Annotated in this window: 49 protein-coding genes (2 of these 49 running past the window's edge); 22 read left to right on the top strand and 27 right to left on the bottom strand. The window is 75.2% G+C overall.

Going from position 1 to position 56,486, the window contains the following annotated elements; genetic code table 11:
• A protein-coding gene (locus ACZ7LK_RS15715; RefSeq protein WP_471141112.1) for a class I SAM-dependent methyltransferase crosses the window boundary here: on the top strand, positions 1–87 show its final stretch. Its footprint begins 738 nt before the window's first position; the window shows 87 of its 825 coding nt (coding positions 739–825); its start codon lies beyond the left edge, outside the window; its stop codon occupies positions 85–87.
• Between the two features lie 51 nt (positions 88–138).
• Here ACZ7LK_RS15715 and ACZ7LK_RS15710 read toward each other — a convergent pair whose 3' ends face one another.
• Positions 139–1,239, bottom strand: coding sequence for a glycosyltransferase (locus tag ACZ7LK_RS15710; RefSeq protein WP_392273574.1), 1,101 nt, complete (start codon positions 1,237–1,239; stop codon positions 139–141).
• A gap of 955 nt (positions 1,240–2,194) precedes the next feature.
• Here ACZ7LK_RS15710 and ACZ7LK_RS15705 point away from each other — a divergent pair.
• Positions 2,195–4,102, top strand: coding sequence for a glycoside hydrolase family 15 protein (locus tag ACZ7LK_RS15705; RefSeq protein WP_392273575.1), 1,908 nt, complete (start codon positions 2,195–2,197; stop codon positions 4,100–4,102).
• A gap of 12 nt (positions 4,103–4,114) precedes the next feature.
• Here ACZ7LK_RS15705 and ACZ7LK_RS15700 read toward each other — a convergent pair whose 3' ends face one another.
• A complete protein-coding gene (locus tag ACZ7LK_RS15700; RefSeq protein ID WP_471141108.1) occupies positions 4,115–5,701 on the bottom strand; it encodes a hypothetical protein in 1,587 nt (528 codons plus the stop codon).
• A gap of 288 nt (positions 5,702–5,989) precedes the next feature.
• On the opposite strand from ACZ7LK_RS15700, the gene ACZ7LK_RS15695 reads away from it, so the two are divergent.
• The 8 genes from ACZ7LK_RS15695 (at position 5,990) to ACZ7LK_RS15660 (ending at position 12,100) form a co-directional block, all read left to right on the top strand.
• Positions 5,990–6,178 carry a hypothetical protein gene (locus tag ACZ7LK_RS15695; RefSeq protein ID WP_392273577.1) on the top strand — a complete coding sequence of 63 codons (189 nt, stop codon included), beginning with the start codon at positions 5,990–5,992 and terminating at the stop codon, positions 6,176–6,178.
• 184 nt (positions 6,179–6,362) lie between these two features.
• A complete protein-coding gene (locus ACZ7LK_RS15690; protein ID WP_469463357.1) occupies positions 6,363–6,551 on the top strand; it encodes a hypothetical protein in 189 nt (62 codons plus the stop codon).
• A gap of 12 nt (positions 6,552–6,563) precedes the next feature.
• Positions 6,564–7,289: a hypothetical protein gene (locus ACZ7LK_RS15685; RefSeq protein ID WP_471141104.1), complete on the top strand. Its 726-nt coding sequence runs from the start codon at positions 6,564–6,566 to the stop codon at positions 7,287–7,289.
• Positions 7,286–8,248: a DUF6895 family protein gene (locus ACZ7LK_RS15680; RefSeq protein WP_471141101.1), complete on the top strand. Its 963-nt coding sequence runs from the start codon at positions 7,286–7,288 to the stop codon at positions 8,246–8,248. The genes ACZ7LK_RS15685 and ACZ7LK_RS15680 overlap by 4 nt, the downstream gene beginning before the upstream one ends.
• Positions 8,245–9,174 carry a DUF6895 family protein gene (locus ACZ7LK_RS15675; RefSeq protein ID WP_469463360.1) on the top strand — a complete coding sequence of 310 codons (930 nt, stop codon included), beginning with the start codon at positions 8,245–8,247 and terminating at the stop codon, positions 9,172–9,174. Before ACZ7LK_RS15680 ends, ACZ7LK_RS15675 begins: the two co-directional genes overlap by 4 nt.
• Positions 9,171–10,199, top strand: coding sequence for a serine hydrolase domain-containing protein (locus ACZ7LK_RS15670; RefSeq protein WP_471141097.1), 1,029 nt, complete (start codon positions 9,171–9,173; stop codon positions 10,197–10,199). The genes ACZ7LK_RS15675 and ACZ7LK_RS15670 overlap by 4 nt, the downstream gene beginning before the upstream one ends.
• A complete protein-coding gene (locus tag ACZ7LK_RS15665; protein WP_471141094.1) occupies positions 10,193–10,993 on the top strand; it encodes a VOC family protein in 801 nt (266 codons plus the stop codon). The genes ACZ7LK_RS15670 and ACZ7LK_RS15665 overlap by 7 nt, the downstream gene beginning before the upstream one ends.
• A 255-nt stretch (positions 10,994–11,248) precedes the next feature.
• The gene (locus ACZ7LK_RS15660; protein WP_392273584.1) at positions 11,249–12,100 is read left to right on the top strand and encodes an arylamine N-acetyltransferase family protein; all 852 of its coding nucleotides are present in this window, start codon (positions 11,249–11,251) and stop codon (positions 12,098–12,100) included.
• A gap of 6 nt (positions 12,101–12,106) precedes the next feature.
• Here the strand turns inward: ACZ7LK_RS15660 and ACZ7LK_RS15655 are convergent, their stop codons facing one another.
• A complete protein-coding gene (locus tag ACZ7LK_RS15655; protein WP_471141091.1) occupies positions 12,107–13,333 on the bottom strand; it encodes an MGDG synthase family glycosyltransferase in 1,227 nt (408 codons plus the stop codon).
• A gap of 181 nt (positions 13,334–13,514) precedes the next feature.
• Between ACZ7LK_RS15655 and ACZ7LK_RS15650 the strand changes: the two genes are divergently transcribed.
• From ACZ7LK_RS15650 to ACZ7LK_RS15635, 4 genes are read left to right on the top strand one after another with little or no spacing between them, the layout of a single operon-like run.
• Complete coding sequence (locus tag ACZ7LK_RS15650; RefSeq protein ID WP_469463365.1) at positions 13,515–14,342, top strand: SDR family NAD(P)-dependent oxidoreductase; 828 nt, start codon at positions 13,515–13,517, stop codon at positions 14,340–14,342.
• Between the two features lie 5 nt (positions 14,343–14,347).
• On the top strand, positions 14,348–15,226 hold the full coding sequence (locus tag ACZ7LK_RS15645) for a DMT family transporter (protein WP_392273587.1): 879 nt from the start codon (positions 14,348–14,350) through the stop codon (positions 15,224–15,226).
• On the top strand, positions 15,220–15,981 hold the full coding sequence (locus ACZ7LK_RS15640; RefSeq protein WP_471141086.1) for a polysaccharide deacetylase family protein: 762 nt from the start codon (positions 15,220–15,222) through the stop codon (positions 15,979–15,981). Before ACZ7LK_RS15645 ends, ACZ7LK_RS15640 begins: the two co-directional genes overlap by 7 nt.
• A gap of 33 nt (positions 15,982–16,014) precedes the next feature.
• Entirely contained in the window at positions 16,015–16,641 is a 627-nt protein-coding gene (locus ACZ7LK_RS15635; protein ID WP_392273589.1) for an alpha-ketoglutarate-dependent dioxygenase AlkB family protein, read from the top strand.
• Between the two features lie 68 nt (positions 16,642–16,709).
• On the opposite strand, the gene ACZ7LK_RS15630 is transcribed toward ACZ7LK_RS15635, so the two are convergent.
• The gene (locus tag ACZ7LK_RS15630) at positions 16,710–17,501 is read right to left on the bottom strand and encodes a carbonic anhydrase (protein ID WP_471141082.1); all 792 of its coding nucleotides are present in this window, start codon (positions 17,499–17,501) and stop codon (positions 16,710–16,712) included.
• Between the two features lie 323 nt (positions 17,502–17,824).
• On the opposite strand from ACZ7LK_RS15630, the gene ACZ7LK_RS15625 reads away from it, so the two are divergent.
• The 3 genes from ACZ7LK_RS15625 (at position 17,825) to ACZ7LK_RS15615 (ending at position 22,901) form a co-directional block, all read left to right on the top strand.
• Entirely contained in the window at positions 17,825–20,470 is a 2,646-nt protein-coding gene (locus ACZ7LK_RS15625; protein ID WP_471141079.1) for a SpoIIE family protein phosphatase, read from the top strand.
• 24 nt (positions 20,471–20,494) lie between these two features.
• Positions 20,495–21,223, top strand: a complete 729-nt coding sequence (locus ACZ7LK_RS15620) for a class I SAM-dependent methyltransferase (protein WP_392273592.1) — start codon at positions 20,495–20,497, stop codon at positions 21,221–21,223.
• Positions 21,224–21,386: 163 nt separating this feature from the next.
• Positions 21,387–22,901, top strand: a complete 1,515-nt coding sequence (locus tag ACZ7LK_RS15615) for a DUF6056 family protein (protein ID WP_392273593.1) — start codon at positions 21,387–21,389, stop codon at positions 22,899–22,901.
• Here ACZ7LK_RS15615 and ACZ7LK_RS15610 read toward each other — a convergent pair.
• The 3 genes from ACZ7LK_RS15610 to ACZ7LK_RS15600 form a co-directional block, all read right to left on the bottom strand.
• The gene (locus tag ACZ7LK_RS15610) at positions 22,876–23,343 is read right to left on the bottom strand and encodes a GtrA family protein (protein ID WP_392273594.1); all 468 of its coding nucleotides are present in this window, start codon (positions 23,341–23,343) and stop codon (positions 22,876–22,878) included. The two genes, ACZ7LK_RS15615 and ACZ7LK_RS15610, sit on opposite strands and share 26 nt — an antisense overlap.
• 10 nt (positions 23,344–23,353) lie before the next feature.
• Positions 23,354–24,340, bottom strand: a complete 987-nt coding sequence (locus ACZ7LK_RS15605; protein ID WP_392273595.1) for a glycosyltransferase family 2 protein — start codon at positions 24,338–24,340, stop codon at positions 23,354–23,356.
• A gap of 253 nt (positions 24,341–24,593) precedes the next feature.
• Positions 24,594–24,782 carry a DUF2795 domain-containing protein gene (locus ACZ7LK_RS15600; protein WP_392273596.1) on the bottom strand — a complete coding sequence of 63 codons (189 nt, stop codon included), beginning with the start codon at positions 24,780–24,782 and terminating at the stop codon, positions 24,594–24,596.
• Between the two features lie 284 nt (positions 24,783–25,066).
• Here ACZ7LK_RS15600 and ACZ7LK_RS15595 point away from each other — a divergent pair, with 284 nt between their 5' ends.
• On the top strand, positions 25,067–25,372 hold the full coding sequence (locus tag ACZ7LK_RS15595; protein ID WP_471141073.1) for a DUF5133 domain-containing protein: 306 nt from the start codon (positions 25,067–25,069) through the stop codon (positions 25,370–25,372).
• Between the two features lie 292 nt (positions 25,373–25,664).
• Here ACZ7LK_RS15595 and ACZ7LK_RS15590 read toward each other — a convergent pair whose 3' ends face one another.
• Complete coding sequence (locus ACZ7LK_RS15590; protein WP_392273598.1) at positions 25,665–26,597, bottom strand: MurR/RpiR family transcriptional regulator; 933 nt, start codon at positions 26,595–26,597, stop codon at positions 25,665–25,667.
• Between the two features lie 173 nt (positions 26,598–26,770).
• Here ACZ7LK_RS15590 and ACZ7LK_RS15585 point away from each other — a divergent pair, with 173 nt between their 5' ends.
• The 3 genes from ACZ7LK_RS15585 to ACZ7LK_RS15575 all read left to right on the top strand — a co-directional run bounded on the left by ACZ7LK_RS15585 (position 26,771) and on the right by ACZ7LK_RS15575 (position 32,865).
• Entirely contained in the window at positions 26,771–29,296 is a 2,526-nt protein-coding gene (locus tag ACZ7LK_RS15585) for a PP2C family protein-serine/threonine phosphatase (RefSeq protein ID WP_471141069.1), read from the top strand.
• Between the two features lie 60 nt (positions 29,297–29,356).
• A complete protein-coding gene (locus ACZ7LK_RS15580; protein ID WP_471141066.1) occupies positions 29,357–31,753 on the top strand; it encodes a SpoIIE family protein phosphatase in 2,397 nt (798 codons plus the stop codon).
• Positions 31,754–31,830: 77 nt separating this feature from the next.
• On the top strand, positions 31,831–32,865 hold the full coding sequence (locus ACZ7LK_RS15575) for a DNA topoisomerase IB (protein WP_471141063.1): 1,035 nt from the start codon (positions 31,831–31,833) through the stop codon (positions 32,863–32,865).
• Here ACZ7LK_RS15575 and ACZ7LK_RS15570 read toward each other — a convergent pair whose 3' ends face one another.
• The gene (locus ACZ7LK_RS15570; protein ID WP_392273602.1) at positions 32,866–33,594 is read right to left on the bottom strand and encodes an SDR family oxidoreductase; all 729 of its coding nucleotides are present in this window, start codon (positions 33,592–33,594) and stop codon (positions 32,866–32,868) included.
• Between the two features lie 404 nt (positions 33,595–33,998).
• Between ACZ7LK_RS15570 and ACZ7LK_RS15565 the strand changes: the two genes are divergently transcribed.
• The gene (locus ACZ7LK_RS15565) at positions 33,999–35,231 is read left to right on the top strand and encodes an MFS transporter (RefSeq protein ID WP_469463382.1); all 1,233 of its coding nucleotides are present in this window, start codon (positions 33,999–34,001) and stop codon (positions 35,229–35,231) included.
• 198 nt (positions 35,232–35,429) lie between these two features.
• Here the strand turns inward: ACZ7LK_RS15565 and rfaE2 are convergent, their stop codons facing one another.
• From rfaE2 to ACZ7LK_RS15475, 18 genes are all read right to left on the bottom strand, one after another.
• Positions 35,430–36,830 (bottom strand): D-glycero-beta-D-manno-heptose 1-phosphate adenylyltransferase, encoded by a 1,401-nt coding sequence (rfaE2, locus tag ACZ7LK_RS15560; RefSeq protein WP_392273603.1) that lies wholly within the window; start codon positions 36,828–36,830, stop codon positions 35,430–35,432.
• Complete coding sequence (locus ACZ7LK_RS15555) at positions 36,827–37,486, bottom strand: D-sedoheptulose-7-phosphate isomerase (protein WP_471141058.1); 660 nt, start codon at positions 37,484–37,486, stop codon at positions 36,827–36,829. The genes rfaE2 and ACZ7LK_RS15555 overlap by 4 nt, the downstream gene beginning before the upstream one ends.
• A gap of 79 nt (positions 37,487–37,565) precedes the next feature.
• Positions 37,566–39,050, bottom strand: coding sequence for a glycosyltransferase (locus ACZ7LK_RS15550; protein ID WP_471141055.1), 1,485 nt, complete (start codon positions 39,048–39,050; stop codon positions 37,566–37,568).
• On the bottom strand, positions 39,047–40,012 hold the full coding sequence (locus ACZ7LK_RS15545) for a glycosyltransferase (RefSeq protein WP_392273606.1): 966 nt from the start codon (positions 40,010–40,012) through the stop codon (positions 39,047–39,049). Before ACZ7LK_RS15545 ends, ACZ7LK_RS15550 begins: the two co-directional genes overlap by 4 nt.
• A gap of 22 nt (positions 40,013–40,034) precedes the next feature.
• Complete coding sequence (locus tag ACZ7LK_RS15540; RefSeq protein ID WP_471141051.1) at positions 40,035–41,702, bottom strand: carbamoyltransferase family protein; 1,668 nt, start codon at positions 41,700–41,702, stop codon at positions 40,035–40,037.
• 40 nt (positions 41,703–41,742) lie between these two features.
• A complete protein-coding gene (locus ACZ7LK_RS15535) occupies positions 41,743–42,711 on the bottom strand; it encodes a UDP-glucuronic acid decarboxylase family protein (RefSeq protein WP_392273608.1) in 969 nt (322 codons plus the stop codon).
• Between the two features lie 233 nt (positions 42,712–42,944).
• A complete protein-coding gene (locus ACZ7LK_RS15530) occupies positions 42,945–44,039 on the bottom strand; it encodes a carboxylate-amine ligase (protein WP_392273609.1) in 1,095 nt (364 codons plus the stop codon).
• Positions 44,040–44,077: 38 nt separating this feature from the next.
• A complete protein-coding gene (locus ACZ7LK_RS15525; RefSeq protein WP_392273610.1) occupies positions 44,078–44,989 on the bottom strand; it encodes a glycosyltransferase family 2 protein in 912 nt (303 codons plus the stop codon).
• Positions 44,986–45,933, bottom strand: a complete 948-nt coding sequence (locus ACZ7LK_RS15520; protein WP_471141046.1) for a glycosyltransferase family 9 protein — start codon at positions 45,931–45,933, stop codon at positions 44,986–44,988. Before ACZ7LK_RS15520 ends, ACZ7LK_RS15525 begins: the two co-directional genes overlap by 4 nt.
• Before the next feature lie 302 nt (positions 45,934–46,235).
• On the bottom strand, positions 46,236–47,243 hold the full coding sequence (locus ACZ7LK_RS15515) for a glycosyltransferase family 9 protein (RefSeq protein ID WP_471141043.1): 1,008 nt from the start codon (positions 47,241–47,243) through the stop codon (positions 46,236–46,238).
• Complete coding sequence (locus ACZ7LK_RS15510) at positions 47,240–47,803, bottom strand: D-glycero-alpha-D-manno-heptose-1,7-bisphosphate 7-phosphatase (RefSeq protein WP_392273613.1); 564 nt, start codon at positions 47,801–47,803, stop codon at positions 47,240–47,242. Before ACZ7LK_RS15510 ends, ACZ7LK_RS15515 begins: the two co-directional genes overlap by 4 nt.
• Positions 47,800–48,801 (bottom strand): glycosyltransferase family 2 protein, encoded by a 1,002-nt coding sequence (locus tag ACZ7LK_RS15505; protein ID WP_392273614.1) that lies wholly within the window; start codon positions 48,799–48,801, stop codon positions 47,800–47,802. Before ACZ7LK_RS15505 ends, ACZ7LK_RS15510 begins: the two co-directional genes overlap by 4 nt.
• A gap of 155 nt (positions 48,802–48,956) precedes the next feature.
• Positions 48,957–51,308, bottom strand: coding sequence for a prolyl oligopeptidase family serine peptidase (locus ACZ7LK_RS15500; RefSeq protein ID WP_471141038.1), 2,352 nt, complete (start codon positions 51,306–51,308; stop codon positions 48,957–48,959).
• Positions 51,281–53,065 carry an N-acetylglutaminylglutamine amidotransferase gene (locus ACZ7LK_RS15495; protein ID WP_471141035.1) on the bottom strand — a complete coding sequence of 595 codons (1,785 nt, stop codon included), beginning with the start codon at positions 53,063–53,065 and terminating at the stop codon, positions 51,281–51,283. The genes ACZ7LK_RS15500 and ACZ7LK_RS15495 overlap by 28 nt, the downstream gene beginning before the upstream one ends.
• A gap of 157 nt (positions 53,066–53,222) precedes the next feature.
• Positions 53,223–53,450, bottom strand: a complete 228-nt coding sequence (locus ACZ7LK_RS15490; protein WP_471141032.1) for a hypothetical protein — start codon at positions 53,448–53,450, stop codon at positions 53,223–53,225.
• Positions 53,451–53,785: 335 nt separating this feature from the next.
• Positions 53,786–53,968, bottom strand: a complete 183-nt coding sequence (locus ACZ7LK_RS15485; protein WP_392273618.1) for a hypothetical protein — start codon at positions 53,966–53,968, stop codon at positions 53,786–53,788.
• A 2-nt stretch (positions 53,969–53,970) separates the two neighbouring features.
• Positions 53,971–55,314: an MFS transporter gene (locus tag ACZ7LK_RS15480; protein WP_471141029.1), complete on the bottom strand. Its 1,344-nt coding sequence runs from the start codon at positions 55,312–55,314 to the stop codon at positions 53,971–53,973.
• Between the two features lie 392 nt (positions 55,315–55,706).
• Positions 55,707–56,486, bottom strand: the 3' portion of a protein-coding gene (locus tag ACZ7LK_RS15475; RefSeq protein ID WP_392273620.1) for a DeoR/GlpR family DNA-binding transcription regulator. Its footprint extends 3 nt past the window's final position; only the last 780 of its 783 coding nucleotides appear in the window; the start codon falls outside the window, past its right edge; it ends in the stop codon at positions 55,707–55,709.

Here is a 56,486-nt window from a genome sequence, read left to right as displayed (position 1 = left end):
CGCGTGGAGAAGGACCCCACCCTGCCGGACTACGGGGACACCGGAATGGTGCTGCTCCGGGCGGTCCGCACCCCGGTGGACGGGTGACCCCGGCCGGCGACTCCCGGTCCGGACTTGGGAGCCTCGGCCCGGGGACCCTCAGCCGGCCGGCCACCGGCCCAGCAACTCCCGGTACAGCAGCGTGTACTGCGCGGCACAGCGCTCCGGCCCGAAGCGTTCCTCCACCGTCGTCCGCCCCTGCTCGGAGAGCACCTGCCACCAGTGCGGCCGGTCCAGCAACTGGCGCAGCAGATGGCCGGTGCGGCGGGCGTCGCCGGCCGGCGCCCGCAGCACCGTGTCACCGAGCACCGCGAACTGCGGATGGTCGGCGAGGATCACCGGACGGCCGGTGCTCAGCGCCTCCAGGACCGTCAGCGGCAGCTCCGACCGGGCGCCCAGCACCCGCGGGACGAACAGCAACACGTCGGCCGACGCCATCAGTCCGGGCATGTCGGGGACCTGTCCGAGCACCTCGATCTCCCGCAGCCCCTCCCGCTCGGCCAGGGCCGACAGGGACGGCTCCGCCGACCGGGCACGGTGACCGGGGCGGGGGCGCAGCGCGAGCGTCAGGCGGAACCGCGACCCGGCCCGGGCGGCCACCCCGGCCGCCATGACGGCCTCCTCGGCCCCGCCGTGCGGGTGGCAGCCGACGACCAGCACCCGGGGGGTGGGCCCGGACGGGCGGGGCGTGAACGGCCAGCGGTCCAGCCGTATCGCCGGCGGAACGACCCGCACGGGGCCGAACCCGGCGGCGCCGAGCTCCCTCGCGGTCGCCGCGGACAGCGCCACCGTGCGGCCGATCGGACGCGACCGGCGCAGCAGCCGCGCGTCCTGGACGCCCGGAACGGTGTGCAGCACCGGCCTGCCCCGCAGCAGCGGCGGCCACAGCCGGGAGAGCAGCGGAAAGCCGTCGTCGACCGCCAGCACCGCGTGGACGAGGTCGGCACGGCGGGCCAGTACGGCTCCGGCGGCGATCGTCAGGGGCTGTTGGAGGCCGTCCAGCGCCGGGAACGGCACCGCCCGGCCGCGGTCGACGGCCCGCGGGCCGCCCCGGTGCGGCCACCGGGTGAACCAGGTGAAGTCCACGTCCGTCACGGCGTGGGCGACGGCCGCCGCGAGCTGGATGTCCGGCCCCTCGCCGCCCTCGAGGGGCCCGCGGGCGAGCAGCAGGACGCGCGGGCGGCGCGCTCCGGGCGTCATGGCCGGCGCGCACTCGAACGGCCCGCCCGCGAGCGGGGAACGGCGTGAACGGCATATACCGGGGCGTACGCGACGGCGTTCCCGGGCCGGCGGGGCGAGCACCGGCCCGGGAACGACCGCGGCGCGATGCCGGGGACCACCGCCGCGCGGGCGTCGCGCGGCACCGGCGCGCACCCGGACGGCGGCCCGGTGGCCTCCGGCATCGCTTCCCCGGGAGTGGTGGCCACGGGGCGGGGCGTCCGCATACGCCCGCTGTCCCGCGACCACCCGACATGGATCGTGGTCACGTGGTCCTGTGCCGCGCCGAGGGCGAGCGGGACCACGCACACGCGAAGGAGGGCGCGCACGCCCGGGGCGTACGCGCCGATGACGCACCCGACGGTGCGCAGCGCCCCCGTGACGAACGCGCCGTCACGGGGCGGGAAGTGGGACCGTGCGGCGGGGAGGGCAACCGCCCGGTGCGTCCCGGGGACCGGGTGCGGGGGATCCGCCGGGGCTGGATCGCCCTCGGAATCGTCGTGACGTCGGCATGCCGTCGTCCGCGAGGCGACGGCACGGCCACGACGGCGGCGCGGGGCGGAACAGGGCCGGCGTACCCGCACGTGCCGCGCGGTCGCGGCGAGGGCCAGGCGGTCGGAGGTCCGGCGTGCCGGGTGAGGGCGGGGCCGGGCGCCGGAGGCCGGTCCGGCGGCGGGCCAGTCCGTCACCCGCCGCAGCGGATGCGGGGCCGAGAGCGCCGGAGCACGGCTTGCCTGGATCGAGGACACGGGGGACCTCTTCCTGCGACCGCATGCCCTGGAACGGGCATGCTTGTTCTCTATCCGTAGCACATGCCCCAGGGGCGGTCAATGGGACGTGCACGATTATGGAAGGCTCCGGAAAGGCATTCCGCCCGGGCGACGGCGGAAACGGCGCCGAATGCTTCACCTCGGGCGGCGGGACTAGAATTTGAGTCATGGTCGGGCGAATAGAGGACTACGCTCTCATCGGAGACCTGGAAACAGCGGCCCTCGTCGGGAAGGATGGGGCGATCGACTGGCTGTGCGTGCCCCGTTTCGATTCACCCGCCTGTTTCGCCGCACTCCTCGGCGGTGAGGACCACGGCCGCTGGCGCATCGCGCCCGCCGGCGCGGACACCTGCGCCCGGCGTTCCTACGTGGCCGACACGCTGGTGCTCGAATCGGTCTGGGAGACCGTCGGCGGAACCGTGCGGGTCACCGACTTCATGCCGCCCCGGAGCGGGCTTCCCCAGGTCGTGCGGCTGGTCGAGGGGGTGTCGGGGCGGGTCGACATGACGTCGGACGTACGGCTCCGCTTCGACAACGGGCGGATCGTGCCCTGGACCCGGACGGTCGACGGACGGACGGTCGCCGCGGTCGCCGGACCGGACTCCACGCTCCTCCAGGCCGATGCCGACGTCCACATGGAGGTCGCCAAGTCCGGTACGTCGTGCGCGTTCTCCGTATCGGCGGGGGAGCGGATCGCCTTCGTACTCCGCTGGAGCCCCTCGCATATTCCCCCGGCCCTCGGAGTGGCCGCGGTCCCGGCACTCGCCGACACCCTGGAATTCTGGCGCAATTGGGCGTCGAAATGCTTGTACCAGGGACCGTACCGCGATGTCGTCGTCCGTTCCCTGGTCACCCTCAAAGCGCTCACCTACGCACCCACCGGCGGGATCGTCGCGGCCGTCACCTCCTCCCTGCCGGAATGCCTGGGAGGGGAGCGCAATTGGGACTACCGGTTCTGCTGGCTCCGGGATTCCACCTTCACGCTGTCGTGCCTGCTGCGCTCCGGGTACCGCGAGGAGGCCGTCGCCTGGAAGGACTGGCTGGTGCGGGCCGTGGCCGGCGAGCCGTCCGACCTCCAGCCCCTCTACGGGGTGGGGGGACAGCGCCGGCTCGTCGAGACCGTCGCCCCCTGGCTGCCCGGGTACGAGGGATCCCAGCCCGTGCGGTTCGGCAACGCCGCGGTCGGGCAGCTCCAGCTCGACGTGTACGGCGAGGTCCTCAACACCGTCTACTCGGCGCTGCGGGCCGGTGTCACGATCGACGTCCAGGTGTGGCGCCTGATCGCCTCGTTCATGGAGTACCTCGAGGAGCACTGGCGGGAGCCGGACGCCGGACTGTGGGAAGTGCGCGGTCCCCGGCGGCACTTCGTCCACTCCAAGGTCATGTCGTGGGTCGCCGCCGACCGTGCCCTGCGCATGGCCAGGGTCGCGGGTCTGCGCGGCTCGGCGGAACGCTGGCGCGCGATGCGGCAGGAGATCCGCAAGGACGTCCTCCAGCACGGCTGGGACGACGAACTCGGCTGCTTCGTGCAGTACTACGGCTCCCGGCGGATCGACGCCGCCGCCCTGCTGATGCCCCGGCTGGGCTTCCTGCCCCCGGGCGACCGGCGGCTGCGCGGCACGCTGGACGCGGCCCGGCGGCTCGACCACCACGGCTTCCTGCGCCGGTACGCCGACGCGGGGGGCGACCGGGTGCACGAGGTCGACGGACTGTACGGCAGCGAGGGCACGTTCCTGGCCTGCTCGCTGTGGTTCGCCGACTCGCTCGCCCTGACCGGGCGGCGGGACGAGGGCCGGGAGGTGTTCGAGCGCGTGCTGGACGTACGCAACGACGTCGGTCTGCTCTCCGAGGAGTGGGATCCCGTGACCGGCCGCCAACTGGGCAACCTGCCCCAGGCGTTCAGCCACGTGGCCCTGGTCAACACGGCGTTCGCCCTGCACGGCACGCGCGCGGGGAGCCGCGACGGCAACGGCCGGCACGGCCACCACGGCGGGCGGCCCGACGGCGACCTCGCGGGCCGGCACGGCGACGGGAGCCGCGTGGAGAGCGGCTCCCGTGTGCGGGCGGCCCGCTGAGGGCATCGCCCGTCATACGCCGTCGGCCGCGTCGGGCTGTCTCTGCCGGCGCAGCAGCGCCGAACCGGCCAGGAGGGCGGTGAGCATCGCGCACGTCACCGCGGCGGCGCCCGACAAGGCCCATGTGCGTCCCAGACTGCTCTCCAGCAGGGCGAACCCGCTGCTTCCCGCGATCCCGTGCAGGGCCACCACACCGACGGACGTCGCGGCGGCGAAGCCCCACACCCGCGGGGAGTCCCGCACGATCAGCCACTCGCCGAGCACCAGGCAGACCACGGTGACGACGAGCGCCAGGGCGTCGGCGTACCCGCCGGACCGCAGCCCGCCGAAGTCCGTGGGCAGGTGGATCACCCCGCAGGCGAACAGGGCCGCGGCCGCCGGCCAGCGCAGCCCCGACCGGGGCGAGGGCTCGGCCGGACCGCCGGCCGGTTCGGGCACGAGGACCTTCGTCTCCTGCGCCGCCGCCGGCGCGCCCGTGACGGACCGGGGTGGCCGCACATGGGGGTTCTCGGGCACCACCGGGCCGGAGACGGCCGGTGCTGTTCCCGTGATCACCGGCGGGTCCTGGCCGTCACCGGTGCCGAGGATGCTCACGAGCTGGACGACGTCCTCGATGGGCCTGCCGACCGCCGCCGCACGCAACGTCGTGTCGTTGTCGTCGAGCGTGTGGCCGGCCTCGTTGAGCATCGCGACCAACTGCCGGACCTCTTCCAGCGGGCGGGCCACCGCGGCCGCGCGCAGCGCCTCGTCCGCCGGGCTGTCGACGGCCTTGGTGTTCTTGAGCTGGGTCACCAGCGCGGCGACCTCCTCCAGCGGGCGGTAGGTGGCCGCCGTCCAGATGAGAGTCCGTATGCGCTCGTCGCCGTCCTCGTCGTCCGTCCCCGCCCCCGACGTCTCGCCGAGGACGGCGTCGACGAGAGCGGTGTCGACCGCCGAGGGGTCCGCGTCGGCGCGCGGGACGTCGGGGGCGGCGTCCACCGCGTCCCCGGTCACCGGGTCGGTGGACGGGCCCTCCGGGGACGCCGTCACGTCGCCGGCCGCCGCGTCCGGGCGCGCCGCGTCGGCCGGTGCTCCGTCCAGCGTCGGTACGGCCGCGACGGCCGGTGCGGGCGTCCCGCCGGCGGGCGCGGTGCCGGTGGCGGCGGCGTCCCCGGCCGTCTCGGCGTGCGGGCGCCGGTCGGGCGCCTCGCGGTAGGGGGGCTCCCGGTGGACGGCCGCGCCCGGCGTGATGCCGGTGGCCTCGTGGTCGTCGGGGGCCCGGTCCGCCGTGGCCGGCACGCCGTACGCGGGGGTGGCCTCGGGCGTCGCGCGCGAGTACGTGCCGTTCGCGTACGCGCCGTTGGTGTACGTGCCGTTGGCGTACGTCGTCGCCGCCGGGGGCGCGGCCGGGGCCGGGGGCGGCGCGGCGGCGGCCAGGCGCAGGGCCTCGGCGTGCGCGGCGTCGACGTGCACGGTGCCGAACGGCGGCGCCTCGGTGTGCGTCGCGTCGACGGGCACGCCGGCCGGGTCGGGCCGGTCGGGCGGGTCGGGCGGGTGGGGCGGCCCCGCCCTGTCAGGGGCCGCCCCGGTGGGGCGAGTTGTGGGGTCGTCGGTGGTCATGGCGTGGCTCCGTTCGCCGGACTCCGGTGAGGCACACACCGTGTCGGTCGTCGTGCGCCGACTGGGGCGCGCGGTTTGCACCATCTAATGGGCAATCCAGCGAATTGCGCCATCCGGGAAGCGCAGACGGGGTACGCCGGGCGCCCCGCCGTGCGTCCGGACCGCCGCTCCGTTCCCGACGCGCGCCCTATACCTCAAAGTTGAATTTTTGCCATTTGCGCCGCTTGCCCAACTGCGGTCCACTAGAAGTGGAAGCAAACATTCCTTTCCGCATGAAGGGATGGCGACATGTCGTCGACCGAGCGCGAGCTCCAGGGCCGTACCAAGGTCCTGGACAGCGATATCGAGAAGGCCCTCAACCCGGGTGAGGCCGAAGGCTTCTACCGGGACACCCGTGAATGCGGGATCCTCGCCCTTCAGGCCGGGGCGGGACAGGTGCTGCTGGCGCCACCGACGCCGCGGCCGAAGAAGGGCTGACCGACAACCGGCCACGACCCCCGTCCCCACCAGGGCGGGGGTCGTACCCGTACGGGTACGCCGTCCCCCCGGCGCTTTTGAATCTTCTACGAAACAGGGCGCTTTCGCCGTTTGCGTCCTCCGTGCGGCTGGGGTCCACTGGAAGTGGAAGCAAAGATTCCTTTCCGCATGAAGGGATGGTGGCATGACGTCGACCGAGTACGAACTCCAGGACCGGACCAAGGTTGCGGACACCGACATCGAAGCGGCCCTCAACCCGGGTGAAGTCCAGGGCTTCTACCGCGACACTCGCGAATGTGCCGCGCTCGCCCTGCAAGCCGGCGCCGGACAGGTGCTGTTGGCGCCGCCGGCACCGCGCCCGAAGAAGGGGTGAAGGTACGACTGAATGGATGAGTCCGGCACCCCCAACCCCCTGACGGGCACGGTGCGGGAACTCGCCCACCACGTGGTCTCCGCTCTCACGAGCGGGGGCCACGCCCCGGTGTCGGCCGCCACGGCGGTCACGCTCGGGGACGACGACCTCGGCCTCGCGGCCGTACGCGTCGTCGGGGCGGACGTCCTGCTGCCGAGCGTCCTGCACCGCACCGCCCCCGCCCCCGTCGACCTGGCGGTGTGCGAGAAGGCGGTGCTCGCCTACCCTCCCGGCGCCGACGCCTCACCGACGTCGCTCTGGAGCCACTGGGCGATGACCCGCACCCTCCGCGACCTGGGCGCCCCGGCCGCCCTGGCCTCCGGCGGCGCCCCCGACGCCGACGGCACCGAACCCGGCGCCGCCTGGCTGGAGGACCTCCCCTGGCAGGCACTCGGCCACCAGCTCGCCCTGCTCGCACCGCTCGCCGTCCCGGCCGCCGACAGCGCCGTCGCCCGGGTCGCCCGGCGCCGCACCGTCGACGTCGCGCGCGGCTTCGTACGGGCCGTCCGGCGCCGCGGCTGGCTCCAGGCCGCCGGCACCGGCCGCTGGCTGTCCGTCCTCGACGACGTCCCCCCGAGCCTCGGCCTGGACGCCGGGCTGGAGTTCGTCGGCCTCATGGGCGGCGACGACCCGCGCGTGGCCCTGCACCTGCACGCGGCGCGGCTGCTGCGCCCGGCCGACGGGCGGGCGGCGCCATGACGGCACCGGCGGCGACCACCGACGTACGGCGGCTGGCCGAGGCCGCCCTCGGCTGGCTGTCCGACAACCGCGCCGGTTTTCGGCTGGGGGACGACGCCCTGGAGCCGGACGCCGACGTCAACGGCTCCTGGAAACCCCTGGGCGAGCTGGCCCAGATGTGCGCCTGCGTCCGCCGCCACACCCGCCCCGGCACCGTCCTGCACGAGACCGCCTCCGACCTCCTCCGCCACGCCTGGCGCGAGACCCGCGACGGCGCCCTCTTCCTCGACGTGCAACGGCTCGAACCGTGGGCCACCTACCCCCTGGAGGTGTACGCCGCGTTCACCTCCGGCGGCCTGCGCCACCCCGCGTACGAGGAGTTCCTGACCGGCATCGTCCGCACCCGTAGCTGGCGGACGACGGAACTGCTGCCCAACCGCCGCCTGAGCATCCTCAACTCCGAGCGCCGCACGGGCATCACCCCCCACGAGGCCGCCGGCACCGCCCTCCGCCGCACCTGGCTGGGCGCGCTGCCCGAGCCCTGGGCCTTCGAGCGCACCGCCGGGTACACCCTCACCCACGTCGTGTACCACCTCACCGACTGGGGCCACGACGTGCGCGGCGTACCGGCCGACGTCGCCGCCTACCTGGACACCTGGCTCCCCGCCTGGCTCGACAGCTGCGTGGAGACCCAGCACTGGGACCTGTGCGGCGAGTTGCTCGCCGTCGCCGCCAGCCTGCCCGGACCACCGGCACCGGAGTCGACCGAGGACGCCTGGCGGGCCCTCGCCCGCGCCCAGCGGCCCACGGGGGAGATCACCGAGGTGGGCCGCGGACCGCACGGCGAGGAGGTGCCGGCGGTCTTCGTCAACTGCTACCACTCCACGCTGGTCGCGGCGTTCGCCGCGACCCTCACCGCCGCCCGCCGCCCCGACGGCGGCCGGGCCGCCGGAGCGACCCACCGAGGAGCGCAGGGATGACCGCCGCCAGCACCCGCCTCGTCCACACGGTCGGCGTGGGCGCCCTCGAATGGCTCCACGCCCACCGCGACGGATTCCGGCTGGAACCGGACGCCGACCCGGAGACCGGGTACCTCGAACGCTTCAAACCCGTCGGCGAACTCGCCGTCATCTGCAAGGTTCTCTTCCGCGAAGGAGTGGCCGGCTCCCGCCAGGCCGACCTGGCCCGCCGGCTGCTCGACCACGCCTGGCGCGAGGTCCTGGACGGCGGACAGGCACTGGTGCGCGGCCAGCGCACCGAACCGATCTCGCCGATCCCCTTCGAGACGTACGTGCCCTTCCGTGAACTCGGCCACAGCCAGCCGGAGCTGGAGCGGGCGATCCGGCTCAACCACCGGCTCGGAAGCTGGGCGCGGCTGGAGGTGCTGCCCGTCCGCAGACTCGGCCTCAGCGCCTTCGAACGCCGCTTCGGGCTCACCCCGAGCCTCCCCGAGGACGAGGCGTTCGGCCGCACATGGCTGGCCCGCCGCCCCGAACCGTGGACCGTCGACACCCGCATCGGATACGACATCACCCACACCGTCTTCCACCTCACCGACTGGGGCGAGGACCCGGACCGCCTGCCCCCCGAGACCGCCGGCCACCTCCAGCAGTGGCTGCCGGTCTGGCTGGACGACTGGCTCGACCTCGAACGCTGGGACCTGCTCGGCGAACTGCTCGTCGTCGACGCCTGCCTGCCCCGCCCCACCCTCGACGCGTCCGCCTGGGAGGGCTTCGCCGCCGCCCAGCAGCCCGACGGGGCCGTACCCCCGCTGGGCGGGATGCCGGCCGGCGACCCCCAGGACGTCTTCGACCTCGTGTACCACTCCACGCTGGTCGCCGCCTTCGCGTCCGTACTGGCCACCTCACGCGCCCTGGAGCGGCTGACCGCCGAGGCCCCGGCGTGACCGGCACGCCGACGACCGACGCGGAACGGCTCGACGAGGCCGTACGGGCCGTCGACGCCCCCGACGTCGTCTTCGCGCTCTCCCGGCACGGCCACCGCACCGTCCGCAGCGGCGGCACCGCGCCACCGCCGCCCGTATCGCGCGAACACCTCCGGTACGAGATCGGATCGGCGACCAAGACCTTCACCGGCCTGCTGCTGGCCGACCTCGTCCACGCGGGCGCCCTGTCCGGCAACGACCCGGCGGCCGCCCTCCTGGACCCGGCCCGGCCACCCGGCCGGCGCCCCGCCACCCTCCTGCACCTGATCACCCACACCTCCGGACTGCCCCCGCTCCCCGCCGACTTCTACCCCCAGGCGCTGCCCCGCTGGGCCACCAACCCCTACGCCCACTACCCGCCCGAACGGGTCGTCCGCGCCTTCCTCCGCGCCCGCCCCCGCCACCGGCCGGGCACCCGCTGGCGCTACTCCAACTTCGGGGTCGCCGTCCTCGGCCAGACCCTCGTGGCGGCCACCGGCACCCCCTGGGAACAGCTCCTCACCGACCGCGTGCTGCGCCCCCTCGGACTGCACGACACCGCCCTGCGCCCCACCGGCCCCGGCACCGACGCCACCGGCCACCGGGCGGACGGCACCACCCCCGTACCGCCCCTGCTCATCGGCGGCTTCCAGGCGGCGGGCGCCGTCCGCGCCACCCCGGACGACCTGCTCACCTTCCTGGAGGCACACCTCCACCCCGGCGGCTCCCCCGCGGCCGCCGCGCTGCGGGAGGTGCGGCGCCCGCTGCTGCGCCGCGGCCGGGGCCACGCGCACACCCACACGCTCGCCTGGTTCCACCACCCCGCCGACGACGGCACCATGTACTTCCACATCGGGGCCACCAGCGGCCAGACGGCGTTCCTCGGCTTCCGCCCCGACCGCGACACGGCGCTGGTCGCCCTCTCCACCCGCCGGTTCCGCGCCCGGGACACCCTCGTCCCCACCGCCTACACGCTGCTCGGCTCCACGGAGGACTCCCCATGCTGACGACCGACTTCGTCCCCGGCACGCCCAACTGGATCGACCTCGGCACCCGGGACACGGACGCCGCCGCGGCGTTCTACGCGGCCGTCTTCGGCTGGACGTTCCAGTCGGCCGGCCCGGACGCCGGCGGGTACGGGTTCTTCCAGCGCGACGGCGGCACCGTCGCCGCCCTCGGCCCGCTGACCGAGGAGGGCGCGAGCCCCGCGTGGACGCCCTACTTCCACACCCGTGACGCCGACGCCACCACCGATGCCGTCCGCCGGGCGGGCGGTTCGGTCCGCGTCCCGCCCATGGACGTCTTCACCGCCGGGCGGATGGCCGCCTTCACCGACCCCACGGGCGCCGGCTTCGCCGTCTGGCAGCCGGGCGACACCAAGGGCCTGGACACGGTCATGGAGCCCGCCACCCTCTGCTGGACGGAGCTCCACACCACGGACGCGGCCGCCGCCAAGGACTTCTACCGCGCGGTGTTCTCCTGGGAGTACGAGGACCGGGACATGGGCGGCGGGCTCGTCTACTCCGTCGTCTCCGCACCCGGCGGAGGCGGGGGCGACCACCCGGGCCAGGGCGGCATCATGCCGCTCGCCGACGAGGACCCGGCCGCCGGCTCCGGCTCGGCATGGCACCCCTACTTCGGGGTGACCGACTGCGACGCCACCGTCGCCACCGCCACCGGGAACGGCGCCACGGTCCTGGTCCCGCCGGTGGACGTCCCCGGGGTGGGACGCCTCGCCATGGTCAGGGACCCGGGCGGCGCGCCCTTCGCCCTCATCAAGGGCGATCCGGCGACGACCTGACCGCGCGCAACCCGGCACGGCGCACCCGGCACGGCGCTCCCGGCACGGCGCACCCGACACGGCGTACGTGACCGCGCGTACGTGACCGCGCGCACCCGACGCCGCAACCCCCCTCACGTGTGGGGTCGTTCACTCTCCGGAGCGGCGAACGCCCTGGGGCGAGCCCCTCACCTTCACCCCCCTCCCGGGTACCGGGAGCGACGCCCGCACCCCCCGGAACGGACACGAGGAGCCCGCTCGTTAGGGTGAACGGTCATGAGCGTGAAGGGTTTTGAGGGTTACCTGGCCCGGCTGGGCATCGACGATCCGGGCGCGCCGTCCGCCGAGGGCCTGAAGGCCTTGCAGCGGGCGCACCTGGAGCGCGTCCCGTACGAGAACGTCGGCATCCAGCTCGGACGGCCGCCCGGCATCGAACCGGAACTGTCCGTACGGCGGTTCGCCGCCGGGCAGGGCGGTTACTGCTTCCATCTGAACGGCGGCTTCGCCGCGCTGCTGGAGGCCCTCGGGTACGACGTCACCCGCCATGTCGGCGGCGTGCACGAGCGGCCCGACGGGCGCGGCGCGAACGGCAACCACCTGGCGCTGACGGTCCGGGCCGGCGGCGAGGACTGGTTCGTCGACGCCGGGCTCGGCGACGGCCCGCACGAACCGCTGCCGCTGCGCCCCGGCACGTACCGGCAGGGGCCGTTCACCTACCGGCTGGAGCCGTCGGTCACCGAGCCGGGCGGCTGGACGTTCCACCACGACCCGCGCAGCTCCTTCCCCGTGATGGAGTTCGCCGCCCGGCCCGCCACCATGGCGGACTTCGCCGACGAGCACGTGCGGCTGTCCACCGCGCCGGACTCGCCGTTCCAGGCCACCTTCGCCGCCCTGCGCCGTGACGCCCACGGCGTGGACCTGCTGCGCGGGCGGGTCCTGACCCGCATCGACGCGGTCGGCCGAGCCGAGCGCACGCTGGACACGGCGGGGGACTGGTTCGCGGCCCTCACCGACGTCTTCGGGCGCGACCTGAGCGGTCTCGACGCCGACGACCGCACCGCGCTGTGGGAGCGGGTGACGCGCGCCCACGAGGAGTGGCTGGCCGCACGGGCGACGCCCGCGGCGTAACCGCACTCATGCCACGGGACCGGCGCGGTCCGGGGGGTCCGCCGGGCCCATGACGTCCGCCGGGTCCGGCGGGTCCATGACGTCCGCCGGACCCGTCAGGTCCATGAGGTCCGCCGGGTCCGCCGGATCCGTCAGGCCCGCGACCAGGCGGGCGGCGTCCGCCCGGAACACCGCCGAGGCGGCCGCCGTCCGCCGGTCCCGCGCGTTACCCGGCCGGGCCAGCGCACCGGCCGCCGCCAGCAGTTCGGGAAGACCCCGGGCGTACGTGGTCAGGCCCTCGGCCGCCATCTCCCGGACCCCCGCCGCCCCGTGCCCCGCGATGGGCCGGTAGCCGATCACCGGGACCCCGGCGGCGAGCGCCTGCACCGCGGTCTGGCCCGCCGCGTTGTCCACCAGGACCCTCGCCGACGCCATCAGCCCCGGCATGTCGTCCGTCCAGCCCAGCGCCCGCACGCCGGGCAGCCGCGCGGCCCGCCGCCGCAGCCGGCCGTCCCGGCCGCAGAGCAGCACCGGCCGGAAACCGTTCCGGGCGAGCGCCCTCGCCGTCCCCAGCAGCCCCGGACCCACGCCCCATGCCCCGCCCGAGAGCAGCACCACGGGCCGGCCCTCCCCGCCCTCCCGGCCCTCCGCGCCGTCCGTGTCCGCCCCGTCCGCGGCGGCCGCGGGGAACTCCGGCGGCACGACCGGCCCGGTGGCGACCGCGGTCCGGCCCGTGCCGTCCCGGGCCGCCCGCGCCGCGGACCCGGTCACGCACAGGTACAGGTCGTTCCCCGGGTCCAGCCAGGCACGGTGCACCGCGAAGTCGGTGACGAACACCGCGCACGGCACCCGCAGCGCACCCCGGCCGCGCATCCGCCCGGTGATCCGGCCCGCGAGGTGGAAGGTGGAGACGATCACGTCGGGCCGCCACCGCTCCACGAGCGCGCCCAGCCGCCGTTCCGCGAGCGCCGCCAAGGGGGCCACGTCCAGCCCCCGGCGGGCGGGCCCCGGTCCGGAACGCGGCCGGGGTGCCAGGAACAGCGCGTGGATCGCCGCGTACACCGGGGGGACCCGCCGCACCACGAACCGGTAGAAGCCGCGCATCGCCGCCCCCGTGCCGGGCGGCAGCAGCGTCAGCACGTCCCTCACGAGGACCTCGTGGCCGTCCGCGCGCAGCCTGCGGGCCAGCTCGCCGGCCACCGCGTCGTGGCCCGCGCCCATGCTCGCGCTCAGGACCAGGCATCGCCGCTCCATGTGACGCCCTCCGTTCGGTGCTCCCATCCTGCTCCGTCCCCGCCCCACGGAAGGGCCCGGAGCGGGTGAATCGGACTGTTCGGGTGGATCAGCGGGCGCACCGGGCGGGTGCGGGGAGGTGAACCGGCGCGTAAGCGGGAGGCTGGAGGGGCACGGTCGACGACAGTCCGGAGGATCCGCCATGCCCCTTACGCCCCGTCACGAGGCCCCGCCCCGTCACGCGGCCGGACCGGGAAGGGCACGGCACGGCACCCGCCCGGCCGCTCGCCCGGTCGTGCTCGTCACGGGCGCGTCCTCCGGCATCGGCGAGGCGGTCGCCGACCGGTTCGCCGCCGACGGCCGCTGTCGGCTGCTCCTCGCCGGGCGGGACGAGGAACGGCTGGCCGCGGTGGCACGGCGGACCGGCGGCGGGGCGCTGGCGGCGGACCTGGCGGAGCGGGCGGGGGTGGAGCGGCTGGCCGCCGAGGCGCTGGAGCGGGAGGGCCGCGTCGACGCGCTGGTGGCGGCCGCCGGCATCGGCTGGGCGGGGCCGTTCACCCGGATGCCCGCCGAGGCCGTCGACCGGCTGATCGCGCTCAACCTCACCTCCGTCGTGCACCTGGTGCGCCAGGTGCTGCCCGGGATGGCGGAGCGGGGGGTGGGCCGGGTGGTCCTGATCGGTTCGATGGCGGGCCGGGTCGGGGTGGGCAACGAGGCGGTGTACGCCGCGACCAAGGGCGGACTGCTGGCCTTCGCCGACAGCCTGCGCTACGAGCTGGCCGGCACCCGGGTGGGCGTGACGGTCGTCCTGCCGGGGGCGGTGGACACCCCGTTCTTCAGCCGCCGGGGCGTTCCGTACCACCGTGAGCACCCGCGCCCGGTGCCACCGGAGCGGGTGGCCGAGGTGGTGTGGCGGGCGGTCGTACGGGGCCGGGAGGACGTGTTCGTGCCCGGCTGGCTGGCCGTGCCCGCCCGTCTGCACGGGGCCGTGCCCGGCTTCTTCCGCGCCATGGCCAAGCGGTTCGGCTGAGTACGGTGCTGGCCCTGTCGATCTGCCTGGCGCTGCTGGCCGCCCTCGGCAACGCGGGTGCGTCCGTGCTCCAGCGGCAGGGCGCGGCCGCCACCGGGCCGGAGCCGGAGTCGGGGCGCCGGGGCTCGTGGATGGCCGGGCTGGTGCACCGGCGGGTGTGGGTGTGGGGCGCGGCCCTGCTGGCCGTGTCCGGCATCCTCCAGGCGCTGGCGCTGGCCACCGGGCCGCTGTCGGTGGTGCAGCCGGTGATGAGCACCGAGCTGATGTTCACGCTGGTGGTGGGCGGGGTGGTGTTCCGGCGCCGCCCGGACACCCGGACGCGGTGGGCGTTCGGCGCCATGGCGCTGGGCCTCGCGGTGTTCCTGGCGATGGCCGACCCGACCGGCGGCCGGTCCACGGTGCCCCTGTCCGACTGGGCCTGGACGGTTCTGGGCGCGGGGCTGTTCGTGGCCGTCCTGGCCGTGGTGGCGTTCCGGCTGTCACCGGCGCCGCGCGCGGCGGTGCTGGGCACGGCGACGGCCACCGGCTTCGCGTGCACGGCCGCGCTGCTCAAGGACGCGCTGGGGCGGCTGCCGGACGGGATCGACGCGGTGTTGACCACCTGGCAGCCGTACGCCGCGGGAGGCGTGGGGCTGGCGAGCTTCCTGCTGCTCCAGGTGACCCTTCGGGCGGGCAGCCTGGTGGCGTCGCAGCCCGCGCTGACGCTGGGGGACGCCCTGCTGAGCGTGGTGCTCGGCGTGACGCTGTTCGCGGAGCGGGTGCACCTGGGCTGGCGGGTGGTGTTCGAGGTGCTGGCGCTGGTGGTCCTGGTGGCCGGCTGCGTCCAGCTCGCCCGGTCCCCGCTCGTGACGGACGACCCGGAGCACCCGGGGGAGCGGTGGTGAGCGCCCGGCCGGTGGCGGCCCTCGCGGGAGCGGCGGGAGCGGCGGGCGCGGTGGGCGCGGTGGCGGCGGGCGCGGTGGCCGCCTGGCACGTCGGGCCCGCCGCGACCTGGCTGCCCGGCGCCCGCGCCGTGCTGTGGCCGGGCCTGGACGGGCGCGGGGACCCCTCCCACGTGGCGCTGACGTTCGACGACGGCCCGGACCCCGACACCACCCCCCGGTTCCTCCGCGCCCTGGACGACCTGGACGTGCGGGCCACCTTCTTCGTGCTCGGGAGCCGGCTCGCCGACCACCCCGGACTCGGGCGGCTGATCGCGGCGGAGGGACACGAGCTGGCCGTGCACGGCTGGCGGCACGACCGGCCCTGGCGCCCCCGCCCCCGGCTCGACGCCCGTGAGGTGGCGCGGGCGGCGGAGCTGGTCGCCGGCGCCGCCGGGCGGTGGCCGCTGTGGTACCGGCCTCCCTACGGCATCCTCACCGGCGGCCGGTGGGCCGCCGCCCGGTCGGCCGGGTTGCGCACGGTGCTCTGGTCGGCGTGGGGGCGGGACTGGACCGCTTCGGCGACGGCGTACAGCGTGCACGCCGAGGTCACCAGGACGCTGCGCGGCGGCGGGACGGTGCTGCTGCACGACTCGGACATGGTGAGCGCGCCGGGGGCGTGGCGGGCGGCGCTGGGCGCGCTGCCCGGGCTGGTGGCCGAGTGCCGGGGGCGGGGCCTCCGGGTGGGACGGCTCGACGACCACGGGCTGATCGAATAGCTCATACATTCGATTTACTCGTACGCTGGGGTCATGGCAGCACACCTCCAGGGATCGCTCTTCGACCAGACCGACGAGATCCGCCTCGGGCCGCTGGACCCGGTCCGGCGCACCGTGCTCGGCGACGGGGCCTGGATCGACCTGCTGCCCGCGTGGCTGCACGGGGCGGACGCCCTCTTCGAGGAGCTCGCCGAGGGCGTTCCGTGGCGGGCCGAGCGCCGCACGATGTACGACCACGAGGTCGCCGTACCGCGCCTGCTGGCCTTCTACGGCGAGCGGGACGCCCTGCCGCACCCCGTGCTCGACGAGGCCCGCGCCGCGCTGTCCGCCCATTACGGCGCCGAGCTGGGGGAGCCGTTCACCACGGCGGGCCTCTGCTACTACCGCGACGGCCGGGACAGCGTCGCCTGGCACGGCGACCGGATCGGGCGCGGCGGACGGCAGGACACCATGGTCGCCATCCTGTCGGTCGGCGAGCCCCGGGACCTGGCCCTGCGGCCCGTGCGCGGCGGCCCGTCCAGGCGGGTGCCGCTCGGGCACGGCGACCTGATCGTGATGGGCGGATCGTGCCAGCGCACCTGGGAGCACGCGATCCCCAAGACGGCCAAGGGCGTCGGACCCCGGATCAGCGTCCAGTTCCGGCCCCGGGGCGTCCGCTGACGGGCCGCCCGGGCCCGGTGGGGCCCGGGCGAGACACCGCGGGCCAGGCGAGACTTTGCGGACACCCCCTAGAGCCGGTGCACCCGCTGGCTGCTCAGCTCGTACCGGGCGCCGACGATCGCGAGCCGGCCCGTCGCCACCCGGCCGGCGAGGTCCGGTTCGGCGGCCAGCAGACCGCGCACACGGCGGACGTTCGCCGTGATCGTCGCGTCGATCCGGGCCGCGCCCGTGTGCGTGTGGTCGATCGCGGGCCGTATCCGCTCGGCGATGTAGTCGATGTGGGCGGGCGGCCGCTCGCCGGTCTCCTCCGCGCGCACCGCGGCGGCCACGGCCCCGCACGACTGGTGGCCCAGCACCACGACCAGCGGTATCGCCAGCTCCAGGACGCCGTACGCGATGCTCCCCAGCACCGCCTCGTCCAGCACCTCGCCCGCCGAGCGGACCGTCATCAGGTCCCCCAGGCCCTGGTCGAACACCAGCTCCGGCGGCACCCGGGAGTCGATGCAGCCCAGGACCAGCGCGAACGGGTGCTGGCCGGAGACGGCCGCCACCCGGGCCGCCGCGCTCTCGTCCGGGTGGGTCTGGTGCCGCGACCGCCAGCGCCGGTTGCCGCGGGCCAGCTCGCGCAGCGCCTCCGCCGGGGTCGTGGGGCGCGGGCCGCCGCGGGCCGTCATGACCGCCGGCCCGGGTGCCGGGGGTGCCGGTGCTGCCGCGGCCGCCGCCGGGGCCGGGACGAGCCCGGCGCCCAGGACGGCGGTACCGCCGAGCGCCGCCCGCAGCAGGGCCCGCCGGCCGCGCGGGGAGGGGAGGGAGAGCGGGACCGAGGGGGCTGCCGGACCGGCGCCGGAACGAGTCGTCACGCCGCGCACCGTACGCCTGGCCGCTTCCGCACCTGATCGGGTTTGATCTCTGTTGGTGCGTTCATGGTCCCCCTATGGCCCACCCATGGATCGGCTTTGCACGCACGCCGCAGTGGCCGTTCCACCGCCCCGCGAACGCCCCGGCGAGCCGGGTGCGCCCCGTGTTCGGCCGGCGACCGGCGGTCACTCATGGTCGTCATGGGGCATGCGGTGTTAGAAAGGGGAGCGTGGTCCACTTCTTCGACCGATTCCGTGGTGCCTCGGTTCGGTCACTGGCCGAGAGGCTCCCACGGAGCGTCGCGGGACAGGTCTTCGTCCTGCAGGTGGCGCTCGTCGTGCTGCTGGTGCTCGGCGCGGTCCTGGCACTCCTCCTCCAATCGCGCAGCGACAGCGACCGGGAAGCCCGCAACCGCTCCATCGCCGTGGCCGAGTCCTTCGCGCACTCCCCGGGCCTCGAGGACGTCCTGAAGAACGACCCCGATCCGTCCGGCGTCCTCCAGCCGCTCACCGAAAGCGCCCGCAAGCGCGCCGGGGTCGACTTCATCGTCGTGATGGACACCCGCGGCATCCGCTACACCCACCCCCAGCCGGAACGGATCGGCGGACGGTTCGTCGGCACCATCGCGCCGTCCCTGGGCGGCAAGGTCCTCACCGAGAGCGTCGACGGACCCCTCGGCGAGGAGGTCCAGGCCATCGTCCCCGTCCGGGGCTCGAAGGGGCAGGTCATCGGGCTGGTCTCCGCCGGCCTGGAGGTCCGGAACGTGACCGGCGTCGTCAACCGCCAGCTCCCCGTCATCCTCGGCATCGCCGCCGCCGGCCTGGCCGTCACCACCGCCGGCACCGCCCTCGTGGCACGCCGGCTGCGGCGCCAGACGCACGGCCTCGGCCCCACCGAGATGACCCGGGTGTACGAACACCACGATGCCGTCCTGCACTCCGTACGCGAGGGCGTCGTCATCGTCGGCGGCGACGGCCGGCTGCTCCTCGCCAACGACGAGGCGGAACGCCTGCTCCGGCTGCCCCCGGACGCCGAGGGCCGCAGCGTCCGGGACCTGCCCGGCCTCGACCCCGGCATGGCCGAACTGCTCTGCTCCGGGCGCGTCGCCACCGACGAGGTCGTCCCCGCCGCCGACCGGCTGCTCGCCGTCAACCAGCGCCACACCGACCGCCACGGCGGCCCCGCCGGCACCGTCGCCACCATCCGCGACACCACCGAGCTGCGCTCCCTCACCGGCCGAGCCGAAGGCGCCCGCCGGCGGCTCAACCTGCTGTACGACGCCGGTGTCGGCATCGGCACCACCCTCGACGTCGTCCGCACCGCCGAGGAACTCGCCGAGGTCACCGTCCAGCGCTTCGCCGACTTCGTCACCGTCGACCTCGCCGACCCCGTCCTGCGTGGCGAGGAGCCCAGCGGCACGGCCGCCGACATGCGCCGCACCGCCGTCTCCGGCATCCGCGACGACCACCCCCTCTACCCGCGCGGCAAGATGATCGGCTTCGTGCCGTCCACCCCCCAGGCGCGCGGCTTCGGCACCGGCCGGGCCGAGCTCGTCCCCGACCTGTCCCGCGCCCCCGGCTGGCAGGCCCAGGACCCCGAGCGGGCCGCCCGCATCGTCGACTACGGCATCCACTCGCTCATCGCCGTCCCCCTCAAGGCCCGGGGCGTCGTCCTCGGCGTCGCCAACTTCTGGCGCTCCGAGAAGCCCGACCCCTTCGAGGAGGAGGACCTGGAGCTCGCCGAGGAACTCGTCGCCCGCGCCGCCGTGAGCATCGACAACGCCCGCCGCTACACCCGCGAGCACGCCATGGCCGTCACCCTCCAGCGCAGCCTGCTGCCCCGCGCCCTGCCCGAACAGAGCGCCCTGGAGGTGGCCCACCGCTACCTGCCCGCCCAGTCGGGCGTCGGCGGCGACTGGTTCGACGTCATCCCCCTCCCCGGCAGCCGCGTCGCCCTCGTCGTCGGCGACGTCGTCGGACACGGCCTGCACGCCGCCGCCACCATGGGCCGGCTCCGTACCGCCGTGCACAACTTCTCCACCCTCGACCTGCCCCCCGACGAACTCCTCGGCCGCCTCGACGACCTCGTCGGCCGCATCGACCAGGACGAGGACGCCATGGGCTCGGGCGCCGGAATGACCGGCGCGACCTGCCTCTACGCGGTGTACGACCCGGTCTCCCGGCGCTGCTCCATGGCCCGCGCCGGCCACCCGCTGCCCGCCCTGGTCCACCCCGGCGGCCAGGTCGAGTTCCCCGACCTCCCGGCCGGGCCGCCGCTCGGCCTGGGCGGCATACCCTTCGAGACCCGCGAACTCGAACTGGCCGAGGGCAGCCAGATCGTCTTCTACACCGACGGGCTCATCGAGGACCGCACCCGCGACATCGACGTCGGCATCGAACTGCTCCGCGAGGCACTGGGCCGGCCCGCCTCCGGACCCGAGGAACTCTGCCGGCTCGTGCTCGACGACCTGCTGCCCGCCCACCCCAAGGACGACGTGGCCCTGCTCGTCGCCCGCACCCGCGCCCTCGGCTGCGACCGCGTGGCCGACTGGGACGTGCCCTTCCACCCCGGCGCCGTCGGAGGGATCCGCTCCGCCGCCGTCCGCCGGCTCACCGAGTGGGGGCTGGACGACCTGTCGTTCGCCGCCGAGCTCATCCTCAGCGAGCTCATCACCAACGCCATCCGCTACGGCGCCGCCCCCGTCCGGGTCCGCCTGCTGTACGACCGGGGCCTGACCTGCGAGGTCGCCGACCACAACAGCACCTCACCCCACCTCCGGTACGCCGCCACCACCGACGAGGGCGGCCGCGGGCTCTTCCTCGTCGCCCAGCTCGCCGAACGCTGGGGCACCCGGTACACCGCCCACGGCAAGGTCATCTGGGCCGAACTCCCGCTTCCCGGCACCGGCGGACCGGCGGGCGACGGCACTGGGACCCTGCCGTTCGACATCTTCAACGCCGGCGTCATCTGACCGGTCCGCCCGCAAGGAGTGCGCATGTCCACCCCGCACGGCCCGACGCTCCGCGAACTCGCCACCCAGGCCCTCTCCTCCACCCGGACCGGCTACGACCTCCTGGCGCCGAAGTTCGACCACACCCCGTACCGCACCGCCGACCGCGTGCTGCGCGCCGTCGCCGACGCGGTACGGCCCCACGGGCCCTTCCGCGCCGGCCTCGACGTGTGCTGCGGCACCGGCGCCGGGGTGGGCGTCCTGCGCGAACTGTGCGACGAACGCGTCACCGGGGTCGACTTCAGCGCCGGCATGCTGGCCCACGCCCGCGCCACCCACGCGGCGGCACCCGGCGGGCCCGCACCCCAGTGGGTACGCGCCGACGCCCGCGCCCTGCCCTTCCGCGCCTCCTTCGACCTCGCCGTGAGCTTCGGCGCCTTCGGGCACTTCCTGCCCGCCGAGCGGCCCGGGCTCTTCGCCGGGGTGCACCGGGCGCTGCGCCCCGGCGGCCGGTTCGTGTTCCCGCTCCCGGCCCCGCCCGAGGTCGGCTCCCGCCCCTACTGGGAACTGTGGGCGTTCGACGCGGCCATGCGGCTGCGCAACCTGCTGTGGCGGCCCCGTTTCGTCATGTACTACCGCACCTTCCGGCTCACCGACGTCGTGGAGCAGCTCACCCGCACCGGCTTCACGGTGGAACTGGCCCCGCTGGAGGAGTTCGGCCGCAGGTCCGACGGGGCGCCCTCCTGCCGGCTGGTGACCGCGCTGCGGGCGTGAGCCGCCCGGGTGCCGCCCGGTTGCGGCCGCCCGCGACAGCCGGTCGAGTGGGAGACCCGCCCGCGATCCGCCGGATCCGGCACGGCACGCGGACAACGGCACCGGCCCGAATCACCTCTTCGGTGTCGTACCAGTGGTTTCCCCGAGAGGCAGTGAAGAAGACATGGCCGTCGGCGCATCGAGTGTCACCGTCCCCCCGGACCCGGGCGACGACCCCGGGTCCGGGCCCGCCGGGGGTGACGGCGACCCGCGCGGGTCGCGCACCTCCGGGTGGCCGGCGGCCCTCGCCCTGCTGCCCCTGGGCCTGCTGGCCGCGGCCGCCTGGCTCGGCCGGTACGTCCGGCCCAGCGCCGACGAGTGGTGCTTCCTGCCCGCCGTGCGCGACGACGGCATCTCCGGCCTGATCGGGAAGTTCTACTTCACCGACAACGGGCGGATCGGCAACGGACTGCTCGTCGGGCTGTACGCGAAATTCCCCGTCGCCGGGCACCAGTGGTACGGCCTCGTCAGCGGCGTGCTCGTGCTGGGGCTGCTGTGGGGGCTGACCGTGCTCCTGCCGCGCCGGGCCGGCCTGCGCCTCCCGCGCGGGGTGCCGCTGCTCGTCGCCGCCATGATCACGGCGGTGTTCCTGTTCGCCACGCCCAACACGTACAAGACCTTCTACTGGCCCGCCGCGTCCGTCTCGCACACCCTCGCCCCGGTGCTCGCCTGCGCGGCCGTGCTCCCACTGCTGCGCGCCCGCGGCCGGCGCGGGCGGGCCGCCGCGCTCGGGGTGGTCCTCCTGGCGGGCGTCTTCATGGGGACCCTGTCCGAAGAGGCGTCCGTGGTGGCCCTGGTGGTGCTGTCGGGCGCCGTCCTGTTCGCCGGCCGGCTCTTCACCGCGCGGTTCGTGCCGTACGTCCGCGCCTGGTCCCTGACCGGGATGGCCGGCGTCGCCGTCGGCACCGTGGTCCTGGTGACGTCCCCCGGGTCGCGCAACCGGCGCGAGCGGTTCGGCGCGGAGACCACCTCCATGCTCGCCCCCGAATCGCTGGCCGCCTCGCTGCGGGCCTTCGTCCGCATCCTGGAGACCGTCCTGACGACCTGGCAGTACACGGGCGCCGTCGCCGCCGGGGTCCTGCTGGGCCTGCTGGCGTCCCGGGGCCCCGTGCCCGGCGGGCGGCGGGTGCTGCTGCCGTGCCGGCCGCTGCTGCTGACGGGCCTCGGCACGGCGGCGTTCCTGATCTCCGGCTACCTGTGCACCGTCATCACCTACCCGGTCTTCGGGGCCAGGGTGGTGACCTCGGAGCGCACCTGGAACGACTACCTGCTGCTGTTCGTGCTGCTGCTGACCGGCGCGGGCGCCCTGCTGGGACGGGCGCTGCGGCTGCGCGGGGTGCGCACCGGCGCGGTCGCCGGGCTGGCCGCCGCCGTGTGCGCGGTGACGGTACTCGGCCTGGCCGTGCCGCTGTACGAGCTCGGCGGGGACATGCGCGTACGGGCGCAGAAGTGGGACCGCCAGGACCGGTGGCTGCGGGAGCGGGCGGCCGCGGGCGCCCGGGTGCTGCCGTACAAGCCGGTCTCCGTGAGCGGGATGCTGGAGCCGTTCAGTGCCAACGGCACCCGGGCGTGGCCCGCGCGGTGCGTGGCCGACTACTACCACCTGGACAAGGTCACTCGCGGGACGCGCCTTCCCTGACCGGCTCCGCGGGCGGCCGCCGCGACCCGGACCGGCGGGTGGCGGCCGCCCCGGAGGTGATGGCCCAGCGGGCGAGGACGAAGGACAGCGGGGTGACGAGGAGCCCGGCGGCCACGGCGGCGAGGTTCTCGTCCATCCCGAGCCGGCTCACCGCGAGGTGCAGCAGGATCCCGCTGCCCACGACGTTGGCCGCGCCCGACAGGGGGTAGCGGGCGAACGCCCGCCAGGTCGGCCGGGTGCGGACGGTGACGTACGAGTTGAGCAGGAAGGAGCCGACGACGCTCACCGCGTACCCGATGACGTGCGCGGTCAGGTAGGGCAGCCAGACGTTGAGGGTGGCGTACACCCCGTAGTAGACGGCCGTGTTGGCGAGGCCGATCACGGCGAAGGTGGCGAACTGGCGGACGGCGGGGGCGCGCAGGGCGGCGGCGACGGATCTCATGGAGCGGTCCTCACGGCCTGGGCCGGGCCCGTCCCGCCGGCTCCAGCGTGGCGTCCGTGCCGCGGCCGAGGGTCGCCGAGCGCTCGGTCTCCCGCACCACGTAGTGCGGGCGGCGCTTGGCCTCGTGGTAGATCCGGCCCACGTACTCCCCGATGACCCCGAGCGTGGCGAGCTGGATGCCGCTGAGTGCCACGACGGCGGTGATGAGGGTGGCGTAGCCGGGCGTCTCCACACCGTCGAGGAGCACGTTGGCGATGATCCACAGGGCGTAGACCAGGGCGGACAGGAACAGCCACAGACCGGTGTGGATGGCCAGGCGCAGTGGCCGGGTGTTGAACGACAGCAGCCCGTCGATGCCGTAGTCCAGCAGCCGTCTGCCGCCCCACTTGGAGCGGCCGGCGGCCCGTTCGACGTTCTCGTAGCGGAAGCTGACCGTGTCGAACCCGATCCAGGAGAACAGTCCCTTGGAGAAACGATTGCTCTCGGGGAGCGACAGGAGCGAGTCCACCGCGCGGCGCGACAGCAGCCGGAAGTCGCCCGCCCCGTCGGCGATCTCGACGTCCATGAAGCGGCGCACCAGGCGGTAGTAGGCGTGGCTGAGCGCGGTCCGCACGGCGCCCTCGCCCGTGCGGTCGCGCTGGGCGATCACCTGGTCGTAGCCGTGCCGGTGCAGCTCCAGCATGCGGGGGAGGAGCTCGGGCGGGTGCTGGAGGTCGGCGTCCATGAGGACCACCACCTCGCCCCGGGACATGCGCATACCGGCGAGCAGCGCGGACTCCTTGCCGAAGTTCCGGCTGAAGGACGTGTAGCGCACCCGCCGGTCGGCCGCCGCGAGGACCCGCAGCCGCTCCACGGTCCCGTCGCCGCTGCCGTCGTCGACGTAACAGACCTCGTAGGTCACGCCGGTCGGCTCCAGGGCGGCCGTCAGGGCGGTGTGGAAGGCGTCGATCACCTCGCTCTCGTCGAAGCACGGGACGACGACCGACATGTGGACCATGGGCTGCTCACTCCATGCACTGGTGTGCGGGCGGCGTCCGGGAGTTCGGGCCGCCGTCCAAGGAGGATGGCCGGGGGACCGCCGGGGTTGCCTCGGCCGGGCGGCGGACTTCGCCGTGTCCAGCCAGTGGAGCGCGGTGACGGCCGGGCCACAGCCCCACGCGGTCCACTCGGGTGAGGGCGTGCGTCCGCCCCGCCACCCGGAATCGGGGGACGGGGCGGACGGGACTCGGCGGGACGCGGAGCCCGTGGGGTCAGCCCTTGCCGACCTCCTTGTTGACGGCGGCGGGCGATTCGTACTGCTTGTCGGGAAGGGAGTCCAGGGCCTTCATGACCTCTTGGCCCGCCTTGTGCTTCGACGCCTGGTCGACGATCTCCTCCTTCGACGCCGGGTAGTTGACGCCGCCGAGGGCCTTCTGCATTTCGATGGGGTTCACAGCCATGGTCGAGGGGTACCCCGGCCGATCGGCCGGTACCGGGGCCGAAGTCCATGTCACGACAATGGAGCAGAAGCGCTTTTCCTCCCCTTTCTCCCCACGCAGCGCGGATCCGTCACGGTTGCATCACAATGTCGTGTGAGGACCGGAGAGCGCGGGCACATCCATGTGCGGGAGGGCGACCCGGTCCGGGGACCGGCGCATCGCCCGGTCCCGGGGAGGCCGGCCCGGAGAAGGCATCGGCGTCCCCTCTCTCCTTGCTTCGTGGCGTGGGAAAGGCAGGTACGTTCATGCTGTTGGCGCATCCCGCAGTGCTTCGTGAGCTCGTAGCCCGTTACGAATCCCTGTGCACCGCCTCCCAGGAGATGGCCCTCGCGCCCGACCTGAAACGACGGCTCGACGATGTCACGTACACGCTCTGCGTGACCACCGGGACGCGGCACCTGGACCAAGCGCTGGCGGCGGCACGCGCCAGGCTGGCCGCCACGACCACGGCGTCGGCCGCCACCGCCGGCGTCACCACCGCGTCGGTCGCCTCCGCGGTCACGGCGGTCCCGGCGACCGCGGTCGCCGCCGCCGCGGTCACCGCCACCTGACGGGAAGACTTTCGGCGGCCCCGGCCCAGGGGTTGACCGGGGCCGCCACGGGTGTCCGCGGGGAGTGCGGAGCGCCCGGTCAAAACACCAGGGGGCGACGCGAGGAGGGAGCGTCGTCACGCCGGTGTTCTGTCCCGTTCCCCGGGTCGTTGCACCGGGGTGTCCGAGCAGTAAATATATTTACCGTCGAGTAAGCAAGTGCATGAAAAATTTCATGCGCTGCCGACGTATGAAAACGTCTGAAAACGCCCTGGTGGGAGCTGTGAGAAGCGTCTCGCGCGACCGGAAGACGTCAGTCGTCGAGGAAGAAGTTGTGCTGCTCCGCGGCCTGCTCGTACCCCTCCAGCCGCAACTGGGTCCGCTCCGGGTTGGCGTCCGCCATCGCCTGGAGCACCGCGGCCGACAGCACGCCCGGCGCCGCGTACGAGTCGAAGACCAGCCGTGAGCCCGTCCCGGCCGTCAGCGTCACATCGGCCTCCTCCACCAGCGGCCCCAGCGTCAGATCCGTGATCAGAGCGATGCGCAGCCCCGTACGGCGCGCCGCCCGCATCGCCGACAGCGTCTCGTGGGCGTGCCTCGGCATCGCGAACGCCAGCACCCATGTCCCGCCCGCCTCCCGGGACTGCAACAGCGCGTCGTACGCGACGCTCCCGCCCCGGGTCACCAGCCGCACGTCCGGATGGATCCGGCGCGCCGCGTACGCGAAGTACTCCGCCAGCGACACCGAGATGCGCAGACCGAGCACCGTCAAGGGCACGGAAGTCGCCAACTCCCGGCCCACGTCGAGGATCTGCCCGGGATCGGCCACCAGGCGGCGCAGGTGCTCCAGGTTCTCGATCTCCGCGTCGATCGCGGCCTGCAACTCGTTGCGGCGGATCTCCTCCCGCGTGTCCGGCGTACCCGCCACCGCGCTGAGCGCGATGGGCTGCAACGCCTCCCGCAGCGCCGGGAACCCGCTGTACCCCAGCGACGTCGCGAACCGCGTCACCGACGGCTGGCTGACCCCCACCCGCTCGGCGAGGTCCGTGATCGACAGGAACGCCGCCTCGGTGAGGTGGTCGATCATGTACTGGGCGATCCGGCGCTGGGCGGGGGACAGCCGGTGGCCGCCGAACAGCGCCATGACCCGGTCCAGGGGAACCGAGGGGGCCGACTCCTCCGTGGAGCCCGGCTTGCCCGGCGTGATCGCGGCCGCCTGCGCGCGAGCCTGCTGCCCTGATGGCACCGGTGTGCCTCCTTCTTGTCCCGATTGCGCTCAACATAGCTCAACGCGCCCCACCGCTCCCCGGCCACCGATGTGCGCGACGCGGCCGCTCGGGAGCATGCTGGCTGTGTGCCCCGGCACCGCCCGCGACGGGCACGGGCCGCCGGGCACCCCCCGCTGAGTGAGGCCGGGACATGCCAGGGACACCGCACGACAACGGCACCGCGCACGACAACGGCACCGCGAAAGCCGAGGGGCCGCCGGACGCGCTGGTCCGGGAACTCGCCTGCGCCACGGTGGACGCCGTCGAGTCCACCGGCGCCTTCGCGGGCGGCGTCTACCTGCGGCCCGGCACGCCGGGACTCCTGCGCCTGGCCGCCATGGCCGGGCTGCCCGCCCTGCTGTTCCACCCCTGGTGGCGCATGCACATCAACCGCCCCTTCCCGGTGGCCGAGTCCTACCGCTCCGGCCAGGGCGTCCACCTCGCCGACGCGGAGGAGGCCATGCGCCGCTTCCCCCAGCTCATGGCGGGGCTCCCGTACCCGTTCGGATCGCTGTACGAGCCCGTCGGGGACGGCCGGGAGCGGTTCGGCGTCCTCGTCGTGCTCCGCGCGGCCACCCCCGGCCGCCCCGTCGACCCCGGCGACCGGCGCCGCATGCGTGACGCCGCGCACCGCCTCGGCACCCGGCTGGCCCACCTCGCGGACCGGGGCACCCCCGTGGTCTGGGACGACCCGCCCGTCAGCGTCCAGCTCCCCGCCCGGACCACCCCGCCCGTGCGGACCGCCCACCTCGACGGGGACCCCGCCACCGGCGCGCTCACCCCGGACGACACGCTCACCACGATCCTCGCCGCCACCCCCACCACCCCCACGGCCCCCGCGGGCGGCCCCCACGCCGGCCCCGCCGGCCCCGCCCGGCTCGACGGGTTCGCCGGAATGCTGGCGCCCGAGGACAGGTACGGGGTGTGGGCCCTCGCCCGGCAGGTCGCCGGGGCGGACGGGCCGGTGAGCCGGCGCATCTGGCTGCGGGCCGGCGACGGCCGCCCCTGCCTCCTGGAGCTGACCGGCGGGGCGGGGCACCTGCACGGGGCGCTGGTCGACCCCGGGGCCGGGCCGGTCGTCGCCGCCGCGACCGACCGGCTGCCCAGGGGAGTGGTCTCCCTGGACCGGCTCGGGCGGATCGTGTTCGTCAGCCGCAGCGGGGAGACCCTCCTCGGCCGGCCGGGACCCGAGCTCGTCGGCCGCCCCCTGTGGGAAGCCCTGCCCTGGTTCGGCAAGCCCTCCTACGAGGACCACTTCCGGGCCGCCCTGCTGTCCGACGAACCCGTCCACTTCCTGGCCCGCCGCGACCCCGACGGCTGGCTCACCGTCTCCCTCTACCCCGGCCACGAAGGCCTCACCGTCACCTTCGCCACCGCCGACCGCCCGGCCTACGCCCCCGGCTCCGTCGTCTCGCCGGGTGCCGGACTCGGCTCCCCGGCCGACCGGGCGTCCATGCTCTACCGCCCCGTCGCCCTCGCCATCGCCCTCACCGAGGCCGTCACCGCCCGGCAGGTGTCCGCCGTCGTCACGGACGAACTGCTGCCCGCGTTCGGCGGCCGCCAGCTCGCCATCTACCTCCTCGGCGAGCGCCAGCTCCGCCTCGCCTGGGAGACCGGCTTCCCGCAGGGCTTCCTCGACCGCTTCGACGGCGTCGGGCTCGACGCCCGGCTCCCCGGCGTGGAGACCCTCACCACCGGCCGGCCCATCTTCTTCGAGTCCATGGAGCGGCTGGCGGCCGCGTACCCCGGCATCCCCCTGGACGCGCACGTCGGCGCCCGGGCGTTCCTGCCCCTGATCGCCTCCGGCCGCCCGGTCGGCTCCTGCATCCTCGGCTTCGACCGGCCCCGCGGCTTCAGCCCCGAGGAACGCACCGTCCTCACCGCCCTCGCCGGACTGATCGCCCAGGCCCTCGAACGCGCCCGTCGCTACGACTCCGAAGCCGCCCTGGCCCGCGGCCTCCAGGACGCCCTGCTGCCGCACAGCCTGCCCGAACTCCAGGACGTCGAGACCGCCGGCCGCTACCTCCCCGGCACCCGGGACATGGAGGTCGGCGGCGACTGGTACGACGTCATCGACACCGGCGCGGGCGTCGCCCTGATCATCGGTGACGTCCAGGGGCACGGCGTCGCCGCCGCCGCCACCATGGGCCAGTTGCGCAGCGCCGTACGGGCCTTCGCCCTCGCCGGACACGATCCGGAGGAGGTGATGAGCGGCACCAACCGGCTGCTCATCGACCTCGACCCGGGACAGTTCGCCACCTGCTGCTACGTCGTCCTGGACCCCGCGACCGGGCGCACCCGCGCCGTCCGTGCCGGGCACCTCCAGCCGCTGCTGCGTCACCCGGACGGCACAACGGAGGTCCTCGACCTGGCCGGCGGCGTGGTCCTCGGCATCGACCCCCGGGCCGGCTACCCGGTCACCGAGCTGCGGCTCGCGCCCGGAGACCTCCTCGCGCTGTTCACCGACGGGCTCGTCGAACAGCCCGGCACCGACATCGACGAGGGCATCGAGCGGCTGCGCAGCGCCCTCTCCCGCGTCGGCGCCCGCACACTCGCCGAGACCGCCGAGCGGCTCATCCACGAGGCCATGCCCGAGGCCGACCGGTCCGACGACATCGCCCTGCTCCTCGCCGCCCGCACGGCCGGCGGCCGCCCCCGGCCGCACCCCACGGAATGATCGCGGTTGTGCCGGACGGAGCGCCGACCGACCATGAGGAGACGTGAGGAGGCAGGTGCCATGAGCGCGGTGTACGCGGCCGAGGGTGCCGACTTCCGCGGCCCCCTCGACGTCACGAAGGCGGCCACGGCCGTCCTCGACGCCGACGGAACGGTCATCGGCTGGGGACCGGCGGCCCACGCCCTGCTGGGCTACCCGCCGCAGGAAGCGGTGGGCCGCCCCATCGGCTCCCTCATCGTGGACCGCCCGGGCGGGTACCACCTCGCCACCCCGCTCCCCGGCGCGGCCCGGGCCCGGTACCAGATCCTCCACATGCGCCGCCGGGACGGCCACATCATCCGGGTGGCCACCGCCACCCTCCCGCTGTCCCACGAAGGCCCCGGACCCGCCCGGCTGCTCGCGGTGGCCGACGCCGACGAGACCGAACGCTGGGAAGCCCTCCAGTCCATGCTCCGCGGCCTGGCCACCCAGTCACCCGTCGGCCTCGCCATCTACGACACCGACCTCCGGGTCGTGTGGACCAACCACGCCCTCTACCGCGAGATGGGCACCTCCCAGTACGCGGGGCTCGGCCCCGACGACATGGTCGCCCAGGGCGAGATCCTCTCCGACGGCTACCCCGGCACCCTGGAAGAGACCATGCGCCGGGTCCTCGCCACCGGCGAACCCGTCATCGAACTCCACTACAGCGGACGGCCACCCGCCGACCCCGAGCACGACCACGTCTGGTCCTGCTCCTACTACCGGCTCCAGGACGCGGACGGCCGGTCCCTGGGCGTCTGCGAGGAGACGGTCGACATCACCGACCGCTACCTCGCCCAGCAGCGCCTGGACCTCCTCGTCCGGGCCGGCGGCCGCGTCGGCACGTCCCTGGACATGACCCGCACCGCACAGGAGCTCTCGGCCGTCGCCGTACCGCAGTTCGCCGACGGCATCACGGTCGACCTCGTCGACGTCGTCCTGCAAGGCGACCAGCCGCCCCCCGGAACCACCGCCGGGCGGGTCGTCCGCGTCTGGGAAGGGACCAGGGGAAGCCCCGGCGCCACCGCCCGCCCCGCCGGTACGCCCCGGCCGGTCGACCACCCGCCGCACTCCGTCCAGGCCCGCTGCCTGGCCGCCGGGCACCCCGTGATCGACACGCCGGACCCGCGCGAGGACGGGGCGCGCTCCCTCCTCGCCGTCCCGCTGCGCACCGAGGGCGCGCCCCTGGGCGTGGTCACCTTCTGCCGCGACCGGCACCCCGACCCGTTCGCCTCCGGCGACCTCCCCCTCGCCGACGAACTCGTCGCCCGCGCGGCCGTCTGCATCGACAACGCCCGCCGCTACACCCGCGAGCACGCCGCCGCACTCACCCTCCAGCGCAGCCTGCTGCCCCGTCACCTGCCCCGCCTGACCGGCGTCGACGTCGCCCACCGGTACCTGCCGGCCGACAGCCGGGCCGGCGTCGGCGGCGACTGGTACGACGTCATCGCCCTGTCCGGCACCCGCGTCGGCCTCGTCGTCGGCGACGTCGTCGGTCACGGCGTGCCCGCCGCCGCCACCATGGGCCGGCTGCGCACCAGCGTCCGCGCCCTCGCCCGGCTGGACCTCCCGCCCGACGAACTCCTCACCCGCCTGGACGAACTCATCACCCAGGACGCCCACGAACAAGCCGCCGTCCGGACCGGCGGCGACGACGCCGCCCTCGGCGTGACCTGCCTGTACGCCGTGTACGACCCCGTCACCGGACGGTGCAACATGGCCAGCGCCGGCAGCCCCCCGCCGTCCGTCGTCGACCCCCTCACCGGACGGACCAGCCACCCGGACGTCCCGGCCGGCCCGCCCCTCGGCCTCGGCGGACTGCCGTTCGAGAGCATCGAGTTCGACCTCCCCGAGGGCAGCCTCATGGCCCTGTTCACCGACGGGCTCGTCCAGGGCCGGGGCCGGGACCGCGACGCCGAACTCGACGCCCTGCACACCGTGCTCGCCGACCACCGCCGCCCCCTCGACGACCTGTGCGACCGGATCGTCGGCACCCTGCTGCCCGGCCCCGTCGGCGACGATGCCGCCCTCCTCCTCGTCCGCACCCGCACCCTCGACAGCCACGAAGTGGCCGCCTGGGACCTGGCTGGCGAACCCGAAGCGGTCGGCCGGGCCCGCTCGCTGGCCACCGGACAGGTCGACGCCTGGGGACTGGACGGCGAACTGTCCTTCACCACCGAGCTCGTGGTCAGCGAACTCGTCACCAACGCCATCCGCTACGCCTCCGGACCCGTCCAGCTCCGGCTCATCCGCGACCGCACCCTCATCTGCGAGGTCTCCGACACCGGTCACACCTCACCCCACCTGCGCCGCGCCGGCAGCGACGACGAGGGCGGCCGGGGACTGTTCCTCGTCGCCCAGATGACCCAGCAGTGGGGCACCCGCTACACCCCCACCGGCAAGACCATCTGGGCCGAACAGCCGATCCCGCCCTGACCCATCGCCTCCTCGGTTTGCCACCGGGTCCGGCCGGATACCCGCAACGGCCCCGGCGTCGTGACGAGGAGGACCCGTTGCGCCTGTCCCACAGCCGCCCGACCGACCCGGGCCACACCCGCGTCCGCCACGGACGCGGGTTCCGCTACCTCGACCCCGCCGGACAGCCCCTCCGTGACCCGGCCGAACTCGCCCGGATCAAAGGCCTGGTCATCCCGCCCGCCTGGCGGGACGTCTGGATCTGCGCCCGCGCCAACGGCCACCTCCAGGCCGTCGGCACCGACACCGCCGGCCGCCGCCAGTACCTCTACCACCCGCGGTTCCGCGCCGAACAGGAACAGGCCAAGCACGAGCACGTCCTCGACGTCGCCGAACGGCTCCCCGCCCTGCGGGAGTCCGTCGAGGCGCACCTCGGCGACCGCGGACTGACCCGGAGGCGCGTCCTCGCCACCGCCGTACGCCTGCTCGACCTCGGCTTCTTCCGCATCGGCAGCGACCGTTACGCCGAACTCAACAACAGCTACGGCCTCACCACCCTGCTGCGCGACCACTCCTGCTGCCAGGGCGGCGCCGTCCTGTTCACCTACACCGGCAAACACGGCCGGGAGATCGTCCAGACCGTCGCCGACCCCGCCTCCTGCCGCACCCTCACCGCCCTGCTGCGCCGCCGCGGCGGCGGCAACCGGCTCCTCGCCTACTGGGAGCGGCCCGCGCGGCGGGACGTGACCGGCGAGGACGTCAACGCCTACCTCAAGGAAATCGCCGGCCTGGAGATCACCGCCAAGGACTTCCGCACCTGGCACGCCACCGTCATGGCCTCCGTCGCCCTCGCCGTCTCCCAGTCCGTCGCCCGCAGCGAGAGCGCCCGCAAGCGCGCCATCGCCCGCGCCTGCCGGGAGGTCTCCGGCTACCTCGGCAACACCCCCGCCGTCTGCCGCGCGTCCTACATCAACCCGCGCGTGATCGAGCTGTACGAGGAGGGCGTCACCGTCGCCCGCGCCCTGCCGCACCTCGGCGACGAGGGCCCGTACGGCGTCCCCGCCACCCAGGGCCCCGCCGAACGGGCCGTCCTGCGCATGCTCAGGACCGGCCGCGAACCCGACGTCGTCTGATCACGGCCAGGACGGCTCCTTGCGCGGCACCACCACCAGCTCCGACACCGCGCTGCCCACCGGCACCGACAGCGCGTACAGCACCGTGTCCGCGACGACGTCCGGGCTCTGGAGCATCGACACGTCAGCGTCCGGGAACCGCTCCAGGATGAACGGTGTCTCCATGCCGCCCGCGATGATCCCCGTCACCCCGATCCCCGGGCAGTCCCGCTGCGCCTCCTTGAACAACGTGTGCGTGAACGCCCGCAGCCCCGACTTGGCCGCCGAATAGGGACCCGCCTCGGTCCAGGTGCGGTTCGACGCGGTCGACAGGATGTTCACGATGTGGCCGCCACCCCGGGCGATCATCCGCCGGTACGTCTCCAGACACAGGTACACCGGGCCCAGCAGGTTGGTGGTGACCACCCGGGTCACCTCCTCCGCCGTCAGATGCTCGATCGGCTTGGACACGTCCACGGCCGCGTTGTTCACCAGCACGTCCACCGCCTGGCCGTCCCGCTCCAGCTCCCGGTAGACCTCCGCGACCGCCCGCGCGTCCGTCACGTCCAGCTCCACGAACCGCGCGTCCCGCCCCTCCTGGGCCAGCTCGTCGCACAGCTCCCGCGCCTGCTCCTTGCGCACGTCCGCGACCAGCACCGACGCCCCCGCGCCGGCCAGCCTCCGGGTGATCGAGGCGCCCAGTCCGCGCGCCCCACCGGTCACCAGCGCCTGCCTGCCCGAAAGATCCATGCTCTTCGCACCTCCGCCTCGTCGTACCTGACCACCACTGTGGCCTGCGCCACTACGCTCGGCATGCCGGACGGTCACTGTGAGCAAGCACACCAGAAGTGTCGAAAGCCCAGCTCAGCCCCCGCAGCAGGCCCCCGCCACCCCGTGCCCGCGCCGCCCTCCACCACCCCCGCACCGGCCCTTCTGCCACCATGGGCGACGCTGCGGGACCGCCTCTGACGAGGCGCGCGGCAGCAGACAGATCCGGTGGACCGGCCGTGCGGAGCAGCACGTGGCCTCCCTTCCGCCTGATTCCGCCATCCGAGTCCACCGGCTCGTCACCCCCGTAACTCACCGTGCCTCCTTCCTCCATGCCCTCCGCCCGTGCCGACCGCTCGCCGTGGCGCTCCCTGAAGTACCGCAGCATGCGCTGGTGGTCCGTCGCGAACCTGGTGTCCAACGCCGGTACGTGGATGCAGCTCACCGTGCAGAACCTGCTGGTCCTCCAGATCACCGGATCCGCCGCCGCCACCGGCCTGTCGCTGTCCGTCCAGGCCGCGCCCGGACTGCTGATGGGCGTCGCCGGCGGCGCCGCCGTCGACCGCTGGCCCCGCAAGCTCACCGCTGCCGTCAGCCAGGCGCTGCTCGGCGCGGTCGCCTTCACCACCGCCCTGCTCGTCGCCTTCGACCAGCTCGGCCTGGGCGTCCTCCTGGCGCTCGCCGCCGTCACCGGCCTCATCGCCACCATCGACGGACCCGCCTGCGCCCTGCTGGGCAACGACCTGGTCCGCGCCGAGGACGTGCCGTCCGCCATCGGCGTCGGCTCCCTCGTCAGCAACGCGGGACGCCTCGCCGGCACCGGACTGGCGGGCCTCGCCGTCGGCGTCTTCGGCACGGCGGCCGCGTACGCGGCGAACGGACTGTCCTTCCTGTTCGTCGCCGCCGTCATCCCCTTCCTGCGCCCCGTCGCCGGAGCCGTCACCACCGCGGCGCCCACCGCGAAGCGCGACGACCCCGACATGACCGTCCGCGAAGGCCTGCGCTTCTTCGCCCGCCGCCCCCGCCTGGTCGCCCTGGCCGGCATCACCGGCATCAGCGCGATCTTCGGCCGGAACTACGGGCTCACCCTCGCCGTCCTGGTCACCGGCCCGCTCGCCGGCGGCGCCGGCGCCTTCGGCACGGTCTCCACCGTCCTCGCCGTCGGCGGCATCGTCGGCGCGGTCCTCGGCGCGCGGCTGCGCAAGCCCTCCGTGCGCCTGGTCGGCACCCTGGCGGCCGCGGGCGCCCTGCTCCAGGCCGTCGCCGGGCTCGCGCCCTCGCTGGCCGTGCTCCTGGTGCTGGTGCTGCCGATGGCCGTCGCCGAGTCCGTCTCCGACACCGCCGGGACAACCGTCCTCCAGACCGACCCGCCGGCCGAGATGCGCGGCCGGGTGCTCGGTGTGTGGGGCAGCATCAAGACCGTCTGGGGCCTCGCGGGCCCGCCGGCGCTGGGCCTGATGATGGAGCTCGCGGGAGCGCGGGGCGCGCTGGTGACGGGCGGCCTGCTCATCGCGGGCGCGATCGGGGCGGGGCATCTGCTGCGGCGGCGCGGGGTGTCGGAGCCGGTGCTGCTGCGGCCGGAGCCGGCGGGGCTGCCGGCGCTCTCCACCGCGGCCTGAGCCCGCCCGGCCCGCGCCGCCCCACCCGCGCCCGGGCGCACCGGGAGGCGCACCGCCCCGGGGGGAACGGGGAGGGGGCGCCGCCCCGGGTTCCGTTGTGCCCACCCGTTCCGCCCTGCGGAACGCATGCCCACAACGGGGGCGCCGCGGGAGCGGGGGTGGGCAATGCCCCCGCGGAACGCATGCCCACAACGGGGGTCAACGGCCCGGGGGGCGGATCGGGGCGGCGGCCTGGGCGGCGCGGCGCGCCAGGAGCGTCGTCGAGCGGCCGTCCAGGTACGGCAGGACCACCGCCTGGCCGCCCCACCCGCGCAGCACCTCCGCTTCCGGCAGGTCCTCCGCCGAGTAGTCGCCGCCCTTGACCCACACGTCCGGCCGCAGCCGGGTCAGCAGCTCCGACGGAGTGTCCCCGTCGAAGACGGCCACCGCGTCCACGCTGCCCAGGCCCGCCAGCACCCGCACCCGGTCGGCCAGCGGGTTCAGGGGCCGGCCGGGCCCCTTCAGCCGTTCCACGGACTCGTCGGAGTTGACGCACACGATGAGGCAGTCGCCGATCCGGCGCGCGCTCTCCATCAGGCCCACGTGCCCGGCGTGCAGCAGGTCGAAGCAGCCACCGGTCGCCACCACCGTGCCGCCCCGGGCCCGCACCTGCTCGGCGAGCACGAACGGATCGGTCTCCGGCACTTCCCGGGGCGCGGACGGGGGCGGCGCGCTCCACAGCGACCGGTTGCCCGCGCCGCCCGCCGCGACGAACGCGGCCGCCTCGGCCACGGCCCGCTGCACGGCCTCCTCCGGCAGGGCGCCGTCCGCGAGCGCGGCGGCCGCCGCGGCGGCGAAGCAGTCACCGGCACCGCACGCGTCGCCGTGCGCGCGGTACGGCGCCGGCACCAGCATGGGGGTCGCGGCGCCCGGCTTGGTGAGCAGCACCCCGCGCTCGCCGAGGGTGACGGCCACGGTGGCGACCTTCCAGCGTTCGGCCAGCTCGGCGCCCCGTTCCGCGAAGGCGCGCAGCGAGTCGCCGTCACCGCGGCACAGCGCCATGGTCTCGGCGGCGTTCGGGGTGACGATCCGCGCGCCCGGTACGGGCACGTCGCCCTTGAGGTGCGGGTCCCACACGACGGGGACCTTGGGCGCGACGGCCGCCAGGTGCTCCCGTACCGCGCTGGCGGTGTGCCGCCCGTAATCGGCGACGAGTACGGCGTGGGCCTGCGCGAGGGTGTCCCGCACGGCGGCGTCCGGCTCGCCGGGGTCACCGCCGCCGCGGTCGATCCGCACCAGGGGGCGGCCGCCGGCGAGGACCCGCGTCTTCACCGGCAGGGTGCCGTTCAGCGGCAGTTCCACCAGCCGCACGCGGCCGCGCAGCCCGCGCCGCACGGCGTCGCTGGCGGGGTCGTCGCCGAGCGCGGTCACCAGGACCACGTCCCGCCCGCCGCGCGTGGCGAGGGCGGCCGCGAGTCCGGCGCCGCCGGGGCGCCGCTGGTCGCCGGTGACGTCGACGACCGGCGCCGGGGCGTCCGGGGCGAGCCGGGTGGACACGCCTTCGATGTCCTCGTCCAGCAGGACGTCGCCCACCACGACCAGGGGCTTGTACGCGCTCATGACATCCTCCGCCGGGCCGCGAGGGGCGCCGCCGCGCCCGCCGCACGAGTGGGCCGTACCGCCGCCGCGGCGAGCGCGGCGTCGAAGAACTCGCACACCAGGTGCACGGCGACGAGATGGGTCTCCTGGACCGTCGCGGTCGAGTCGGCGTCGACGCAGCACGCCTCGTCGGCGGCCTCCGCCAGCGGGTTGGGGCGCGGGCCGGTCAGCGCCCAGACCAGCAGCCCCGCCTGCCGCGCGGTGACGGCCGCCGCGATCAGGTTGGCGCTGTGCCCCGAGGTGGACAGCAGCACCAGCACGTCACCGGGCCGGCCGTGCGCGGCGACCTGCCGCGCGTACACCTGGTCGAACCCGTAGTCGTTGCCGATGGCCGTCACGCTGGACGTCTCGGCGTGCAGGGAGATGGCCGAGAAGGCGGGGCGTTCCCGCTGGTAGCGGCCGACCAGTTCGGCGGTCAGGTGCTGGGCCTGGGCGGCGCTGCCGCCGTTCCCGGCGGCCAGCAGGCGACCGCCCACCGGCAGGACGGCCGCGAGGTGACCGCCCCACTCGGCGATCCGGTCCATGTTCCGTCGCCGGAAGGTGCCGAGGGCGTCCTGGAGCGCCCGGCAGTGTGCGTGCGCCGCTTCGAGGGTGGGGGGAGCGAGGGGATCGGTCATGGCGTTCGGGCTGCCGCGTCCCGGGGGACGGCGACGGGGCCCGCACCTCCTTCGGACTTCGTCGTTCCGGTGGACCGGGTCAGGCCACGCCCGTGACGGCGGGCCGGGCGGCGAGCACCGCGGCGTACTCCTTCTCGGTGGCGGCGGCGACCCGCGCCCAGCCGTACCGGCTCAGCACCCTGCGGCGGCCGGCCGCCCCGCACGCCGCCCGCAGCGCGGGGTCGGCGAGCAGTTCCCCCACCGCGCGGGCCAGCGCGTCGGGGTCCCGGGGCGGCACGAGCCGCCCGGTGGCCGGATCGTCCACGGTGTCGAGCTGCCCGCCCACCGCGCTGGCCACGACGGGCCGTCCGCAGGCCATGGCCTCCAGCGGCACGATGCCGAACGGCTCGTAGTCCCCGGGGCACAGCACCACGTCCGCGCTGCGCAGCAGCGGCGCCACGTCCTCGGGCGGTACGCCGCCGGTGAAGCGGACCCGGCCGGCGACCCCGGCCAGCCGGGCGACCTCCCGCAGCCGGCGCACCTCCGGGTCGTCGTCGAGCCGGGCGGCGGGAGGGCCTCCGACGACGAGCAGTTCGGTGTCGGGCAGCCGGGTAAGGGCCGTGATGGACACGGCGGCGCCCTTGCGGGGGACCAGCCGGCCGAGCTGGAGCAGCCGGTACCGCCGGCCGCCGGCCCGGTCGGCGGCCGGGCCGTCCGGGCGGAACTCCTCGGGGTCCACGCCGCACGGCACCACGCCCACCTTCCCGGCGGGGACGCGCATGCGGCTCAGCTCGAACACCTCGTCGTGGCAGGTGGCGATGACCCGGTCGCAGCCCAGTCCCACCTCCCGCTCGTGGGCGATGCGCTCCGGCGGGCTGGTGTCGGCGTGCTTCTGGTGGCGCCGCTTGACCGTTCCCAGTGCGTGGTACGTGTGCAGGAACGGCAGCCGCGCCTCCCGGGTGGCCCGCAGCGAGGCCACGCCGGACATCCAGAAGTGGGAGTGCACCAGGTCGGGCGGACCGGACCGCCACTCCGTCGCCATCCACCGGCCGAACTCCGCCATGTACGGCAGGAGTTCGTCCTTGGGCAGGGGCTCCGGCGGCCCGGCGGGCACATGCAGCACCTCCACGCCGGGGCGCAGCATCACCCGTTCGGGGAGGTCCGGGGCGTCACGGCGGGTGTACACGGTGACCCGGTGGCCGCGGTCGGCCAGGGCCCCGGCGAGGCGGGCGACATGCACGTTCTGGCCCCCCGCGTCGACGCCGCCCAGGACGGCGAGCGGGCTGGCGTGCTCGGAGACCAGCGCGATCGACAGCCCGGAGCCGCCACCACCGGCGAACCTGCCGGCACCCAAGGCCCCGGCCCGTACCACGACCCCGGCACCCACGGCCAGGTCCCCGCCCCCCGCCCCGGCCTCCAGAGCCTCCGCCCCCGTCTCCAGGGCGTCGGCCTCCAGGGCCTCCGCCTCGGCCTCCAGCGCCTCCGCCTCCAGCGCCTCGGCCTCGGCGTCCACGTCGTCGACACCGTCCGCGCGACGGTGGTCCGGCCGGTCGGGGCCGGTGTCCAGGGGGTCCAGGGATGTCATGAGCGCACCTCCGTCATCACGCGCTCCCAGTCGTCCAGGAAGCGTTTGAGCCCGTACCGTTCGAGCGCCGCCTGCCGGGCCCGCGCCCCGTCCTCGGCGGCCGCCTCCGGCTCGCCGAGGTAGTGGCGGGCGGCCCGGGCGAGCACCTCGGGCCGGGTCGACAGCGTTCCGGCGCCCGCGGGGACGGCCTCGATCGCCTCGGTGGTGGCCAGCGCCACCACCGGCATGCCCAGGTGCATGGCCTCCAGCAGCGACAGGCCCAGCGACGTCCAGCGGACGGGGTGCAGGTACAGCCGCCGCTCCGCCATCGCCGCGTGCAGTGCGGACTGCGGGAGGTCGGCGGTGCGGCACCGCTCCTCGGGGAGCCCCAGGTGCTCGGCGAGGCCTTCCGTACGCATGCCGAACACGTCCAGCGGCGCCGCCTCGGACAGCGCGGGCAGCAGGTCCGTACCGGTGTGACGGCCGCGCCGCACCGGTTCGTTGACCACCACGGCGGCCCGGGCGAGGCGGCCGGTGTACAGGTGGCCCGGGTCGACGATGCCGTGCTCGACGACCTCGGTGCGCGTCGACCCGTTGTCCCAGAACAGCCGGTTGAAGTGGGTGACGTGGACCAGCGTCAGGTCGTCACGGTCGGCACACGGGTGCCGGGTGCCGGGCACGTCCCCGTCGGGAGCGTTGTGCTCCAGGTACACGGCCGGCACGTCCCGGCCCGGCCGGCGGCCGCCCAGCCAGCGCTCGGCCAGGTCGAGCTCGTGCGGGCGCTGGAGGACCACCAGGTCCACCGGGGCGTCCCGGAGCCCCTCCGGGGTGACCTCCCGGACCGAGTCCGGCCAGGTGAAGGTGCGCGCCCGGCCCAGCCCGTCGGGGCAGCGGTCGGGGGTGACCGGCACCAGGTAGGTGTGGGGCCCCTGGACGAACGCCGTCGTCCAGGACCCGTGCACGTGCCACAGCAGGATGTTCATGACCCGTCTCCTCCCGTCCCCGTCACCGGGACGCGTCGTCGGTGTCGTCGGAGCGGAAGAAGTCCCCGCGCCGCACCGCGTACGGGCCGATGGCCAGCAGATCGACGGGCGACGAGCCGAAGCACTCCAGGGCGTCCTGCGGGTCGTCCACCATGGGGCGGCCGGCCGTGTTGAGGCTGGTGTTGACCACCACCGGCAGTCCGGTACGCCGCTCGAACTCCGTCAGCATCCGCGCCACCAGCGGCTCCGCCTGCCGGTCCACCGTCTGGATGCGGGCCGTCCCGTCGACGTGCACCACGGCCGGGATGCGCTCCCGCCACTCGGGCGCCACGTCGTGCACGAACAGCATGTACGGGCTCGGCACCACCCCGTCGAAGATCTCCGCCGCCCGGTCCGCGAGCACCATCGGCGCCACCGGCCGGAACTGCTCCCGTCCCTTGACGTCGTTGAGCCGCTCCAGGTTGCCCGCGTGCCCCGGGTGCGCCAGCAGCGAGCGGTGCCCCAGCGCCCTCGGCCCGAACTCCGAACGTCCCTGGAACCAGGCCACGATCGCGTTGTCCGCCAGGGCCTCGGCCACCGTCTCCGCGATGTCGGCCGGCCGGTCGAACGGCACCGCCGCCGTCTTCAGCCAGGCGCCCAGCTCGGCGTCCGACCAGTCCTGCCCCAGGTCGGCGCCCCGCATCGGGTCCGGGTCGTCCCCGCCGCCCGCGGCGAGCAGCAACGCCCCGCCCAGTGCCGTACCGGCGTCACCGGCGGCGGGCTGTACCCACACCCGGTCGAACGGCCCCTCCCGCGCGATCCGCGCGTTGGCCACGCAGTTGAGGGCCACGCCCCCGGCGAGGGTCAGCAGACGGTCGTGGGTCTGGCCGTGCAGCCAGCGCACCAGGTCCAGCAGCGTCTCCTCCAGTACGGCCTGCGCGCCGGCGGCGATGTCGGCGTGGTCCTGGGTCCACGCCTCGTCCGGGCGGCGGCGCGGGCACAGCTCCGCCCACGGCACCCCCGCCGCGTGGAACCCGCCGTCGCCGGTGGGGTACACGTACCGCCGCAGCTCCGGCAGCATCCGGGGCCGGCCGTGCGAGGCGAGGGCCATCACCTTGAACTCGTCGGAGGAGCGCAGGAACCCCAGGTGGTCGGTCAGCTCCTCGTAGACCAGGCCCAGCGAGTGCGGCAGGTCCTGTGCGTACAGCGCCTCCAGCCGGTCGTGGACCCGGCGTGCCGCGAGGTGGGAGGCGCGCTCGCCCCGCCCGTCGAGCACCAGCACCGAGGAGGTGCCGGCATCCTCGGCGGCGAACGCGCCGGACGCGGCGTGCGCCATGTGGTGCGGTACGAAGCGGACGATCTCCGGGTCCAGCCCCGGGAGCGCGGCTCTGAGGAAGCCGGGCGCCTCCCGTGCGTAGGTCAGCCGCAGGTGGTCCCACGGGTCGTCCAGGCCCATCTCGGCGGCGGGCCGGGCGAGCGCCGGGTCGAAGGAGTACGCCACCGCGTCCAGGTCCTGGGGGCGCAGTCCCGCCCGCTTCAGGCACCAGGCGGCGGCCTGTTCGGGCAGTTCCCAGGCGGAGAACGGCACCGGCCGCTTGCCGTGCTTGCGGCGGGAGAACCGCTCCTCCTCCGCGGCGGCGACGGTCCGGCCGTCGATGACCAGCGCGGCGGCGGGGTCGTGGAAGAGGGCGTTGATTCCGAGGATGCGCATGGGGAGCCAGGCCTTTCGGCGAGTCGGGGGCGGGGCGTCGTCAGGAACGGGCGTCCGCGCGGTCGCGGAACCAGGCGATGGTGCGCCGCAGGCCCTCTTCGGCGTCGACGCGCGGCTCCCAGCCGAGCTTGTCGCGGGCCAGGGTGATGTCCGGGCAGCGCACGGCCGGGTCGTCCGTCGGCCGCTCGATGAAGCGGATCTCCGAGTCGGAGCCGGTGAGCCGGATGACGAGCCGGGCCAGTTCCAGCATGGTGATCTCGGTCGGGTTGCCGATGTTCACCGGGCCGCGCAGCCCGTGGGCCGCCGCGGCGAGGATGCCGCGTACGGTGTCGTCGATGTAGCACAGCGACCGGGTCTGGAGCCCGTCGCCGGTGACCGTGAGGGGCTCGCCGGCCAGCGCCTGGCGTACGAAGGTGGGGACGGCCCGCCCGTCGTGGCCGCGCATCCGCGGACCGTAGGTGTTGAACAGCCGGACGATGCCGGCGTCCGTGCCGTGCACCTCGGCCTCCGCCGTGGTGAGCGCCTCGCCGAACCGCTTGGCCTCGTCGTAGACGCTGCGCGGGCCGACCGGGTTGACGTTGCCCCAGTACCGCTCGTTCTGCGGGTGCTGCTGCGGGTCGCCGTACACCTCGGAGGTGGAGGCGAGCAGGAACCGGGCCTCGGAGCGGTGGGCGAGTTCCAGGGCGTGGCGGGTGCCGAGGCTCCCGGCGTCCAGCGTGTGCAGCGGGAGACGGAGGTAGTCGGCGGGCGACGCGGGCGACGCGAAGTGCAGCACCAGGTCCGGCGGGCGCTCCACGGAGAACGGCTCGGAGACGTTCGCCTCGACGAGCGTGAAGTCGGGACGGTCCAGCAGGCCGGATATGTTCTCCGGCCGGCCGGTGCTGAAGTCGTCGACGCACGTGACGGCGGTGCCCGAGTCCAGCAGGGCGTGGCACAGGTGCGAACCGACGAAGCCGGCGCCACCGGTGACGACGGCATGCTCCCAACTGCGCGAGAAAGCGGTGTTCATTCGGTCTCCTCCGGACGGGTGCGAACCGCGAACGGCGGGCGAGTGCCCTGTGCACCTGCGACCAGGCTGGGCCGAACGAGGGCGGGGGGCGCGGTGGTGGGAGCCGTTCGAGTGGTCACCCGCGGTGACCCCGCCGGCCCCCCGCCCCCCCCCGTGCCGCCGCCCCGCGCGCGGACGGCGCCGCGCCGGCGGCCGACCGGGTGAAGGTCCGTCGCCGGTGCGGCCGCGGCCCGTCAGGGGGCGACGGTCTCCGTGGTGATCAGTTCGGCGAGGGCCGGCAGCCCGCCCTCCTCCAGGGCGCGGCGCTGCTGGTCGGCCGGGGTGCCGTGCTGGAGGAGCCGGTGGACCAGGGAGGTGACCTCCCGGGTGTCCCCGGCCTCGTCGATTGCGGGCGTGACATGGTCGAGCAGCATGACCAGCACGTCACCGGCCCGGCGCGCCCTGCCCTCGGGGTCGACCAGCAGTCCGCTGAGGCCGTGCCGGGCGGCGTGCCAGTTCGACGCCTGGAGCAGCTCCGGCGGGCACTCCGGCAGCGGCAGGCCCGCCTTCTCGTCCCGGATGGCCGTGGCGACCAGGCCGCGGACGAGCCCGGCGAACATGACCGCCGCGTCGGCCCGTAGCTGCACGTCCGCGCAGCGCACCTCGACGGTCGGGTACTTGTCGGACAGCCGGGCCTGCCAGTAGAGCTGACCGGTGTCGGTGATGATCCCGGTGTCCAGCAGCGTCCGGACGCGCCGCTCGTGGTCGTCGAGCGACGTGAAGCACGGCGGCGGCCCGCTCACCGGCCACCGCCCGAAGATCACCGTGCGCCAGCTTGCGAAACCGGTGTCCTTGCCGTCCCACAGCGGGGAGTTCGCCGACATGGCCACCAGGATCGGCAGCCACACCCGGATCCGGCTCAGCACGGCGACGCCCATCTCGCGGTCCGGCACCGCCGCGTGCACGTGCATCCCGTTGACGAGCTGCTCGGCCACGAGCTGCGGGGCCTGGGAGCGCATCGCGAGATACCGGGCCTTCTGGGTGACCGGCACCGGCGCCACCTCGCGGTACGGAGCGGTCGCGCAGGCGCCGATCCGGCAGCCGTTCTTCTCCGCCGCCGTACCGAGCGCGTGGCGCAGCCGCAGCAGGTGACCGCCGACCTCCTCCAGGTCCGTGCAGACGGGCGTGGCCACCTCCACCTGCGCCTGGAGCAGCTCGGACTGGACCTCCGCGTCCTCCACGATCGGCTCGAGCCCGGCCGCCGCACGGACCCGGTCCGCGAGCGGGACGGGCAGGCAGGTGTCCGGATCGAGCAGCAGGTACTCTTCCTCGACCCCAATGGTGATCATGTCGCCCCGGGTACCCTCCGAACGATCGGCTGAATCGGTCATGGCCGGCCCGCCCGGTGCCTCGCCCGTCCCGCTCGCGCGGCCGGTTCCTGGAGGTCCAGCCGGCGCGCCGCCTCCTCCACCCGCGCCGGCAGCGGCCGGCGGTCCCGCAGCGCCACCGGGAGGCGCCCCAGCAGGTCGCGCAGCGCCGCCCGCGCCTCCGGGTCCCGCCGGGCCCGCACGGCGATCGAGCGCGTCCGCCGCAGCGCCACGGCCAGCGGGCGGCGCAGCCACGCGGTGAGCGCCGCGTTGCGGAGCTGTACGGCGGCCCTGCCGGGCCGCGCCCCGCCGGCCGGGCTGTGGACGGCCACCACCTCGGGGGCGTGGCACACCCCCCAGCCGCGCGCCGCCAGGTCGTACGCCAGCAGCGTCTCCTCGCCGCCCACGAAGAAGATCGGGTGGTAGCCGCCCGCCTCCAGGTACGCCTCCCGCCGGGCCACGGCCGCGCAGGCGAGGAAACCCAGCACCGGTCGGCCGGGCAGGTCGGCGGCACCGTCGAGGGGCGAGGCGGCCAGCAGGGCGTTCAGCGGGTCGGGCGCGCCGTCCGGGCCCACGCGGACCCGGGCGGCGACCAGACCCAGCCGGGGGTGCTGGTCCAGCAGGTCGGCGGCGCGGGCCAGCGCCCCCGGTTCCCACCACGAGTCGTCGTCGCTGAACGCCACGTACGGGGTACGGGCCCGCCGGACCCCGGCGTTGCGGCCCTGTGCCCCGAGGTTGCGGCCCTGGCGCAGCACCGTCACCCCCGGGTGGCGCTCCGCCACGGCCCGCGGCGTGCCGTCGGTGGAGGCGTTGTCCACGACGACCACCGGTGGCCGCTCGGGCAGTGCGGCCAGGCGGTCCAGCGTTCCCAGCAGCAGCTCACGACGGTTGTGGGTGATCACCACGACGGTGGTGCGGCTGTCGGCGGTCACGGGGCTGGCACCTCCGGGTGGTCGAACAGGGCCTTCAGGACGTCCTCGGGCCCGATGCGCAGCAACTGGGGGTCCGGGTCCTGCCCGTGCGGATCACCGGGAGGCCCCGGGTGCCACAGCGCCACGTGCCGCGTACCCGGCGGCGGCCCCCACAATCGGGGAGGAACCGGTCCGAAAAGGGTGACCGACGGGGTGCCGTACGCCACGGCCAGATGCGCGATCCCGGTGTCGCCGCTCACCACGGCGGCCGCGCCCGCGAACAGCGCGCCGAGCCGGTCGAACGGCAGCCCGCCCCGGAAGACGTCCAGGCCCCCGTCCGGCGCCCCGCCGCCCGCCCCGGCGACGACCCGCTCCAGCAGCCCGTCCTCACCCGGCCCGCCGGTCAGCGCCACCCGGTGCCCGCGCCGCCGCAGCTCCCGCACCACCACCGCGTACCGCTCCGCCGGCCACCGCCGCGACCCGGAGTCGGCGCCCGGGTGCACGATGACCGCGCCGGGCGCGGGGGAGGCCGTGCCGGGGTCCGGCAGCCGCAGGTCGGTGGGGTCCGCGGGGACGCCGTACCACTCCAGCAGCCGGCACCAGCGTGCGCGCTCGTGCTCGTCGGCCGTCCACTCCGGCCCCGCGATCTCCGGCGTCCGCGCGTGCGCGAAGGCGAACAGCCGCCCCGGCCGCAGCCTTTGCAGCAGCCGGTGACTGGGCGGCCCGTTGCCGTGCAGGTCCACGGCCACGTCCGGCGGAGGTCCCTCCCAGTCGAGCCGCTCCGGTACGGCCCGGCCGGGCGCCGACGCCGGCAGCAGCCGGTCCACCGCCCCGGAGGCGGCGGCGGGCGCCGCCAGCGGCTCCGGCGCGGCGAGGACGATCTCGTACGCCGGGAACGCCCGCCGCAGCGCCCGCAGCGCCGGCACCCCGGCCAGCAGGTCGCCCAGCCCGAGCGCCCTGAGCACCAGCAGGCGCGGCGCTCCGTCGCGGCCGGCCCCCCGTGCCCGAGGGCCCGTCGCGGCCCGTGGGCCCGGTCGCGGCCCCTCCGGGCCAGGCCCCTCCTCGCCGTACGGGGAAGCGGACGCGGGCATGGACGCGGGCGTGGACGTGGACGCCGTACGCGCCGGAGCGCCCGGGCCGCCGGCATCCGGCGCGGAGACGGCGTACATGCCCCGGCCCCCCGCCCCGCGGAGACCGGCCCGCGGGCGGACGACGATCCGCGGCGGGGCCGTGCGGCGATCGCCACCCGGCGCCCCGGCGGCCCGGATCATCCGCCGTCCTCCAGCAGCTTCTCCACGGCGGCCAGCACGTCCTCGGCCGTCACCCCGTCCAGGCAGGGGTGGCCGGGCACCGGGCACTCCCGGGCCCGGGTGCCCGCGCAGGGCGCGAGCTGGTCACCGAGCAGGACGTGCGCAACGCCGTACGGTCCCCAGCGCTCGGCGGGCACGACCGGCGAGAACAGTGAGACCACCGGGGTGCCGACGGCCGCCGCCAGGTGCGCCGGACCGGTGTTGCCGGTCACCACCGCGCCCGCCGCCGCCAGCACCGCCGCCAGCTCCGGCGGCTCGGTCCGGCCGCCGAGGTCCAGCCCGTCGCGCCCGGCGACCAGTGCCGTCAGCTCCCGTTCGTCCGGGCCGCCGGTGACGACGACCCGGTGTCCCGCGCCGGCCAGCAGCCGCACCGCGTGCGCGCACCGCTCCGGGCTCCACCGCCGCGCCCCGACGCTCGCCCCCGGGTGGACCACCACGTAGGGCCCCGGCCCGGTCAGCCCGGGCGCGCCGGGCTCGTGCCGCACCCGCAGCCGCCCGTCGTCGCCCGGCGGCCGGGGGAAACCCGCCGCCACGGCGAGGTCCAGCGCGGCCTCCGCCTCGTGCGCGTGCGGCGCCCGCCGGTGGCGTACGTCCAGCAGCGACCCGGGGGCGTCCTCGCTGTCGGCGGCGATGTGCCCGACGCCCGCCAGCCGCAGCAGCAGCGCGGTGGGCAGCGGGCTCTGGTGGAACGAGGTGAGCACCAGCGCGGCGTCCGCCCGCACGGCGGCGATCCGGGTCACCGCCCGGTCGATGCCGGCGCGCTCCACCGGCGGCGGGGAGAACCCCACCCAGGGCGCCTCCCAGACCATCACCTCGTCGAGGCCGGGCAGCAGCCGCGCCGCCGGCGCCCCACGGGGCCCGCACAGCAGCGTCACCCGGTCCGCCTTCGCGGCGACGGCCCGCACGGCGGGACCGGCCAGCAGGACGTCCCCGAAGCTGTCCAGCCGCACCACCAGGGCCCTCACGCCCGCCTCCCGCGCCCGGCCCCACTGCCGGCCGCCGGCCGCCCGTCCGCGAGCACGTGCCGCGCGGCGTCCAGCAGGTCGGCGCACACGTGCGGCGCGGCGGCGACCTCGCCGGGCAGGGTGCGTGCCGTGGGGACGAGCACGCCCCGTGCCCCCGCCGCCCGGGCCGCGCCCATGTCGGATCCGATGTCGCCGATCAGGACGCACTCCTCGGGGCGCACCCCCAGCAGCCGGGCCACCTCCGTCACCAGGCCCGGCGCGGGCTTGCGGCAGCCGCAGCGGTCCTCCGGCACGTGCGGGCAGTACGCCCAGGCGTCGAACGGGCCGAGCAGCGCGTCCACCCGGGCGTTGACCGCCCGCACCTGGGCCTCGGTGAGCAGACCGCGCCCGATGCCCGACTGGTTGGACACGACCGCGGTCCGGATCCCGTCCTGCCGCAGCAGGCGCAGCGCCTCCACGGCGCCGGGCATGGGACGGACCCGGTCCGGGTCGCCGTTGTAGGGGACGTCCCGCACCAGGGTGTCGTCCCGGTCGAACAGCACCGCCGCCGGGCGCGTCACAGGACCCCGTCCCAGCTCTCCGCCGACCGGTGGCGCACCTCGCCGGCGATCCGGTACCAGGTGGCGACGGCGGGGATGAGCGCGCTCGTCGCGGCCATCGTCACGATCTCGTCGGCCGTCCGGGGCCCCGGGGCGATACGGGCGCGGGCGAACTCCGCCGTGCCGAGCGCCCAGCCGCCGGCGGCGAGCAGCGCCGCCCGCCGCCGGCCGGTGGCCGCGAGGAGCAGTGCGCCGAGGCCCGCCGCGGTGACCGCGGCGTGCCGCCCGATGCGTCCGCGGGGCGCGGCCGCCCGCTCCCACCAGTCGCCGCCGTGCAGACGCCTCATCAGGGCGTCGTCGGCGTTGCCCTTCTGGAGCCGTACCGACACCCAGCGGTCGGCGGGCCGCACCGGGTGCTCGGTGCGGCGTTCGCCGCGGACGATCCGCCAGCCCGCGTCGATGACCCGCAGCGCCAGGTCGGCGTCCTCGCGGAACGCGCGCGGGAACCGCTCGTCGAAGCCGCCGACGGTCTTGAGCACCTCGGTGCGGTACGCCATGTCGGCGGTCACCCACAGGGCGCCCTGGAGTCCCGCCGTGTTGCGTTCCCAGTCGGTGGGGCGGCGGTCGGCGGGCAGCGGCACCTGGACCACGCCCTGGACGCCGCCGGTGTCGGGGGAGGCCTCGGCCAGGTCGCGGGCGAGCTGCTCGCGCCAGTACACGCTGACGCGAACGTCGTCGTCGAGGAGGACGGTCCACGGTTCGTCCACCAGCCGTACGCCCGCATTGCGGGCGGCCGCCGGTCCCAGCCCGCCGGTCCGCAGCACGGTGGCCCGGTCGGCGAGCGCGCCGAGCGCCGCCACGGGCAGCGGTGCGCCGGGCGGCCCCGGCCGGTCGTCGACCAGGACGACGCGGCTCGGCTCGGGGCCCTCGGCGGAGGCGAGCGCGGTGAGGCAGTCGGCGAGGCAGGGCCGTCCGACGGTGGGGACGACCACGGCGTACGAGGCGAGCGAGGGGATCATGCGTCCACGCCTCCACAGTCGGGGACGGGCTCCGGGGAAATGTACGGAATGCCCACGTCCGGTCACTGTATGCGCAGGCGCCGGACCCCGCACGGCCTTCGCCCGCCGGACGGCGCTCCGGCCGGCCGGCCGCGAGGGCGACCCGGCGCCGCCCCTCAGCCCGTCAGGTGGCGCTCCATCCAGTCGGCCGCCGTCCGGCGGAACAGCCGCCGGTTGTCGGCCCGCCGGAACTCGTGGCCCTCCTCGCGGAGCACCAGCAGTTCCGCCGCGTGCCCCCTCTCCCGGGCCGCCCGGACGACCTGCTCGGACTCTCCCGGCGGGACGTTCGTGTCGTGCTCGCCGTGCACGGCCAGCAGCGGTACGCGCAGCTCGTCGATCCGGCTCATGGGGGAGAGGGAGCGCAGCAGCTCGCGGTCGCGCACCGGGTGGCCGTACTTGTGGGCCGCCGACTCCGCGATCCACGGCTCGGTCCCGGCGAAGAACGTGGCGAAGTCCGACATCCCGCACACGGCGACGCCCGTGCGGAACAGATCGGGGTGCCAGACCAGCGACGCGAGGGTGAGGTACCCGCCGTACGAGCGGCCCATCACCGCCAGCCGGGTCGGATCGGCCCGCCCGGTCAGGACCACGTGCGCCGCGCAGTCGGCGACGTCCTCGATCGCCGCGAACCGGCCGGTGCCCAGGTCGGCGTCCACGAAGGACCGCCCGTAGCCGGAGGAGCCGCGCACGTCCGGGGCGAAGACGTCCAGCCCGCGCCCGGTCAGCTCGTGGTACAGCGGCTCGAACACCGGCCGTTCCTGCTCCTCCGGGCCGCCGTGCAGGTGGATCACGCACGGCGCGGGGCGGCCCTCGGCCCGGCCCGGCGCCCGGTAGTACCAGCCGCCCAGCACCAGCCCGTCGCGGGCCGTGGGCCGCAGCGGCGCGGGGCGCACCGGCGGCCGGCCGGGCGGTACGGCGTCCTCGTCCCGGGACGACCAGGGCGTGCGCACGGGGGACGAGGCCCGGGGCAGCCACCACACGCCGGGACGGCGCTGGGAGCCCGAGAGGGCCAGGACCAGCCCGCCCGGTCCGGCGCGGCTGACGCGGGTGACCACCTCGTGCGGCAGGGGGACGTCACGGGGCGGGGCGGTTCCGGTGGCGCCGCCCCAGGGCGGGGCCCCGGCACCGGCCCAGGGCGCGGTGCCGGCGGTCGCGGCGGTTTCGGCCGCGGGAAGGCCGAGGGCGCGCAACTCGCTGGCGCCCAGGACGTTCCAGGAGAGGGCGGCGGTACGGCCGTCCTCGGCGAACGCGAGCAGTTCGAGGTCGCAGCCGTCGCGTTCGGCCACCACCGACAGCCCGGTCCGCCGCCCCTCGTCGTCCAGTCCGGCGGCCAGCAGCGCCGCGAACTCGCGCTCGTGGTCGCTGCGCAGCCACACCGTGCGTCCGTCGGGGGAGAACCGGCCGATCCAGGGGTCGCCGTCGGCCACCCGCAGCACCGAGCCGGTGCCGAGGTCGGCGGTGCGCAGGACGACGGCCTCCCGCCGCCCGCGCGGCCCCCGGCGCACCAGTGCCAGCCGGCCGTCCTGGCTGATGTCGCACACCCGGAGGGTGGCCGCGCCGCTCTCGGCGGCCACCAGCACGGGCGAGGCGATGCCGTCCGGGTCCACCAGGTAGGCGCTGAGCCGGTCACGCCCGGCCCCGTCCAGTGCCGCACCGTCCAGCGGCGTCCCGTCCAGCGCCGTCCTGTCCAGTGCCGCACCGTCCAGTGCCGTCGCGTCCAGCGCGGCCCGGCCCGTCGCGGGCCCGCCCGCCCGGGATCCGGCGGCGGCGCCCCGGTCTCCTACCGCCCGGTCCCGTGCCGTCCCGTATAGGAGCGCACCGTCGAGGAGCGGCCCGGCCGGCACGGCCCCGTCGGGCGCCGGTCCCACGTCGCCCCGGCGGGCGCCGCCCAGCAGGGTGGCGCGGCCGTCGCGGTCCGCCCAGTCGGCGGGCAGCTCAACGAAGGCCTCGCCCCGGTCCTCCGCCGTGGCGTCCTCCCGGGCGGGCGCGCCCGGCGACGGCGGCGGTTCCGCGACCGTCACCGCGACCGCCGAGCCGTCCCGCGCCCAGCAGCCCAGGTAGGCCGAGCTGCCGGAGTCGGCACCGGCCACGATCCGCCGCCCGGTGCCGTCCGGGCGTACGCACAGCACCCGGGTGTGCTCGCCGCCGCCGGGGGCGACGGTGTAGGCGATCCAGCGCCCGTCGGGCGACCAGGCCACCTCCGTCACCGGGTCGGGGTCGGAGTCGAGCAGGTGGATGCCCTCCCCGTCGGGTCCGCCGGCGACCGGACCGGTCCACAACTGGGGCACACCGGTGCGGTCGCAGATGAACGCCACGTGTTCACCCGTCGGGTCCGCCGACGGGTACCAGCAGCCGTGCGAGACGAGCGGCTGGCGGGTGTCGCGCGGGCCGGCCACGTCGGCGAGCGGCACCACGAAGGGTGCCGCCGACGAGGCCCCGGTCAGCTGATCCTGTGCGTCTGCAGCCATATCTCCAGCAACGCTACGTGCCACAGGGCGTTCGCCCCGCGCCTCGTGCGGTGTTCGTCGGGGGCGGCGAGGAGTTCGGCGACGTACTCGTCCCGGAAGATCCCGCGCCCCCGCGCCTCGGGTGCGGACAGCGCCTGGCGGACCCGTTCGAGGACGGGGCCCGCCATGTGGCGGATCGCCGGCACCGGGAAGTAGCCCTTGGGCCGGTCGACGACCTCCCGGGGCAGCATCTTGCGCCCGGCGTCCTTGAGCACGCCCTTGCCGCCCTGCGCCAGCTTCAGCTCGGGCGGGCAGGCGGCGGCCAGTTCCACCAGCTCGTGGTCGAGGAACGGCACCCGTGCCTCCAGGCCCCAGTCCATGGTCATGTTGTCGACCCGCTTGACCGGGTCGTCGACCAGCATCACGTGGGTGTCCAGGCGCAGCGCCGCGTCCAGCGCGGTCTCGGCGCCCGGCACGGCCATGTGGTCGCGCACGAACCGCCCGGAGACGTCGTGGTCGGTGAGCATGTGCGGCTGGAGGATCCTGGCGAAATCGGAGTGCGGCCGGTCGAAGTAGACGTCGGCGTACCGCTCCGGCTCCCGTTCCCGCTCGACGGCGGCCATCTCCGGGTACCAGCGATAGCCGGCGAACACCTCGTCGGCGCCCTGGCCGGACTGGACGACGCTGACCTCCTTGGACACCAGCTCCGACAGCAGGTGGAAGGCGACCACGTCATGGCTGATCATGGGCTCGCTCATGGCCGCGACGGCGCTGTCCAGCGCGGTCGACACCCGGTCGGAGGGCACCATGAGCTGGTGGTGCTCCGTCTCGTACCGGCGCGCGATCAGGTCCGAGTAGGTGAACTCGTCACCCTCCTCGCCGCCCTCCGCCTCGAACCCGACGCTGAAGGTCGCCAGGTCCTTCTGGCCCTCGTCGGCCAGCAGCGCCACGATCAGGGACGAGTCCAGGCCGCCCGACAGCAGGACGCCGACCGGAACGTCGGCGACCATCCGCCGGCGCACCGCGGTCCGCAGCGAGTCCAGCACCGCGTCCCGCCAGTCCCCGGCGTCCATGCCGGCGAACTCGGCCCGGCGCGTGTACGACGGCTGCCAGTAGCACCGGTCCCGGTACGAGCCGTCCGGCTCGATGACGCGCACCGTGGCGGGCGGCAGCTTGCGCACCCCGGCGAGCACCGTGCGCGGCGCCGCCACGGTGGCGTGCCAGCTCAGGTACTGGTGCAGCGCGACCGGGTCGATCGACGTGTCGACACCGCCGCCCGCGAGCAGCGCGGGCAGGGTGGAGGCGAACCGCAGCCGGCCGGGTGCCTCGGCCAGGTAGAGGGGCTTGATGCCCAGTCGGTCCCTGCCCAGCACCACCCGGCCGGTGTCGTTCTCGACGATGACGAACACGAACATGCCGATGAAGTGGTCGACACAGTCCGTGCCCCACTGTCTGTAGGCCTTCAGGATCACCTCGGTGTCCGAGGTGGAGAAGAACCGGTGGCCCAGGGCACGCAGCTCGTCGCGCAGCTCCTGGTAGTTGTACACGCACCCGTTGAACACCCCGGTGAGCCGCGCGTCGGTGTCCGTCATCGGCTGCGCGCCGCGTTCCGACAGGTCGATGATCTTCAGACGGCGGTGACCCAGTGCCACCGGCCCCTGGGACCAGATGCCCCGGCCGTCCGGCCCCCGGGCCGCCAGCCGGTCCGTCATCCGTTCCACGGCGGCCACGTCGGGCCGCCGGTCGTCGAAGCGGATCTCCCCGCTCAGGCCGCACATATGGTCCCCCTCTGCCGTGCGGCCCCCGGGGCACCCGTCAGCGGTGCCGCAGGTGCCCCCAGCACAGCCGGGACCTCAGCGTCCTCCTCAACCCCATGTGAATCAATCACCACAACTCCTTGAAGACGGGGAGCGGGCCCCTACCTGCGGCTGGTGTTCAGCTATGCACGGCAGCCCGCTCCGTTCCGCCGGGTTCCCGGTGATCGCGGAAGCATTCCTGCGCCGGATCGTCACCGGCCCCGGCGCCGCGCCCCCCGGCCCACCGGACGGCCGGCTCCATCGCCGCCCCCGCCACCGCGAACAGCGCTCCCAGCACCAGCCGGCCCGTCGCACCGCCGCCCAGCACCAGCGCGGTCAGCAGCACCGGCCCGAGCATCCGCGCCACCGGGACCCCCGGCTCCGAAGAACCCCTGGTACTGGCCCTGCCGGCCGGCCGGCAGGGCCAGTACCGAACGAGATCTGCCAGGCACCCGCCGACTGCCGCATCTCACCCCACACCAGCAGTGACGCCCCCACCAGCAGCACCGCCACGGCACCCCACACCGGCCCCGGCAGCGCACCGCACACCGCACCGCACGGGCGTAGCGCAGCGCTCAGCGCACCGCACGTACCGCACCGCACGGCGCCGACGCGCACCGCACGTACCGCACCGCGCACCGCACCGCGATCGCGCAGCGGTGAGGGGCGGACGCCGCGGCCTCCGCCCCTCACCCCACCGCCTCAGCCGCGGTCCTTCTCCCGGGCGCCCGGCTCGGCCCGTTCCTCCTCGGTGGCGAGGCGCTCGCCCTCCGCCTGGGAGGGGGTCGAACGGGCCACGTCGGGGTGTTCGGGGTGTTCGTCGACACCCGGCTCCCGCTCCCCCTCGGCCTGGGAGGGGGTCGGGTAGTCCCACGCATCACTCATGGCTACGCCTCCGGCGACTCGTTCCCCGCCCGCGATACCGGGCCGGGGCCGGACGAGTACCCCGGCGCCGGGGCCGCTACCGGCTCCGGCAGCCGCAGGAACAGGGCCATCACGGCGCTGGCCAGGTACAGCGCGGCGAAGATCCACATCACGCCCTGGACGCCCAGCGGCCCCAGGAAGGCGCCCACCAGGGCCGGGCCGAGGAAGGTACTCGCTCCGGCGCCCAGGTTCAGGGCCGACATCGCCTGGCCCTTGTGCGCCGGGTCCAGCGACGGCATGAGCGCCGACAGCGGCACGTACCCGGCGAGCGTCGCGCCGAACAGGCTCACCAGGACCATCGCCAGGGCGTAGTCGTGACCGGCCGACACCGTGCCGTAGTACAGCAGCAGGGTGGTCACCGCGCAGCCGACGCCACCGAACCAGGTGACGGTGCGCCGCCAGCCGATGCGGTCGCCGACGAGGCCGAAGACCAGATTGAAGACGATGTTCGTGGCGAACATCGCGGAGAGCAGGTGCAGCCACTCGCGGAGCGTGAAGCCGAGGGTGTCGGTGAAGAAGACCGGCAGGAACACCAGGAACCCGAACTGCGGCGCGGTGTTGATGGCCCGGACGACCGCGCCCATGCCGATCCTCGGATTGCGCCAGACGATCGCGAGCGAGCCGATCAGGGTGGCGACCGGGCGCTCCCCGGCGGGGGCGAGCCGGCCTCTGCCGGTGGGTTCGCGCACCAGCAGCAGCGCGATCAGGCCGCCCGCCACCACCAGCCCGAGCGCCAGCCACAGCGTGCCGTACGCGCCGATCCCGGGCACCGCGACGCTCGCGACGAGCGAACCGAGCGTCGGCAGCCCGCCGGTGAAGGCGAACCAGAACCAGCCGACCGCGGAACCCAGCCGCCGTGCCGGTGTCACCGCCGTGACCCAGACGAGGAAGCCGTACGCGAAGAGCGGGTAGCCGAAGCCGCGCAGCCCGTAGCTGAGCAGCAGAAGCGCGAAGTCCACCGACGGCAGGGCGAACACCAGGAAGACCACCTGGAACGCGCCCCAGACGGCGAGTCCGAGCATCATCACCTTGCGCGGGCCCCACAGGTCCGACAGCGCGCCGGAGAACCAGGCGGCGACGCTCGCGGTGACGCCGTAGACGGTGAACAGCAGCGCCACGCGCTCCCTGGACATGCCCTGGTCCAGGAGGAAGGGCGACAGATAACCGGATTCGACCCCGTCACCGATCATGAAGACGAGCACGCCGAGGAATCCCCAGGCGAGTGACCGGGGAATACCGATCCGGTCCAGCCAATTCCTCGCGGGTGCGTTTTCGGCGGAAGACGACGGGTCAAGAACGACGGCCACGAGAACCACCTTTGTCGAAAGGGTCGGGAAAGCGCGGGAGCGGTGCGCGGAAGCGTCCGGTCGCCGCCGTGGAAGGCCACGCGGAGCCGGAATGTGCGCCGCGCCGAGGCGTCACGATGAAACGGCCGTGTGAGAAACGGCGTCAATGAGTGGGAGGAAAACCCCGCCGCCGCCCCGGCGTGTGGCGTGAAATCGTCGGCCGAAGGACCGCCCATGGGAAGAGGGGGAGAGGCATCGCCGCAGCTCACCGGCCCGCCGCCGCCGGATGCCGGGAGAGGCCCGGGCCGGCACCCGGGTGAAGTCGGTGTGAGTTTCACACCGGTGTGTGACCACCGGTGTGTGACCACCGGCGTGAGATCACCGGCGTGAGATCACCGGCGGGGCGGGGCCGGTCAGCGTCCGGTGGGGACCGTCCGGACGTCCACGCCTATGTCCCGCAGCCGCCGCACCTGGGCGGCCGGTGCCGCGTCGTCGACCAGCACCAGGTCGAAGTCGGTCAGCGGCGCCAGCGCGTACAGCCCCTGGTTGGCGAACTTGGTGTGGTCGATCAGCAGCACCCGGCGCGCGGCGGACGCCATCATCGCCCGCTTGACCTGCACCGTCTCCGGCGACATGTGGTAGCAGCGGTCCCCGGTCACCGCCGTCGTCGACATGAACAGCACATCCGCCCGGAAGGACTCCACGCTCTGCGCCGTGTGCAGTCCCATGAAGGCGTCGTACGCCGGGAAGTACGTGCCCCCGAGCGCGATCAGCGAGACGCCGGCCTCCCTGGACAGCGCCGTGACCGCCGGCAGCGAATTGGTGATCACCGTCAGCGGGGTGTGGTCGGCCATCTGCCGGGCCAGACTCAGACAGGTGGTCGAGTCGTCCAGCATCACGATCTGCCCGGGCGCCAGCAGCTCCGCGGCCGCCCGCGCCAGCCGGTTCTTGGCCTGCGCCATCGTGGTCATCCGCTCACTGACGCTGCCGTGGAACTGCGTCGACGGCAGACAGCTCGCCCCGCCCCGGACCTTCCGCAGCCAGCCCTGCGCCTGCAACGCGTCCAGGTCGCGGTGGACGGTCATCACACTCACGCCGAACTCGTCGGCCAGGTCGTTGGTCCGTACGAACCCCGCCGCCGTCACCAGATCGCGCAGCCTGCGCCGCCGCTCCTCCTGGGCGTCCACACGGGT

It is taken from the genome of Streptomyces sp. NPDC039423 (genome assembly GCF_055598725.1).
Note: the sequence above shows the minus strand (reverse complement) of the source record. Positions and strands in the feature narration are given on the sequence as shown.

Excerpts from the sequence above, each read along its gene's own strand:
- ACZ7LK_RS15710 (WP_392273574.1), bottom strand. The coding sequence starts at position 1,239 with ATGACGCCCGGAGCGCGCCGCCCGCGCGTCCTGCTGCTCGCCCGCGGG.
- ACZ7LK_RS15705 (WP_392273575.1), top strand. The coding sequence starts at position 2,195 with ATGGTCGGGCGAATAGAGGACTACGCTCTCATCGGAGACCTGGAAACA.
- ACZ7LK_RS15700 (WP_471141108.1), bottom strand. The coding sequence starts at position 5,701 with ATGACCACCGACGACCCCACAACTCGCCCCACCGGGGCGGCCCCTGAC.
- ACZ7LK_RS15695 (WP_392273577.1), top strand. The coding sequence starts at position 5,990 with ATGTCGTCGACCGAGCGCGAGCTCCAGGGCCGTACCAAGGTCCTGGAC.
- ACZ7LK_RS15690 (WP_469463357.1), top strand. The coding sequence starts at position 6,363 with ATGACGTCGACCGAGTACGAACTCCAGGACCGGACCAAGGTTGCGGAC.
- ACZ7LK_RS15685 (WP_471141104.1), top strand. The coding sequence starts at position 6,564 with ATGGATGAGTCCGGCACCCCCAACCCCCTGACGGGCACGGTGCGGGAA.
- ACZ7LK_RS15680 (WP_471141101.1), top strand. The coding sequence starts at position 7,286 with ATGACGGCACCGGCGGCGACCACCGACGTACGGCGGCTGGCCGAGGCC.
- ACZ7LK_RS15675 (WP_469463360.1), top strand. The coding sequence starts at position 8,245 with ATGACCGCCGCCAGCACCCGCCTCGTCCACACGGTCGGCGTGGGCGCC.
- ACZ7LK_RS15665 (WP_471141094.1), top strand. The coding sequence starts at position 10,193 with ATGCTGACGACCGACTTCGTCCCCGGCACGCCCAACTGGATCGACCTC.
- ACZ7LK_RS15660 (WP_392273584.1), top strand. The coding sequence starts at position 11,249 with ATGAGCGTGAAGGGTTTTGAGGGTTACCTGGCCCGGCTGGGCATCGAC.
- ACZ7LK_RS15655 (WP_471141091.1), bottom strand. The coding sequence starts at position 13,333 with ATGGAGCGGCGATGCCTGGTCCTGAGCGCGAGCATGGGCGCGGGCCAC.
- ACZ7LK_RS15650 (WP_469463365.1), top strand. The coding sequence starts at position 13,515 with ATGCCCCTTACGCCCCGTCACGAGGCCCCGCCCCGTCACGCGGCCGGA.
- ACZ7LK_RS15635 (WP_392273589.1), top strand. The coding sequence starts at position 16,015 with ATGGCAGCACACCTCCAGGGATCGCTCTTCGACCAGACCGACGAGATC.
- ACZ7LK_RS15620 (WP_392273592.1), top strand. The coding sequence starts at position 20,495 with ATGTCCACCCCGCACGGCCCGACGCTCCGCGAACTCGCCACCCAGGCC.
- ACZ7LK_RS15615 (WP_392273593.1), top strand. The coding sequence starts at position 21,387 with ATGGCCGTCGGCGCATCGAGTGTCACCGTCCCCCCGGACCCGGGCGAC.
- ACZ7LK_RS15610 (WP_392273594.1), bottom strand. The coding sequence starts at position 23,343 with ATGAGATCCGTCGCCGCCGCCCTGCGCGCCCCCGCCGTCCGCCAGTTC.
- ACZ7LK_RS15605 (WP_392273595.1), bottom strand. The coding sequence starts at position 24,340 with ATGGTCCACATGTCGGTCGTCGTCCCGTGCTTCGACGAGAGCGAGGTG.
- ACZ7LK_RS15600 (WP_392273596.1), bottom strand. The coding sequence starts at position 24,782 with ATGGCTGTGAACCCCATCGAAATGCAGAAGGCCCTCGGCGGCGTCAAC.
- ACZ7LK_RS15595 (WP_471141073.1), top strand. The coding sequence starts at position 25,067 with ATGCTGTTGGCGCATCCCGCAGTGCTTCGTGAGCTCGTAGCCCGTTAC.
- ACZ7LK_RS15585 (WP_471141069.1), top strand. The coding sequence starts at position 26,771 with ATGCCAGGGACACCGCACGACAACGGCACCGCGCACGACAACGGCACC.
- ACZ7LK_RS15580 (WP_471141066.1), top strand. The coding sequence starts at position 29,357 with ATGAGCGCGGTGTACGCGGCCGAGGGTGCCGACTTCCGCGGCCCCCTC.
- ACZ7LK_RS15570 (WP_392273602.1), bottom strand. The coding sequence starts at position 33,594 with ATGGATCTTTCGGGCAGGCAGGCGCTGGTGACCGGTGGGGCGCGCGGA.
- ACZ7LK_RS15565 (WP_469463382.1), top strand. The coding sequence starts at position 33,999 with ATGCGCTGGTGGTCCGTCGCGAACCTGGTGTCCAACGCCGGTACGTGG.
- rfaE2 (WP_392273603.1), bottom strand. The coding sequence starts at position 36,830 with ATGAGCGCGTACAAGCCCCTGGTCGTGGTGGGCGACGTCCTGCTGGAC.
- ACZ7LK_RS15555 (WP_471141058.1), bottom strand. The coding sequence starts at position 37,486 with ATGACCGATCCCCTCGCTCCCCCCACCCTCGAAGCGGCGCACGCACAC.
- ACZ7LK_RS15550 (WP_471141055.1), bottom strand. The coding sequence starts at position 39,050 with ATGACATCCCTGGACCCCCTGGACACCGGCCCCGACCGGCCGGACCAC.
- ACZ7LK_RS15545 (WP_392273606.1), bottom strand. The coding sequence starts at position 40,012 with ATGAACATCCTGCTGTGGCACGTGCACGGGTCCTGGACGACGGCGTTC.
- ACZ7LK_RS15540 (WP_471141051.1), bottom strand. The coding sequence starts at position 41,702 with ATGCGCATCCTCGGAATCAACGCCCTCTTCCACGACCCCGCCGCCGCG.
- ACZ7LK_RS15535 (WP_392273608.1), bottom strand. The coding sequence starts at position 42,711 with ATGAACACCGCTTTCTCGCGCAGTTGGGAGCATGCCGTCGTCACCGGT.
- ACZ7LK_RS15530 (WP_392273609.1), bottom strand. The coding sequence starts at position 44,039 with ATGATCACCATTGGGGTCGAGGAAGAGTACCTGCTGCTCGATCCGGAC.
- ACZ7LK_RS15505 (WP_392273614.1), bottom strand. The coding sequence starts at position 48,801 with ATGATCCCCTCGCTCGCCTCGTACGCCGTGGTCGTCCCCACCGTCGGA.
- ACZ7LK_RS15500 (WP_471141038.1), bottom strand. The coding sequence starts at position 51,308 with ATGGCTGCAGACGCACAGGATCAGCTGACCGGGGCCTCGTCGGCGGCA.
- ACZ7LK_RS15495 (WP_471141035.1), bottom strand. The coding sequence starts at position 53,065 with ATGTGCGGCCTGAGCGGGGAGATCCGCTTCGACGACCGGCGGCCCGAC.
- ACZ7LK_RS15485 (WP_392273618.1), bottom strand. The coding sequence starts at position 53,968 with ATGAGTGATGCGTGGGACTACCCGACCCCCTCCCAGGCCGAGGGGGAG.